The sequence below is a fragment of the Niabella ginsenosidivorans genome, assembly GCF_001654455.1.
Taxonomy (GTDB): Bacteria; Bacteroidota; Bacteroidia; order Chitinophagales; family Chitinophagaceae; genus Niabella; species Niabella ginsenosidivorans.
Genome location: NZ_CP015772.1, coordinates 519045 through 576715 on the forward strand (window position 1 = coordinate 519045; position 57671 = coordinate 576715).

The window sequence follows — 57671 nt, forward strand, 5'->3', positions numbered from 1 at the left end:
CTAAGCTGAGCGTTTTTGTGAAAGGCTTCGCCATATTGGGTTACAAAAAATTACAAATAGGAACTTTAAATTATGGTTTGCAAGTTACTGATTTCAGGCAATCAAAAGCTACGCAAGTAATGCCAGGAACTGTATACCTGCAGGTATAGCAAAAATCCGGCTGTAAACCGGATTTTTTAGGTGCAGCATCATTGCTGCTTAATTTATGTTTAAACAATTGTGTGGTTTGAAAATTAAAAGCCTAAAGGCACTCCTACCGCAATTGTTAAAACGCCTCCCCGCGGGTAAGGCCGGTAGGGTCGAGTATAATAGTAACCATTACCAGAGTAATAATAACGGCTCCTGTAGTATTTTTTTACCTGACCCGGGGGCATTTTTCTGTAATAGCCATAATTGCCATAGTTATGGTGATATCTACGGTCCCTTTCCTGGTCATCACCTCCCCGGTAATAGCTGTACCTGTTATCCCGGTTATGGTGGGAGCCCTCTCTGTGGTCATGTTTTTCATACCGCCCCCAGTCCTTTTTTTGTGCGTTTGCTGGCTGGGCGCTAAAAGCAATAGCCAATACCAGCATACCTATCAATAATTTAAGTTTCATAAAAACGGATTTTGTGGATATAAAAAATTTAAAAATAAGAAGCAATTTAACGGCTAAAAGTTGTTAACAAAAGCAGAATGTTTGGAAATAAGAAAGGGGTTTGAGGATTGAGTCTTCAATCTTTAATCAGCCGTAAAATGAGCTGCGTTAATTATTGGGAAAATAGGGCCTGCAGAATACGCAGGTGCAATCAGTTGGAAATCTATTGCCCAAGGGGATGGCTGCATGATCCGGTAAGATACAACTGCGCCCTAACGACCTGTTTGCCATAAACGACGGACCGCTCACAAATAAGAAGATGATGGCCTGGTTCCTGATGGCCCATTCCCTGGTCACCCATACCCGTTGCCTGGGCGGGTTTACAGACGTTCAATGATGCCTGCAATGCCCTGTCCGCCGCCAACACAGGCAGTTACCATACCATATTTTTTATTCAGCCGCTTTAGATCACCCAATAGTTGAATGGTCAATTTACAACCTGTACAACCCAGGGGGTGGCCTAATGCAATGGCCCCGCCATTGATGTTTACTTTATCAGGGTCCAGTGCTGCTTCCTGAATTACGGCAAGTGATTGTGCGGCAAATGCCTCGTTTAACTCAATCAGATCTATATCGTTTAGTGACATTCCTGCACGGTCCAGTGCTTTGGGAATCGCCTTTACCGGGCCAATGCCCATAATACGCGGATGCACGCCGGCAACAGCGCTGGCCACCAGCCTTCCGATGGGTTTCAATTGCAGCTCCTTCATCATTTTTTCGCCCATTACTATTACAAAAGCGGCTCCGTCACTGGTTTGTGAAGAGTTGCCGGCAGTTACAACCCCATTGGCAGCAAATACGGGCTTTAATTTTTGAAGGGCTTCCATTGAGGTATCTGTGCGCGGCCCTTCATCTGTATCTACTATGAAATTTTTTACCTGACGCCAGCCTTTTTCATCTGCATAAACTTCTTCCACTTCAACGGGTAAGATCCCTTCTTTAAAATAACCGTTTTTAATAGCATTGATGGCTTTCTGATGAGAGCTCAGGCTAAAGGCATCTGCAGCTTCACGACTGATATTAAATTCTTTGGAAACGGCTTCTGCGGTGAGACCCATGTTCAGATAATAATCAGGGTCGTCATTTGCAATATTGTAAGAAGGAACCGTTTTCCATCCGGAGGCCGGTACCATGCTCATGCTTTCTGTGCCGCCTGCAATAATGCAATCTGCCTGTCCGGACCGGATCTTGGCGGTTGCCATGGCAATGGTTTCAAGCCCTGAAGCGCAATAACGGTTTATAGTAGCCCCGGGTACTTCAATGCCCAATGCTCTTGCGGCGATGATGCGCCCCACCTGCAAGCCCTGTTCTGCTTCCGGTACGGCGTTTCCCACCAGAACATCGTCCACCTGGCGGGCTTCTATTTGTGGAAGGGAGGCCATTAAGCCTTTAATAACGGTAATTGCCAGGTCATCCGGCCGGTAAAAACGAAAACTGCCCTTCTTTGCTTTTCCGACTGCTGTGCGATAGCCGGCAACAATATATGCTTCCTGCATGGTAAATTATTTATGACCTTTAATAAATTAGTTGTTTATGCAACTTTCTATCTCAAATGTATATAAATTTTTACAAACCGGGAATGGATCCGGATCAATTAATAGTTGCGGGTTTTAAATATTTTTTGCAAGTTTTTTTGTGATTTTGCATTTTTTTGCAGGTTTATAACTTATCTTTAGTAAACGATTAACAGATTTATAAGTTTAAATTAACAATACTTGTTAAAGAAGGAACGGCAGGCATATATTCTTCATCGTTTGAATCTTCACAACAAAGTTTTGAGCGCCAGTCTTTGTGAGGATATGAAGGTATCTGAAGATACAGTGCGCAGAGATCTTCAGGAGCTTGCCGGCGCAGGAAAACTGATAAAAGTGCATGGTGGTGCCTTATCGCTTGCATTTAACGAAGTGCACTTTAATTCCCGTACTGTTTATTCGCAGGGGCAGAAAGCCATTATAGCAGAAAAAGCAATAGGTCTGATAAAAGAAAATATGTATGTACTGACCAGCGGCGGTACTACGATCCTTGAAATGGCGCGGCATTTACCGCCCCAGCTCAGGGCTACTTTTATTACAGGTAGCATACCGGCATTAAACGCCTATATAGCGCATCCCAATATTAATGTAATTGTTGTTGGAGACCGTGTCAACAAGGAATCGAAGATTACTGTAGGTGCCAGTGCTATTGAAAAAATAAAGGAAGTTAATGCCGACCTGTGCCTGCTGGGTACCAATGCTATTGATCTGCAAAGAGGAATAACAGACAGTGACTGGGAAGTAGTGGAACTGAAAAAAGCTATGATCGCAGCATCTGCCAAAACTGTCTGCCTGACCATTGCGGAAAAACTGAATTCTTTTGAGGCCTTGCAGGTATGCGAATTGAAACGGATTGACTATTTAATTACGGAATTAGATCCAACAGATAAATTATTGCAACCCTATGTGAAGGCAGGGGTTGCGGTTTTATAATTATTTAAAAACAGGCATTTTAGGAAGGATCAGTATTTGAATGACCAGACTTCAACCTGCAGATGCAAGGCTGAGCCTACACAAACAGGTATAACGGCTATATAAATTTTTATAAAAAAACAAAAAGTAAAAGTATGAGAAAATGGAAGCTTTTTAGTTTGATCATGTTGGCGATGCTTTACATGATTTCAAACAACCTGATGGCTCAAAGGGTTCCCATTAGCGGAACGGTACTTTCAGACGATGGTGCACCGCTGGAAGGAGTAACCGTTGCAGTAAGCGGAACAACCCGGGCAACTGTCACGGACAATAATGGCAAATTCACCATTAGTGCCAATGAAGGCACGTTACTGGAATTTAGCTATGTGGGTTATTTTACCCAAAAAGTAAAAGCCTCGGCCGGGATGGAGGTACACCTGTCAAAAGGAGAATCCGGCCAGCTAAGCGATGTAGTGGTTACGGCCATGGGTATTAAAAAAGAACGAAAAGCATTAGGCTATTCTGTTACTGAACTGGATGCACAGGAATTAATGAAAAATAAAAATACAAACGTCGTTAATTCTTTAGCAGGTAAAGTTCCGGGCGTAAACATTACGCAATTCAGTGGTTCAGCCGGTGCCGGCGCATCTATAACCATCCGTGGTGGTAATTCCACATCAGAAGGCCGGCAAAATCAGCCGTTATTTGTTATTGATGGTATTATCTATGATAACTCCACAACGGTTACCGGTAATACAGGTACCGATGGTTTATCGCGCAGTAACACAACCTATTCAAACCGTGTTATGGATATTAATCCTGAAGATATAGCAAGTCTTTCGGTATTGAAAGGAGCTGCGGCAGCGGCATTGTACGGATCACGGGCAGCTGATGGTGTTGTAATCATTACCACAAAGAAAGGAGCAGAAGGCCGGGTAACGGTTAGTGTGAATAGCAAAATAAGCACTTCATGGGCCAATAAGCTGCCTCAGCCACAAACCGAATTTGGTAATGGCTCTTATGCCAGTAATGGTGTTTTTAGTGATGACAGCTATAACTCCTGGGGGATGAAAATTCCGGCCGACAGCACGATATATGATAATATCGGTAATTTCTTTCAAAATGGCGTTGTATATGACAATAACGTAAACGTAGCAGGCGGCACCAAAAACGGCTCTTTTTATTTATCAGGATCTAATTATAATCAAACAGGTATCGTTCCCAATACAGGATATGATAAAACGACTTTCCGGTTTAACGGCGAACAAAAATACGGACGTTTGACGTTGAATGCCAATGTTGCCTATTCTGTTGCTAATACTGACAGAACCTTGACTACTGCAGGATTATGGTCTGGCGGAGGATATAATGGGGTAGGGAGTATGCAGGCTTTATACGGCTGGCCCCAGACATTTGATATAACCAATTATATCAATCCCGACGGGACACAACATCGAATATTTGGCGGAACGCTTGCTTTAGAAAACGACAGAGACAACCCTTACTGGATCATTAATATGGATAAATTGACATCACAGACAAAACGCTTTACCGGAGGCATCAATGCCAATTATAAGATTGCAGACTGGTGGGACTTTATTGCCCGTTTGGGTTACGATCAGTATGCAACGAATGATTATACGTATATTGCCCCCGGTTCGGCCGTTGCTCCTCTGTATCAAAACGGGCGTCTGAGCAAAGACCTGTTTGACTACACCTACATTACTACTACTGTAATGAGCAATTTCCATAAAACATTCGGCGGTTTTGATACGCACCTGATGCTGGGAACCACTTCTGAAAGTACGGAATCGTCCAACCAGAATCATTGGGGATACGACTTTGTAACAGCAGGCACTATCAGCTTTAATAATATTGCCACGACCAATAAATTTTTTACGGATGTAACAACCAGGAAACGGTTGGTAGGTGCTTATGGAGAAATTGGCGTATCTTATAAAAGCATTGCATTTCTTACTGCAACAGGCCGTAATGACTGGTCATCTACATTACCTGTTGAGAACCGGTCTTATTTTTATCCTTCTCTTAGCGGCTCTTTTGTATTTACGGAATTGCTGCCCAAGAACAATGTTCTTTCCTTCGGAAAGGTCCGGGCAAGCTGGGCACAGGTAGGTAAAGATGCCAATGCCTATGCTACCAATACATATGTAAATCCCCCTTATACCATTGGTTCTTTTATCGCAGTAGGAAATCAGTGGGCTGCCGGTAATCCTGTTTTGAAACCTGAAATTCAATCTTCCTGGGAAGTAGGGGGCGAGTTCCGGTTCCTGCAGGGTCGTATTGGGCTGGATTATACCTACTATCATAGTCAGACAGAGAATCAGATCGGGCAACCACGTTTAGCCCAATCCGGCGGATTTATTTTCAGTACTCTCAATTCGGGTTCTGTCATTAACAAGGGTATGGAAATAGCACTTACCGCCAAACCGATAGCCCAAGAAGACTTCGGATGGGAAACAGTGCTGAATTTTTCCTATAACAAAGGCCGGTTAGGTGCTTTCATCCCGGGCATTGCCTATTTTTATCCCACCGATGCCCAGTTCGGAACGGTGAAAGCAGCGTCTATTCCCAACGGAGGCTTTTTCCTGGGAATGACCGGTCAGCCTTACCTGCGTGAAGTCGATGCAGATGGGAAAGAAATTCCGAATGGGCGTTACCAGGTTGACCCTACGACCGGGTTGTATAAGCTGAACACTACTAATCCTGTTGTCGGCAACCGCGAGCCTGATTTCATCGGCGGTTTTAATAATACGTTTCGATACAAAAAGTTTATGCTGTCATTCCTTCTTGACATCCGTAAGGGAGGCGATGTGTATAATGGTACTGAGTATGCAATGGTCGCAAACGGGTTAAGTAAAAAAACGTTGCTGAACGACCGCCAGTCAGTAACTGTAAGCGGGGTTAACAGCGCTACCGGGGAAGATTTTACACAGACTTATGAAGCTGATAAGACCTATACCATTGGCGGGAAAACCTATAATGGTAATTATATGATCCAGCAGTACTGGCAAAACTATGCGGCCAATTCTCTAAATTTTATTACTTCTGTAAACTGGCTCAAGCTACGTTCCCTATCGTTAACATATGACTTTACCAGTATGCTGAAGAATAAAAAAGTGATTAAAAATCTCTCTGCAACAGCTGTAGGCACTAATTTGTTCACATGGACCAACTACAAAGGAATGGATCCCGAGGTAAGCGCGGCCGGAGGAACGGGAGGATCTGGCTCTACAGGTATTGATTACCTGGGCGTACCTGCAGTAGCCAGTTTCACATTCGGGGTAAATCTTACATTTTAAGTAATGAAAAAAAATAAACAGATGAAAAATTTAAATTATATTATACTCGGTTGTATACTGTTATCAGGCCTGGCTTCCTGTAAAAAATGGCTGGATGTGAACACCGATCCGGATAACCCCAATAATCAAAGCGTATTGATTGAAAACCGGCTGCCCTGGATCGAACACTTTTACCAGTATTCATCAGGGGTTACCAATTTTCGCACGGCATGCCAGGCCGGGGTTTATTATAGCACTACTGCCGGTGCCAATACGTTCAGCACAACATGGCAGTGCTCTAACGCTAATTCAACAACCCCCTATCAAACCTGGTTTGTAGCAGTGTCTTCGAATGTGGTTGACATGTATAATGCTGCGCAGAAAAAAGGAGCTTATCATTATATGGCAGTAGCTGATGTGTTTCATGCATTGGGCTTTATGGAAATGCTGGATCTATATGGCGAAATGCCCTACACAGAGGCCGCAACAGGAAACCCAAGCCCTAAGCCTGATGACGGTAAAACCATTTTTAATGGTTGTATGGCAAAATTAAATGAAGCCATCAGCCTGTTCAGCAAAGCACAGGAAGCCGGAGCGCCTGCACTTTCTTCTGGCGATTTGTGGAATACAGCTGGCGATGTCAACAAATGGATAAAATTATGCTGGGGATTAAAAGCCCGTTATATGTTGAAGCTGTCAAAAAAAGCAGATTTATATAACCCGGACTCTATTCTTTACTGTTTATCCAAAGGACCGCAGTCTATTGCTGATAATATAGTAGGACCCGGTCTAAACAACAGTACCGTAACCGACTATTTGATAGGCGACCCTGTTGTAACCAATGGTAACTTTGATTATGCGGCTTATGGCAGTGCCAACCGTATTTCTCAATTCTATTACAACCTGCTTACCAATATGCGCGGCGCCGGCGTTACGGACCCCCGCATGACTAAAATTGTACCTGCTGCCATGTCTAATATTAAATTAGATGGTAACGGCAAGGTAACTTCTTATACCTGGAAACGTTCTATAGGCGTTGATTCTTATGGTCCTGCAACCCGCTTACAGAAAGGAGGTCCTGTTTCTATTGCAACGGCGAGCTATGCCGCTGCAAATACAGATATAAAATATACGATTGCCGATGCAACAGATCGCTCTCATTTTATTGATACTATAACTAAAGCAGGAAAAACCTTCACGGTTAACGGAAATGATGTAACGGTAACTTATCCGAAGGGGTCTTTATTTATAAACAGCTCCAATTACGTCTATGCCGGCGATACGGTTTATGTAAATATGCGCAGCAGTGCTATCGCAACATCGGGTATAGCCGCCCAGGGGGAAACGGATGTAAGCTGGTATCCTTCTGTTGATGCATTTAATGCCGGCGCTGTGGCTTCCACAGGCTCATTTCAGGTGCGCCCGGTTTCCGACCAGGAGATCCTGACCTATCATGAGATGTGCTTTATTAAAGCGGAAGTGTATAAGCGAAAAGGAGAGAACGGTAATGCTTTAACGGCATATAAGGAAGGCATTAAAGCGCACCTGGATATGATGCAGGCCAAGTTAAACCAGTGGAAGACGGAAGGGTATACGGCTACCAATCCGGATATGGCACCTATGGATGCTGCTGCTATCAATACTTATCTGGCGAGCCCTGCAGTTGCCCAGGGATCAGTTACCATGCAGGACATTATGTTGCAAAAATTCATTGCCATGGGTTGCAGTATTGAGAACTGGAACGATATGCGCCGGTTTAACTTCAGCGCTGATAATGGGGGTGATATTGGCGTTGTTTACCCCGGTTATCAGCGCGGTCCCTTATTTACTGGTCAGGCTCAGCTCACAGGTGCTTCTCCATCTGATGTCAGGTATTGGATGCGCCGCTGGATGCTGCCACCAACTTATGAAATAAATTATAATTCAGTAAATACACTGGCTTTGAACCCCCATGCTGCTGATCCGAATATCTGGAGCATGCCTGTTTGGTGGGATTGCGCCACTGATGACGAGTATTACGGATATCTTAAGTAATGAATAGTTGGAGGCTGACCAAAAAGTCTGTTTATAACAGATTGTCGTTCTGAACTTGTTTCAGAATCTATTTACAATCAGATGCCATTTTAGATGCTGAAATAAATTCAGCATGACAAAGGGACTTTTTGGTCAGCCCCAGGTAAATAGTTTTAATTTTTATCCGCAAAACAGCGGAATAAAGCCGTCTCAAAGTAATGGGGACAGCTTTTTGATCTAAGGGTAGGGTAAACTTTTATAACAAGGGCTCATTGATTGGTTGCCAAAATTTATCTTGGACGATCTTCTCCGGGAGGCCAGTTGCTGTATATGCTGCCGGATGAATATTTCTCTTATGCATTAAACCTGTAAAAAGTCGCATTAAAACGCAAATTTTGATTTTAAAGTTATCCACATTTGCAATTTTTTGCGGCAAATTGCGGTATTGTTAAAATATTTAACGTATCTTCAATAGTACATTTAAACCAATTGCTGTGTTAAAGAAAGAGCGACAGGCATATATTTTACACAGGCTTGATATACATAATAAAGTAGTCAATACAAAACTCTGTGAAGATATTGGTGTGTCTGAAGATACCATACGCAGGGATTTGGAGGAACTTGACCGGGCTGGTAAACTGATCAAGGTGCATGGTGGAGCTTTATCTAACTCGTTTAATCATATTCACTTTGATACGGTTCCTGTTTATTCGCTGCAGCAAAAAGAAAAGATTGCCGAAAAAGCGATCCGTTTGATTAAAGATAATATGTATGTGCTGACCAGCGGGGGAACTACCATCCTTGAAATGGCCAAACGTTTGCCCCATCAGTTAAAAGCCACCTTTATTACAGGAAGTATTCCGGTTTTAAATGCATACATACAGCACCCGAACCTCAATGTAATTGTAGTAGGAGACCGGGTAAATAAAAATGCAAAAATAACAGTAGGCGCCAGCGCTATTGCGAAGATCAGGGAGGTAAATGCGGATTTGTGCATATTGGGCACCAATGCGATCGACCTGCGGCGCGGGATAACCGATAACGACTGGGAAGTGGTAGAATTGAAGAGAGCCATGATAGAGGCATCCACCAAAACTGTTTGCCTTACCATTGCAGAAAAACTGAACTCTTTTGAGGCCTTACAGGTGTGCGAATTGAAACGGATCGACTATTTAATTACGGAATTAAGTCCGGACGATAAATTATTGCAACCCTATGTTAAAGCAGGGGTGACTGTTTTATAAGAATTTTAACCAATAAAATCATGAGAAAATCAATCATTTTTTCTGTACTCTTTTTGGTATTGTCGGGTATGGCAACAACAAGGCTATGGGCCCAGGACAAAACGATTACAGGAACCGTTTTTACGACAGCCAATACACCAATTGAAGGAGTAACAGTGCTGGTAAAGGAGAATGCTACAGCCACTACCACTGACGAAAATGGTAAGTATTTTATTAAGGCTGCACCTGGCCAAACGCTGGAGTTTAGTTCAGTTAGCTACAAGACAAAAAATATCGCCGTTACTGATATGGATACAGTAAACGTTATTCTGGAAGCGCTGGCGAATTCAATGGACGAAGTAGTCATTGTTGGATATGGAACACAGAAGAAAAGCGACCTGACAAATGCTATTGCTACTGTAGATGTTCAAAAGACATTCGGAAGCCGTCCGTTGGCAGATCCGATAAGAGCATTGCAAGGTACGGTTCCGGGACTGAACATTAATTATGCCAATGGCGGTTTAACCACCAGTCCAACCATTAACATCAGAGGTTTGGGATCCGTGAATGGATCCAATAAGCCGCTAATACTTGTGGATAATATTGAAACTCCTGACCTGAGCATTATAAATCCTTACGATATAGAAAGTATTTCTGTATTAAAAGACGCTACTTCGGCATCCATATACGGAGCGCGCGCAGCATTTGGCGTTGTTTTGATCAAGTTAAAACAGGGACGTCGTAATATAGCGCCTCTTGTCAGTTATAATGGAAACTATTCATGGGCTAAAGCGCAGGGAATGCCTGAATTTGCTGACCCGGTAAAGGAATTAGATGGAATTATTCTGGGCTCAAAAAGAGCGGGGACAACCTCTCCTGAACTTTTTGGAATGCAACTGGATCAACTACGCGATGGGATTGCAAATTGGCAAAAGAATTATGCGGCTACCAACACAGGCCTGGAAATGAAAAAGGGCGAAGACTTTGATATTATTAATGGTCAACCTTATTTTTATAAAGTCTGGGATGTAGATAAGATTATGTTTCGATCAATGCCTCAGACTAACCAGGCGTTGAGTATAATGGGTGGGTCTGACAGGGTAACCTACTATCTTTCGGGCGCTTATAACTATCAGGGAGGAATGCTGAAAGTAAACCCGGATGCTATTAAAAAATACAATATTACCGGCGGGGTAAATGTTGATGTTACCAAATGGTGGACTGTCGGCCTGAAAATGTTGTACAGGAATTTTGAGTATACTTATCCGTATCAATATCAGGATTATTTTTATTATATGTGGCGCTGGGGAGCTTACTGGCCTTATGGAACCTATCAGGGGATCTATTTCCGGAATATACCCGGTTTGATGTCAAATGCGCAGGATGCCTATACAAAAGACAATTATAGCAGGGTTGATTTAAGTACCTCTTTAAAAATAGTAAAAGGACTGACACTGGATTTGAATTACACTATTGGTAAAGACAACGTATTAAATCATGAAGTGGGAGGCCCTGTGATGTTATGGAACTTCTGGAGTGCCAATGCGCCGCTGCAGGATGTAACTTCCGCCTCTCAAAATGTTGTTAGCTATTCGCAATACCGGTATGGGCAGAATACCTTTAATGCTTATCTGACTTATGAAAAAAGGTGGCAAAAGCATCATTTTAAGGGAATGGCCGGTATTAACTCTGAGAGTTATGAAAATCTGGGTTTTACAGCATCACGTCGCAATTTACTTGATCCGACGAAAGGGGAACTTCCGTTAGCCACAGGTGATCAGTTTGCTACCGGAAGTCATGGTAACCGGGCATATGCCGGTTATTTTAGTCGTTTGAATTATGACTATGAAGGTAAATATCTTTTCGAGGTAATGGGACGGTATGACGGATCTTCATCCTTTCCAATAAATGACCGGTGGGCGTTTTTCTCAGGTGCTTCTGCAGGTTGGGCACTGGGGAAGGAACAGTTTATGGATTTTGCAAAACCGGTTTTAAACGACTGGAAAATTCGGGCCTCTTTAGGAAGCATCGGCAACCAGGATGTGGGCGGTCAATATTTTATTCCACAAATGTACGCCAGTCAAATCAGCTGGATGTATAACGGAAACTATGTACAGGGCGTAACACCGCCACTTTCGGTACCCAGTTCATTAACCTGGGAGAAAATTCAAACCCTGGATGTTGGTACTGATATGAGTTTCCTGAAAGATGATAAATTAACATTAACCTTCGATTGGTTTCAGAGAACCAACGATAACATGATAACATCTGTTACGCTGCCCAATACATATGGTACTTCTGCTGCTTTAAACCCAAGGAGAAATGACGGGTCCATGCGTACCCGTGGTTATGAAATAACCATTAATGGTAATTTCCCTGTTGGCAAGGATTTTACAATTTATTCCACGGTAGGATTTGCTGATCAAAAGGCCATAATTACTAAATGGTATAATCCATCGCAGTTAATTGGTAATTATTATTCGGGTGCCACCTTAGGTGATATCTGGGGATTTGTAACCGACCGCTATTTTACAAATGCGGATTTTACAGAAGATGCAAATGGCAAGCTGGTTTACGCAAACGGCATTCCTTCCCAAGCTGCATTAATAGGTGGATCAAGCAATTTCGTATTCGGCCCAGGTGATATTAAATATAAAGACCTGAACGGTGATGGTAAAATCGATGGGGGTAATGCTTCTGCCTCAGATCATGGGGACCTGAAGGTGATCGGTAATACGCAACCCCGTTATAGTTTTACTTTAAGACTTGGAGCGGTATATAAAAATTTTGATATCGATTTGTTTGCTCAGGGGGTTGGTAAAAGAAATCTCTGGGGTGCCGGAAATGTGGTCATCCCTTTATATCAGGGTGCTGATATTTTATATGCAAATCAAATTGACTACTGGACTCCCGATAATCCTAATGCCCGTTTCCCGAATCCATATGTTGGAAATGGCGGCGGCGGAACAATTGCAGGGTTAGGCGCCGGCGTGAACAACTTTTATCCACAGACCAAATATCTTTTAAATCTGGCCTATGCAAGGTTAAAAAATCTAACAGTTGGATACACGCTTCCAAATAGTTTTCTGGGAAGATATCATATTCAAAAGTGTAGAGTTTATTTTAGCGGAGAGAATCTGTTTACTATCAAAGACAAATACCTGCCAATTGATCCGGAAGCTTTCGATGCCAGTTCTACCGGAGGCTTTACAGGCAGGACCTGGCCTATATCCCGGGTATTTTCGGTGGGTTTACAAATCAATTTCCAATAATAAAACTTTCAAAAAATGAAATACATATATAAATTCTACTTTATTTTGAGCGCTTTTATTGTTCTATCCGGTTGTAAAAAGTTTGTTGACAAAAAGCCTTTGGATAGTTTCAGCGATACTGATTTCTGGACCAGCGAAAATGCGCTTAGAACCTATAACTGGGAGTTTTACAATTTGTTTATAGGCTACGGTACTGGCGCATCAGGTGATTTTTACTTTTCTGATTTTAGTGATGACCAGGATGGTTCTGCGCTAAGAAACTTTGTTGCAAACGCTCCTGCCACGAATAGCTCATGGACCTTTTACTGGGTACGTAAGGCAAATATTATGCTTGAAAGAATTGACCAGGTACCAATTGACGATGCGGCAAAAAACCATTGGAAAGGAGTTGCCAGGTTTTTTAGGGCTATGACGTATTTTAATTTAGTTAAAACATTTGGTGACGTACCCTTTATTAATAAATCCCTGGATCTCCCGGATACTACTTTGATTTATAAACCGCGTGATCCCAGAGCGCTGGTAATGGATAGTGTACTTGCCGACCTGAATTATGCAGTGGCAAATCTGAGGGATGCCGACCTTTCTAACACAGTAAATAAAAATATCGCACGGGCATTTTTGTCTCGTGTCGCTTTATTTGAAGGTACCTACCGGAAGTATCATACAGAATTAAACCTTCCCAACGCTGCAACCTATCTTAAAGCTGCAAAAGATGCTGCTAATGAATTGATGACTGCAGGATATTCTCTTAATGCTGATTATCAAACCACTTACAATTCCCTGGACCTTAGCACAAACAAACAGGTAATTATGTTCAAACAATATGCACCGGGTTTTTTAACGCATTCGGTTATTGGCTATACAAACAGTTCCACAACTATGAGCGGCTTAACAAAGAATGCTGTGGAAAGCTATCTTGCTAGTGATGGTCTGCCTATTTCGCTTTCACCTCTTTATAAGGGGGATTCTTCTATTACAACGTTGCGACAAAACCGGGATAAGCGGCTGCTTGAAACGATTGATACGGTTCTTATGTATCAGGGACATCTGTGGAACGGCTTTAGCTCAAGTACTGGTTACCGGCCGGCCAAGTTTTTACAACCTTTGGATCCGAATCAGCTGGCTCCTTATAATTCAACGGATGCGCCGTTGTTTGGCTTACCAGAGGTGCTTTTAAATTATGCCGAAGCCTGTGTGGAACTGGACCAGATGGGCGAATATTCGATGACACAAGGAGACCTGGACCGTTCTGTAAATCTTTTAAGAGCGAGAGCCGGAGTAGCACCATTACAACTTTCAGGAAAACAAGGTACAGCTGTTAACGGAGTCGCATTTGTTGATCCTAAAATGGATAAGGCAGATGATGCTAAGGCTGGGTCAGGAAACGAAATGACATCATTAAAATGGGAGATCAGAAGAGAGCGCAGGACGGAATTAATGATGGACGGATTCCGATATGATGATTTGATGCGATGGAAGAAAGGATGGTATTTGGATAATTCAAAAAATCCCGATATTTTTCTGGGGGCTAAAGTTCCTGCGAATGATAAAATTAACCGGTCACCGGATGGTTATTTAATGGTATATGCTGCCAGTGCAACCAGAGCGTTTACAGATCCGAAAAATTATTTGTCGGCGGTGCCGACGGGTCAGATAGCCTTATATGCCAACGGGAATTTATCTCAGAATCCGGGTTGGTGAGTAATGAGAATGGAGCGAAGGAGATGTATTATCTGTCCTATTCAATTGGCGGGAAACTACGGAAACGCAGGAGGTATCAAAGAGGTTAGGCAAAACACGAAGAGACAATGTTAGTCTCAAGTGCATTAGATAATAAGAGCCGTATGATGCGAGAGTATCACGTACGGATCTATGAGGGGATTGGGGTGAAATTCCCCAGGTCTACTCTACAATTACAATAAAACGTTTTATTAATAGGGCCGTATCTTTTGTATACGGCCCTCTTTTATAAAGGGTCATCCAGAAAATAGGTAATTCACAGTGGGCCAGGGCGCATCCGGTTATGGAGGCGCTCGCTGAAAGTAATGGAGACATATGTTTACAAATAATATTTACTGCAACGGAAGATGACCAGGATGTTAAAAAAGCCCCTGTAAGCCATCTCCTGGCTATTGATGCCCAAAAAAACAAAATGCTGACGCAAAAAGCACTGGACGACAGGTACAATGCCCCTGTAAAAGAGTATGATACATTTGCCGCTAAATACCCAATGAACGGTGCGTTGAAGCAACAGAACAGGAAAATAAAACAGATGAAGGAATGGTGCGATACTACCAAGATTGCTTTTACGCCGACTTTTTTTGTGTGTTTGGATACCAGTGATCCCGATGCCCGGTTTTATCAGCTGCCTGAGATATATACTGTAGCGGATTTGAACTATTTTTTAGCTATCTAAAAATGATGCATTACCAATGTCCGTAATAAAAATGATTAAAAGATTAGAATACGCTAATTTCCTCATCAGGAAAAAAGCTACTGATGATTTAAAGACATTTGCACTAAAAATGAAACTATCAAAGAGTATTGTATGAGCCCTTATTTCTCAAATGAGATAAATGAGAGCATCTATACAATATGATCGAACACGCAAAACTTACTAAACTTACTATTATGCTGACAATGGGGAATTTTGTATTTCTAAATTTATGAAGTATGGAGAGTTGCTAATAAAACAGCATTCCCCGCTATCCAAACAGCCACTCCACATCCTCCTGTTCCAGGTTTTTGATAAAACCTTCATCGCTGGCTACTAGGTCAGTGGCCAGCTTTTGCTTGCGTTCCTGGAGCTGCAGGATCTTTTCCTCGATGGTGTCCTTGCAGATCATTTTATAGGCAAATACTTTTTTGGTTTGCCCGATGCGGTGGGTGCGGTCAATGGCCTGCTGCTGTACCGCCTGGTTCCACCAGGGGTCCAGCAGGAATACGTAATCGGCTGCTGTAAGCGTGATGCCGGCATTGCCGGCCTTCAGACTGATCAGGAACAGGTGGGTTGTATTGCCTTCCTGTTGAAAGGCATTTACCATTTCCATGCGCCGGGCTGCCGGCGTTTGCCCGTCAAAATGATAATAAGCAATTTTATTCCGGTCGCAGGATGCTGCAACGAGGTTCAACATTCCTGTAAACTGAGAAAATACCAGCACCTTATGATGCGGTAATAACTGCTCCAGCTCTGTAAAAAGGGTATCTGTTTTTATGGAATCCGTGCAGGGTGGTTCGGCGTCCGGAACCAGCACTGGTGCATTACATATTTGCCTCAATTTCAAAATGCCCTGTAATACATTCAGCCGGCTTTGTGCCACTCCTTTTGCTTTTATTTCGAGGAACAGATTACTGCGGATCTGCTCCCTGATGGTTTCGTAAACCAAACGCTGGGCACTGCCCATCTCACACCATAGTGTTATTTCTGTTTTTGAGGGCAGATCTGCCGCTACCTGCTCTTTTGTGCGGCGTAATATGAACGGGGCAATTAATTGCTGCAGGCTTTGTTTTTTGGATTCGTCACCATAACGATCGATCGGGTCTGCATATTCCCTTTTAAAGAACTCGCGGCTGCCTAAAAAGCCCGGCAATACCGTGTTTATCTGGGAGTACAGATCAAGGGTATTATTGACAACAGGCGTTCCGCTTAAAGCAAAACAATACTTCGACCGGATATTTTCAACGGCGCGGGTGATCTTTGCTGCGGGATTTTTGATATTATGGCTTTCATCAATAAATGTGACCAGGTAGGGAACGGCGCTCATTTGCTCAATATCGCTGCGCAGTGTACCGTAACTGGTGATCAGCACCTGTATTTCAGGATTCCCGATTGCCGAATCGCTGCGCCGGGTTCCATGATAAACGGAAACAGTTAGCCCCGGAGCACATTTCTTTAATTCCTGCTCCCAGTTATAAACAAGGGAAGCCGGGCAAATTACCAGGCTTTGGGCACCCGGATGCAATTCCGTCATTGCGGTTAAAAAACAGATGGCCTGGAGGGTTTTGCCTAATCCCATATCGTCTGCAAGACAGCCACCGGCGCCGGCTTCTGCCATCAGGCGCATCCACTCATATCCTTTTTGCTGATAAGGCCTTGGCTGAACGGTAATACCAGCCGGTATTGCATATAATGATCCGTCATTTTGCCACCGCTGCCAGCTTTGCCACCAGCCGGAAAGCTGCGTAGTTGTACCATGAAGAACTTGCGTACCGGCTTCCTGCAGGGAAAGCTGTATCCAGCGGGTTACGATCAGTTGCTGTTTATGCACTTTTGCATGTTTAACTAGCATTGCATAACGGCTACGCCAGTCTTCGCTCAATAATCCCAGGCTGCCGTCCTTAAGTACCACACAGGTCTGACCTGCCCACAAGATCTTCTGAAGCTCCGGCAGGGATACATTCTCGCTGCCAAAACGGAGGGTAAAGTAATAGGTACAGGTATGACCGTCCTCGGCTGTTTTTTCCAGTTCCGTTGCCGGCAGGTGGGGCGAATACCTGAAGTGCTTTAACAGATCCATACCTTTTAGCTCAATATCTGAAATCAGTAGCCGATGGTAAACTTTCGAAAACCATTGCCGCTTTTGCGCTTCGGCAAACGACAGGTAATAATATCCGTTCCGCTGTTCCCTAAAACGGGGATGCAGTGTTTCCAGCAGTGTTTTCAGCTCATTTTCCCTGTCTTTATCCCTACTAATGATAATAGTTTGCCCCTTCTGTTGCAATTCAGTCTGCTCCTGCCAGGGCCCGTCTATAACATACCCGTCATAATTCCATTGGGGCGTCAGCATCAGAAATGTTTCATTCAGTTCACTAAGCAATACGCCGGGAACAGGAACAGTGGTGATCAGTTTCCGTTCAACAGCGGTACTATGTATAACCGTGTATCGTTCTTCCAGGCGCTGCAGTATTTCTTCAAAGGGCTGGTCCGGAGGCAGGTGCTGCAGCCATTGCAGGGTTCGGTAATCGCTGAGCGATAATAAATAATAATGCTGTTCTTTTTCCAGAAAAAAATGATCCTGCACAAACCGGGTAGCCGGGTAATCGATCCCGTCGATTTCTATAATGGTTACTATGTTATATGCGCCATCGCTTCCTGTTACTTCAAATTTAAGATGGGGAGGAATTTTGTGCAGCTGGCAGGGAGCCGTTACCCACCGGTCATTGGCGCCCTTACGGCTGTGATACCATTTGAAGAACTGGAACCAGGGTTTTAGCTGACGGAAGCAATCATGATGGTACTTAATCAGCTCCTGTTGCAAAAAGGTGCGATAGGGCAGGGACAGTTGCTGCCGGTCAAAATATCCTTTAAGGGCTGCAACGGTTTTAAAAACAGCGGCTTCCCCAAATGCAGCGGCCAGTTTCGCTGCTTCTTTAGGGATGCCCTTAAATGAATCATTGAGCGATTTCCCCGTAATGCCCGTGGTTTCATAAAGCGGGATGCTCCCGTTTTTATTGACCGTCAGGATTTTTAAAAGATCTGTTTTTTCATTTGCTTTTTGAGGGTTGATCAGTAATGCCGTTATTCGCTGTGTTGCCATTGTTGATATTAAAATACAGGCTGCGCAAGATAAGGAAAGTATTCAAGCTGAAACCGGATTAAGTCCGGACAAATGAATTTTACCATAAGCTCCGTTGAGTTCCTATGTATTGAGTAAACTTTTCCCGCAGGCAAACGCAGGGTTCTCACTCAACCCCTTCCAAAAAACAGCCGCTGATGTATCTTCCTACATCTGTAAGGTTTTTGGTTGTTTCAAATACGGCCAGCTGGCGATCGGCTCCTGTGCCCCGCTCCAGGATTTTATGAACGTATTCAATACGGTGCCGGCTGCCTAAATGATCCAGCACAGGGTCCAGGAAGTCCAGCAATTCATAAATTAATGCACGGGTATTTACTTCTTCTTCCTTTCCAAAATCGATCAGGTACCCATCAATGCCATAGCGGCTTGCGCGCCACTTATTCTCATTGATGAGCGGGCGGGAATACTGAATATAATTCATATTCTTACTGCGCAGCATATAGATACGCGCACATACAGCCTGGAACAGGGCCGCAATGGCAATGGTTTCATTAACGGTCATCGGAATATCGCAGATACGGAACTCCACCGTGTTAAAGAAGGGATGTACCCGCAGATCCCACCATATCTTTTTGGCGTTATCAATGCAATTGGTTTTGATGAGCATTTTTACGTAATTGTCGTAGGCCTCAATACTATCAAATGCATCCGGAATCCCTGTTCTCGGGAATTTGTCAAAGACCTTGGTGCGATAGGATTTGTAGCCGGTTGTTCTTCCCTCCCAGAAAGGGGAATTGGTGCTTAGCGCGAAAATATGGGGTAGAAAATAACGCGTGGAATTGGCAATGTGATTAGCCAGCTCCCGGCTTTCCATACCTACATGTACGTGCAGCCCGAAGATGAGGTTACTGCGCGCAGCTTCCTGCAGTTCGTTTACGATTTCATTGTACCGGATATGATCCGTGATCAGCTGTTTTTCCCAATGACTAAAAGGGTGGGTGCCCGAAGCGCCCAGTGCCAGGTCAAGGGTACCGGCAATATCTGCTATTGTTTTTCTTAACAGGGCTACATCTTTGTAGGCTTCATCAATATCCTGGCAGATATCAGTTCCTACTTCCACAACCGCCTGGTGCATTTCTGCCTTTACCTTGTCCTTAATGATCTTTTGCCCCTCCTGTACAATTTTTTGCTCATGGCTTTTTAGCTCAAAAGTTTCTTTGTCCAGTACCATATACTCTTCCTCAACGCCAAGGGTGAATGTTTTGTAATTGATGCTCATTTATTATGTAATATATTTATGCGTTGTTTTTGCTCCTTGATGCTCGATACCTGATATCAGGTATCCAGAATCCAATAATCACTTAACAATTATATGCCCCGATTCTGCTGCCTGAATAAAACGGTTGATCTTCCTGCCGGGAATATCTAATTGTTCTTTAAGAGCATTATACAATACTTCATTTTTAAAAGAACTGGTTTTAAACAACGTATCAGGATGATCCAGTGTCCAGCATCCGGTATCTCTCTAAACCACCGTTTTCCCTGCGCTGGCTTTTACGTATTCCCCCCAGGTAAGATTGTCGCCGGGCTTGTTGAGCTGTGTCTTTTCTATTGCATAGTTTGCGGCGGTTTCAACTACCCATTCAAAATTTTCCTCGCCTACACTTTTTATGTCCGCATCCGGAGCCGGGTTACAGAAGTCAATGGCATAGGGAACGCCGTTGCGCAAGGCCAGTTCAACCGTATTAAAATCATAGCCCAGATACTGATTGATCTTTAAAACAATGTCCGTCATTTCCTTTAATTTTTCCGGCGAAGGGGAAAAGCTGGCCACATAACGTAAATGATGCGGGTTCCGGGGTTCGTAAGGCATAACCCGGACATACTTTCCACCGATGCAATAACAACGGTAATATTCCTCAAAAATGATCTCTTCCTGTAATAACATTACCAGCTGACCTGTTTCCCGGTGCTTTTCAAAAAATTCTTCCTTATCGTTCAGCTTATAAACGTGCTTCCAGCCGCCTCCGGCAAAAGGTTTCATATATGCAGGAAACCCGATCTCATTAAAAATGCCGTTCCAATCCAGGGGATAAGCAAGGTTGCTGAAAGACACATCCGTTGTATCATCCGGCCGATCATGCGACGGTATGATCGCTGTCTTTGGAACAGGAACGTTAATTTTGGTCATTAAGCAATTATTAAAATATTTATCATCTGCGCTCCACCAAAAAGGATTATTAATAACGGCAGTACCTGTCAGCGCTGCATTTTTTAACCAGGTACGGTAAAAGGGCACGTCCTGGCTGATGCGGTCAATGATCACCTCATAACCTGAGGGCTGCCCCTGAAGGGCCTTATCGATCCTTACAGGCTCGGCCACTATGCCTTCAATATTTTTGCTGTTTACCCTTTGAACGAATGCCTCGGGGAACGATCGCTCTTTTCCAAACAGGATCCCGATTTTTTTCATTTTTTCATTTTTTAGATTAATAGTCAAAGAAGATTTTATGGTATAATCAATGCTGTTCCGGTATTAGTAGTTACTTTTTCTTTAAAAGTGAATTCAAAAATGCCGGTAGCGGTGCAAAGAGCAGTTCGGGTGCATGCTGTCATCAATGCCATTGCTCAAAGGCGCTGCAGACATGCATTATACATTTGTTGGTCAATTTAAGTTATTCTCTATTGATCCGCAAAAAAATATTACGGGAAAAAATAATTGATTACCGGGAACAGTGTATTTTATTACTTTTGGGCAGATGAACGCTGTAAAGGAACTGAACTATAAGACAGAAGGGGCCGTGCTTTCTTCGGCCTGGCTGAAAAGGGATGTGATCATAGATTTTTACTTTCCTGCCTGTGTGGACGACTGGTCGGCACTATGTCTTTTATTGATCAACGATGGGCAGGATCTGCATACAATGGACTTTGTGGGGCTCCTGGCCGGCCTGTATGCGCAAAAGGAGATCCGACAGGTATTATGTGTGGGCATTACAGCGGGCCCCGATCGTAAAAGAGAATATGGTACAGCGGCTGCACCGGATTATATGGGTAGGGGAGACCTGGCAGGCAGCTATACAAAGTTTGTACTGGAAGAGTTGCTGCCTTATACGGCTATCCGGTATCATACTAAGGCATTTAAGGAACTGGCCTTTGCCGGTTTTTCCTTGGGAGGGTTAAGTGCGCTGGATATAGTATGGAACCACCCCGATGTCTTTTCGCGGGCGGGTATATTTTCAGGTTCGCTGTGGTGGCGGAGCAGGGATCAGGAGGATCCGGCTTATAATGATGATCAGGATCGTATCATGCAGCAGCAGATCCGTAATGGCACTTACCGGCCAGGGCTAAAATTTTTCCTGCAATGCGGGTTGATGGATGAAGCAAACGACCGGAATCAGAACGGCGTGATCGATGCGGTAGACGATACGCGTGATCTTGTTACCGAACTGGTGAAAAAAGGCTACCGGCTGGGAGATATTGCCTATCTGGAACTGGAAGATGGTAAACATGACGTAGCTACCTGGAAGAAAGCGATGCCGGCTTTTTTAAAATGGGGCTGGGGCAGTGTAAATGTAAAATAAGAAATATAAAATGATAAATTTAAAATGCAGTCCTGCGTGGTTTGCATATTTTGTCTGGCAGGCCGTCTTGCACTATAATAATTAATAATAACGTATCCCGGTAATTTTACATTCAACATTCTAAGTTTTATATTCTACACTCAAAATGCCGAATCATCTTATAAACGAAACCAGCCCTTATTTGTTGCAGCATGCCCATAATCCGGTAGATTGGTATCCCTGGGGAGAGGAAGCACTGCGAAAAGCAATGGAAGAGAACAAACCGATCCTGGTAAGTATTGGCTATGCCGCCTGCCATTGGTGCCATGTAATGGAGCGGGAAAGTTTTGAGAACGCAGAGACCGCCGCACTGATGAATGCGCAGTTTATCAACATAAAAATAGACCGGGAAGAGCGGCCGGATATCGACCATATTTATATGGATGCGGTACAAACGATGACAGGGAGTGGTGGCTGGCCGCTGAATGTTTTTTTAACACCGGAGAAAAAACCATTTTACGGGGGAACCTATTATCCGCCCAGGGCTTATGCCAACCGTTCTTCCTGGAGAGATGTGCTAACGGCTGTATCTGATGCGTTTAAAAATAAAAGGGAGGCAGTTGAACAGCAGGCCGACCGGCTGACACAGCATTTAGCCGATGCCAATTCATTTGGCATTGATACTGCCGGTTCAACGGAGTTTTCATTGAATGAGGTGGATGCTGCCTGCATTCATATATTACAGCAGGCTGACACCCGGTGGGGAGGGTTTGGGCACGCCCCTAAATTTCCCCAAACACAAACCATACGGTTCCTGTTGCGGTATGCCGGTATTGAAAAACGGCGGCCTGAAAGCCAGGCCCGTAAAGCGATGGAGCAGGCTTTGCTGAGCCTGGACAGAATGATGGAAGGCGGCATTTACGACCAGGTAGGAGGTGGTTTTGCAAGGTATGCAACAGATACGGAGTGGCTGGTACCTCATTTTGAGAAAATGCTTTATGATAATGCCCTGCTGGTAACTGCATTCAGCGAGGCGTATCAGCTTACAAAGGACGAACGCTACAAATATTGCATAGAACAGACACTTGCCTTTGTGGAACGTGAGCTGCAGGATGAATCGGGTGGTTTTTATGCGGCCCTGGATGCAGACAGTGAGGATATAGAAGGAAAATTTTATGTATGGGACAAAGAGGAAGTAGAGCATTTACTAGGTAATGATGCTGCCTTGTTCTGTGCTTATTATGATATTACCGAAGCCGGCAACTGGGAGGGAAAGAACATTCTCCGGGTTTTAAAACCCATGAAGCTGTTTGCAGCAGAACATGCTGTCTCTGAAGCGTTGCTTGAAGCCCTGTTGGAACGCGGAAGAAAAAAATTACAGGCAGAACGGGAAAAAAGGATAAGTCCGGCATTGGATGACAAAGTAATCCTTGGCTGGAATGCATTGATGAACGGTGCATACGGAAAAGCTTTTGAAGCAACCGGCAAGGAGGCCTACCGGCAAAAAGCCATTGCCAATATGCAGGCGCTGTTAAAGATGTTTGAGACCGGAGAGGGCCATTTTTTTCATGTATGGAAGAAAGGTTTTGCAAAATATCCCGCTTTTTTGGATGATTATGCCTACCTGATAGCGGCGCTGCTGCAGCTGCACCGCATAACAGCAGACCCCTCCTGGCTGCAAAAAGCAAAAACAGTTTGTGAAAAAGTTCAGGCAGATTTTAGAGAGCAGGATTCGGTATATTTTTATTTTACGCCCGTAGGTCAGCAGGACGTAATTCTCCGGAAGAAGGAAGTATACGACGGCGCTACTCCATCCGGTAATGCAGTAATGGCTGGGAATCTGTTAGCACTTTCATTGTTGTTTGATATTCCTGACTGGAGGTTGCAGGCTGAAGGTATGATCCGGCAGCTGAGCAATACCATTATTAAATATCCAACGTCTTTTGGTGCCTGGATGCTGAACTTTTACCAGGTACAGCAGGGCTTTGATGAAATTGTTCTGGTAGGCAAATTTGAAACGGCTCATAACGCCATTCTAAAGGAGTATCTTCCGCACAGCCTTATAACGGCCGCAGCTGAAGCAAATGAGCAATTCCCTTTTCTTAGGGGAAAGGAAGCAGGAGATCCGCTCTGGATCTATCTTTGCCGGAATTATAGCTGCCAGCGACCCGTAAAAGAACTAAAAGAGCTCTACTCACTTTTAAACGCAGATAAAAAATGACCGGCTATAAATTGTTCTACCTGTTATTGGGGTGCACACCTGAAGGAAGGCATACAGAACAGCATGATGTGCTTTTCTGTATTGGAAAAAGCCTGAGTGCAATTGTTCCGGACATCAGATCCTTCTGGCCGGATGCCGGTGAAAAATTGCACATCGATGCATGGAGGGAAGTGAACGCGGTAGAAGGCTACCGGGTACGGGTTGAAGAGCGGGCAGGAAGCGCTCCAAGATCAGAACAGCTTTTTTTTATAAACCTGGGTGGTTATTTGCCCGGCATGTTTGAAGAATACCATCATAAGCTCTTAACGGTTGCAGAAAGCATGGCAGCTGCCATACGCCAGGCTAAGCAAACTTCCTTTTATAAAGAATATACTGCTGCTGCCAATGCAGTAAGTCACGTGGATAATAAGTACGGGGTGGATGTAGATGAAGTGCTGAATATAGCGGAGATTCTTCCGGCTGTTCAAAAAGAGCGCTTTACCCTTGTGCTGCAAAAGGAAAACGGGCTGGCAGATGATGCCCTGGAAACCGGCTACCTGAAGTTGAGCCAGTTACTAATAAGCGGGGATCAAAAATAGTTAATACATTCAGGATGCAGCCGATGTGAGACCGGCTGTGAAAAAGAAAATCTGTCATCGGCTGCCCGGAAAGCGGACGGGCTTGAAACGCTAACCCTTTGATTGCCTTTATTCAGGTAACGAATCAAAAGATTTTTTAGTCAGCCCCCACTATGATTTGCCTGGCGCCTCTATTGATTTTGATGCTTTGTTCTATACAATTCCTATGTAGCTGCCCGCCTTGCAGGACAAGCTACGGGTAATAATAAGTCAATGTTTTGGGTTTATATTTCCTTAACCCGCTACGCCTTTGTGTTCCCAAAGCCCCAAATTGGTTTATCCACATCTGTGCATATTTAAGACTGGGAAACCTGGTTTTGGTAAGGTAAATTCGTTATCCACGCCCGGATTTTTTTTAACCTTAACCAATCGTAAAAATATGACGCCGTCAAAAAAGGAAAATCAGAAAGGCCTGAGCTTTACAAGGAAGTTCACTCAGGATGGGATCAGCCCGTATGATCTGTTTGAATATGATTATCGTACCTCGGTAATCAAAAACCCAAGCGGAGAAATAGTTTTTCAGTTGGAAAATGTGGAGGTACCGAAACAGTGGAGCCAGATAGCAACAGATATACTGGCGCAAAAATATTTCCGTAAGGCGGGTGTTCCGCTTCCGGATGGAAGCACAGGAAGGGAAACCAGTATCAGGCAGGTGGTGCACCGCCTGGCACATTGCTGGCGCATGTGGGGGGAGCGGTATTATTATTTTGCATCAAAAGAGGATGCGCAGATATTTTATGACGAACTGGTTTATTCCCTGCTCAACCAGTCCTGTGCGCCGAACAGCCCGCAATGGTTCAATACGGGATTGCATGAAGTATACGGCATTACCGGTAAGCCCCAGGGGCATTATTATGTAGACCAGGCAGACGGTCAGTTAAAAAAATCAACATCGGCCTATGAAAGACCACAGCCTCATGCCTGTTTTATATTAAGCGTGGAAGATGATCTGGTAAATGATGGCGGTATTATGGATCTGTGGGTACGTGAAGCGCGTATTTTTAAATATGGTAGCGGGGTGGGCACTAACTTCAGCAGTATCCGGGGTGAAGAAGAGAAGCTGAGCGGTGGTGGCACCTCCAGCGGGTTAATGAGCTTCTTAAAGATCGGTGACCGTGCAGCCGGCGCTATCAAAAGCGGCGGCACAACAAGGCGGGCTGCAAAAATGGTTTGCCTGGATCTGGACCACCCGGAGATCGTTGAATTTGTAAACTGGAAAGTGGAGGAAGAAAAAAAGGTAGCCGCGCTGATTGCCGCAGGATATCCCAGCGATTATGAAGGAGAGGCATACCGCACGGTGAGCGGGCAGAACAGCAATAACTCTGTTCGCATTCCCAATGCTTTTTTTAAGGCACTGGCGGAAGACGGTGATTGGGAACTGAAGGCCAGGAGCACCGGCAAGGTAATGCGTGCCATTAAGGCAAAGGATCTCTGGAACCAGATCAATTATGCCGCCTGGCGCTGCGCGGATCCCGGCACACAATATGATACAACCATCAATGAATGGCATACCTGCCCGGAAGGCGGCCCTATCCGTGCCAGCAACCCCTGTAGTGAATACATGTTCCTGGATAATACAGCCTGTAATCTTGCCAGCGTCAACCTTCGTAAGTTCTTCAATGAAACAGATAATATTTTTGACGTGGAAGGGTTTGAATATACCTGCCGCCTCTGGACAGTAGTGCTGGAAATTTCTGTTCTGATGGCGCAGTTCCCCTCAAAGGAAGTAGCACAGTTAAGCTATGATTATCGCACCTTAGGCCTGGGGTATGCGAATATCGGCTCCCTCCTGATGGTAAGCGGTATCCCTTATGACAGTGATGCAGCCCGTGGAATAGCCGGTGCCATTACAGCCATCATGACGGGGGTGGCCTATACAACTTCAGCAGAAATAGCAGGAAATCTTGGTGCGTTTCCCAGGTATAAGGAAAACAGGGAGCATATGCTGCGCGTCATGCGCAACCACCGTGCAGCAGCATATGACGCCAGTGAGGCTTACGAAGGGCTGCAAATAAAACCACAGGGCATTAACGTAAAATATTGCCCGGACTATTTATTAAAGGCCGCTACCAAAGCCTGGGACAATGCCGTTCAACTGGGCGAAAAAAATGGTTACCGGAATGCACAGACAACGGTCATTGCGCCTACCGGAACCATCGGGCTGGTGATGGATTGCGATACCACGGGCGTGGAACCCGACTTTGCTTTGGTAAAATTCAAAAAGCTGAGTGGGGGCGGCTATTTTAAGATCATTAACCAGAGTGTTCCCCAGGCCTTGCGTACCCTTAAGTATACAGCAGCGGAGATCGATGCCATTGTGAATTATGCAAAAGGGCATGGTACCCTGGAAGGGGCGCCTTTTATCAATAACGAAACACTTGCTGCTAAAGGGCTGACAACAGACGAGATCGGAAAGCTGAATGCGGCAATGGCAACCGCTTTTGAGATCCGCTTTGCGTTTAATGTATTTACATTGGGAGCCGCCTGTATGCAGCGCCTGGGCTTTACACCCGAACAATACAACGATTTTGACTGGAACATGCTGGAAGCGCTTGGATTTACAGAAAAGGAAATAGAAGCAGCCAATACTTATGTTTGCGGTACGATGACGGTGGAAGGGGCTCCTTATTTAAAAGAAGAGCATTATCCGGTCTTTGATTGCGCCAATAAATGCGGTCAGATCGGCCAGCGGTACATTCATGCGCATGGACATATCCGGATGATGGCGGCGGCACAGCCATTCCTGAGCGGAGCCATCAGCAAGACCATCAACCTTCCTAATGAAGCAACGGTTGAAGAAATAGCAGATGCTTATAAATTAAGCTGGGAACTCGGATTAAAAGCCTGTGCCCTGTATCGCGATGGGTCCAAGCTCAGTCAGCCATTGAGCAATAAATCGGATTCAAAAAAGAAAACAGAAGAAGCTGCCGGAGTGGCTGCGGAGGTAGCTGAAGCAGCAACCATTATAGATCTGGGCAAGCTAACGATTGAGGAGCTGCTGGAAGAGGTTAACCACAGGGTACAGAACAGTAAGGACACCTCCCTGAAGCGCCAGTTGGCAATGATCGTGGAGCGGCGGACCCTGCCGGCAAAACGCAGGGGGTTTACACAGAAAGCAAAGATCAACGGGCAGGCGCTTTTTCTGCGCACCGGTGAGTACAATGATGGTACTCTTGGGGAAATCTTTATTGATATGGCCAAGGAAGGGGCTACAATGCGCAGTATGCTGAACTGCTTTGCAATTGCAGTTTCCATTGGCCTGCAATATGGGGTGCCGCTGGAAGAGTTTGTTGAAAAATTTGTGTTTACGAGGTTTGAGCCTGCCGGTATGGTGCAGCACCCGAATATAAAATCAACCACGTCCATTATAGACTTTATGTTCCGTGTGCTGGCCTATGAGTATTTAGGAAGGGCAGACCTGGTGCACGTTTTAGACAAACCGGATACTCCGGTTATGGAAGATACTGATCCTGACGCACAGGAGAACATTCCCACTATCGGCGAAAGGGTTCCGGAGCTGAGTGATGTAAGGGTTGTGGGCAAAGTACCCTCCCGGCAGGTGGTGGCAGAGACTGGTGGCGATCAGCAATCGGGCCTGGATGCCATAAATGCGGCTGCCAAAAATATGCAGTCGGATGCTCCTGCCTGCAATGTCTGCGGCCATCTGACCATAAGAAGCGGCACCTGTTACAAATGCCTGAATTGCGGAAACAGCCTGGGCTGCAGTTAAAAATGGTTATGTAAGTATTTCTTCCGGCCGCTCTTTAGGGCGGCTTTTTTGTTGAATCATTTCTGCTGTTTATTATGGTGAATGCCGCTAAATAGAGTATTTTTATGATCATATACGCGATGCAGCCTCACACAGGATCTATAAATAATTGCCGGAGTATAGCTAACAAAATAATTTTGTTATTGGTGGTTTGTGTTTGCACATTTACTGCGGCTTTTACCCAAACGCTCCGGTTATTTAAAAGTTTTTCTATAAAAGACGGATTGCCCAGCAACCTGGTATATTCCTGTGTTCAGGATGACAAAGGCTTTTTATGGATCACAACAGACAATGGTGTGTCCAGGTTTGATGGCAAATACTTTAAGAACTATTCTTTAACAGATGGAGTACCGGACAATGATGTGCTGGAAGTGGTGAAGGAAAAGGATGGTACTATATGGATCAATACATTTAAGCAGGGCCCCTGTTATTATGATGAAAAAACAGATCGCTTTATAGATCCTCTGAAAAACTCGGATGTTCAGCGAAGCTTTGTAAAGCTGGTCTTGTCTTCCAAAGTACTGGATGAGGGGGGCGTTGTTTTCTTTAATGGCAACGGGGAACTGGTATTTAAAAATAAAAAGCTGGTACAGTATGCCCATAAAATAAATAACAGGATCAATGGGCCCGCCGGGCCCTATTGGATGTATTCTGATCTGTTGATAAAAGACGGGAAAAAGGAATACGCCTATTTAAAAACGAAGGACAGAACGGACAGCCTGTTCCTTTTTGAAAAAAAAGGTGCTCAACCCCTGTATGGATTTTCCATGCTGCTGGGCAATAAATTATATGTGCTGAAAGGAGATTCTACAATGTACATTCTGAAGAGGACAGCAGATAGCAAAAAGCCTTTTCAGGTAACAGAGAGAACGATAGGCGCAAACCCGCTGCTGATCAGGAGAAGCAATAACGATGAATTTCTTGTTTCGACCACAAAAGGGGTTATCTATGTTTTTGATTTTGAAACAGATCTTTTTAAGTATAAAATATCCGGCGACTTCTTTGCCAATTCCTATTTTAAAGACAGGGAAGGAAACATCTGGATAGCAACAGTAGATAAGGGATTGCTGCTTTTTGGAAACAGCAACATTACTATTAAAAAACCCTTCCCCGGCCTGTCCATAAAAAACAGCTTCCGGTCTTTGTTTGTTGAAAAAGATGGTGCTGTTTACGGAGGCAATAATTACGGGGATATAGCTGAATTGTTCCCTGGCAGGACGGTACGGATCCGGAATATCAGTTCTTATGGAAATGCCACAAAAGTGCTGGGCATTTTAACCGCACAGAAAAAAGTTTTTGTTTTCTCGGATTGGGGCTGTATGGTCAACTATAAACGGTTTATACGGTTAAACGGGTCAGAAGGGCTTACGAATTTAAAAAGAGGGATTCTTTTTAATGACAGCATTATCATAGCTGCAGGGGTCAGTCAGCTCGGTGGGTTATATAAGATCAACGCTGTAACAGAGTATGCAACCCGCCTGAATGTGCCCTTGTTAAGGATCTCAAGCCTGGAGTCTCAGGGAAAAATAATCTATGTGGGCACTACAGAGGGCCTGTTTCAATATGATTATGAGATAAACAGGCTTTCTGAAATCGGCGCAGCAACCCCGTTAAAAGGATTAAGGGTGCTGTCAATGGCTATAACGCCCGATGGATTGCTGTGGGTTTCCACTGCGAGCAGCGGCATCTTTGTTCTGAAGCAGAATCAGATCCTCTATCATATTAATGAAAACCAGTTTTTGAATTATCCGGGAATGAAATTGCAGGCGTTTGATAAAACGGGGTATGTATGGGCCATTACCAGAAAAGGCATTATTTGCATAAAGTATAAAAATGACGACACTGCCTTTTCTTATAACGCCATCAGTATTAATCAGCGGGAAGGGCTGACAACCAATCTCATCAATGATATATTTTATCGTAATGATTCTGTATACCTGGCTACTGAAAATGGTATCGCCGTAATGCCGGCAGATATAAAAACTCCTGTTCCGGACATAAAGACCTACCTGGTTGATGTAAAGATCAATCAGAAAGCAGTTCCCGTTGCTGCCGCTTACCAATTGGCCAGCAGCCAGGGTACCGTTACGCTTACATTTTCCGGGGTAAACCTGCAGGGCATGCTGGATCATTTTGTTTACTGGCTGGATGAGGACACCGTACCCAATGAAATCATCGGCAATACCCTGAATCTGCAGCTGGAAGCCGGCAGGCACAAAATAAAAGTGAGAGCTGTAGACATCAATAAACAGGTCAGCAATAGTGAACTGACCCTGATCTTTGACCGGGAAATTCCTTATTATAAGCGATGGTGGTTTATTTTTCTGGTAGCAACACTGTTATCCGGGTTAATTCTTTTCCTGTTTTATAAAGTGAAGATCATAAAACAGAAAAGGAATTATGAACAACAACAAAAAATTGAAAATGAACGCAACCGGATCACAGAAGATCTGCATGATGACATCGGGTCATCATTAAGCAGCCTGCGGGTGTACAGCGATGTGGCCGGAAAGCTTATTGAAAAAGATGCTGAAAAAGCACGATATCTGCTGGATCAGATTTCAGCAAATACCTCCAGAATCATGGAAGATATAGGAGATATTATCTGGAGCCTGCGGCCGGATAAGCACAACCTTTTCAGTATAGACAGCCGTATAAAAAACTTTGTAAGTGAGGTGCTTGGAAATAAGGAGATTGATTATTCCATCAATATAGAACCTGGCGTTAATGAAACAATACAGCATATAACTGCACGGAAGAACGTAGTGCTGATCGTAAAAGAAGCCATTAATAATGTTGTCAAATACAGTAACGCCAGCCATGTAACAGTGCATCTTTATATAAAAGACGGGGCACTTGCTATTGAAATAACTGATAACGGAAAAGGGTTTAACGAAAAGGAGGTAAAAACAGGGAACGGCTTGCGCAATATGAAAAAAAGAACAAATGAACTGAACGGAAGCTTCACCCTGTTTAGTAAGCCCGGCAACGGCACCCGGCTTCTGGTAAAACTGCCTGTCACGAATATTAGTGACAAAAGGTAATGTTACACTCTTTTACTTTTGCAATATCATGTCGATCAGGGTTTTTATATATGACGATAATATAGCAAGACGGGATAGTCTTAAAAACCTGATCCAGTTTACTGATGAATTTGAGTATGCCGGAGAGGCAGAAAATTGTAAGAATGCCGTTGCCGAAATGGAAGACACACAACCGGATGTTGTTTTGATGGACATCAATATGCCGGAGGTAAATGGCCTGGAAGGTTTAAAAAAGATCAAAGCCGTTAACCCGGAAATCAAAGTACTGATGCAAACGGTTTTTGATGACAGCGATAAGATCTTTACCAGTATCCGCAATGGCGCCAGCGGGTATATTTTAAAAACCGACTCCTCGCAAAAATTGTTGCAGGCTATACGTGATGTATACAATGGCGGCGCTGTAATGAACCCGGGTATTGCTGTAAAAGTGCTGGATTACTTTAAGCCCTCTGTATCAGCAACTACCCTAAGCGACCGGGAAACAGAAGTGCTGAACCTTCTTGCAAACGGGCTAAGCTATAAAATGATAGCGGACAAGCTGGGGGTTACATTTAACACGGTTAGCACGTACACAAAAAGGATTTATGAAAAACTTCATGTGGCTTCATTAGGAGAAGCCATTTCTTATTATTATAAACATCTTAAATATGATTAATTGCCTACAGAAAGATACCTTTTTTTACTGTTCTACCAAACAAAGCCATCATTTTTGATGGCTTTTATTATAAAGGGAATTCTTGTACCGTTTAGACTTTTAAATGGCACCAGGTGAAGGTATGCCAGGAGCTTGCCGAAGCCTGATCATCCTTCGGCAAGCTGTTAATGACAAGTATCTTATTGTATTGAAAGCCAACAATATACAAGATCGTCGTCTCGACCGAGTGCGGAGAACGAGCGGAGAGATCTCTGTAACAGATGAGATCCCTCTGCGCACCCGCTGAAAGCGGGTTTGGGATGACGATTAAAAAAAAATTGTCATCCGAATAAACTTAAATGCAATGTTTTTATGGTTGCCAAGTTAATGACGAGCATTGTAAGTTGTTGGAAAATGAATCTACATAAGGAATATCATTCCGGATGGAGCGGAGCTGAATGAGCAGAAGCATCTCTCTGATAATACAGAGATCCCCGGCTTTTCTGGCTATCGCGGGCTGCGCCCGGGATAACGATTGAAAAAATTGTCATCCCAATAAGCTTAAAGGTAACGCTTTTATGATTGGCTGCCCATGACAGATTATATGATACGTTAAAACCCAACCCCGTTTTAGTCATGCTGAATTCCCGCCTGGATGACCCCGGTCGGACGGGTATTTCAGCATCTATGTATGTATCACTCAACAGATCCTGAAACAAAAACAAATCCCGGAACAGGTCCGGGATGGCATCTTCAGGGTACCCCTAAGAAGAATTGTCATTGCCTTATTGATTTTGCTTTTGCAAATAGAAAACTCAGGGCGACTGTGTGCTTTGAATGTCGAAATAGTAGTATGTATCAGACCCGGCTATACACCCAACACGGTTGTTTTTAAAACTACTGCAACTGCACCTTACCAAACTCGCTCCGGATATATACCTTGCGCTGGCTGTTGTTTGAAGGGCTGTTGTAGCGTATTTCGGTAAAATTCTTGCCATCATTATCATCCAGCCGGATACTGCTGTTGTTTTTTACGCGGCCAAACTTGGTGGATATGTTAAAATCAGCATCAAAACCAGCGGGCAGGGTAATGATAAGATCAGAGTATTTTGCATCGATATTGATCTTATGGATGTCGTTGGTGAACCGGATCTCCGGCTTTGTGCAAAACTCAAAATTTCCATCAAAATTACCCGAGAGCTTTTCTATTTTTACTTTTGAAAATTTTAAAGTCGCATTTGTATTTACCAGCAACTGGGAAGACAGTGAGCCAAATTCAACAGAGAGCTGGCTGATATTCGGCAGTGCACCTGTTTTAAGGTCGCCATAGGACTGGAAGATCGCAATATTGCCTTTCCTGTCCGGAACAGTTGTATTCCCAAAAGAATTGACAATCTTTAAATTCGTATTAGCCGGAATATATACTTCATAGTTGATCTGCATGGAAGAACTGCTGTTCCTGCCATGATTGCGCCCCTGGTTCCTGCCATTAATCTTTGTTTCAAAATAGGGGTTGGCACCTCCATTACTTTCGATATCAATGGAATTGAGAATGGATTGGGCCGCCTCATCAGTGCTGGCTTTTACCACAATGGTAACGTTCACCTTCACTTCGCTTTGCGCCCAATGGTTAATAGTAACATTGCCGAAAGAGTTTTTAACAGACACTTTTGAGCTGCTGCTTAGAGGATAGCTCTGGGTAAAGGATTTCCTTTTTTCATAGTTCCAGTCATTACCGGATGCATAGACGGTTGAATATACCAGCAGCAGGATAAAAAAGCTAAATAATTTTATATGTTTTGTCATTACCATTTTGTTGTTTCAATTTTTTAGTGATCTCTAATTGTTTATTTAACAGTTCGGTCTGCATTTTCAGGTTATCGATCATAGCGTTCAGAAGCTGCTCGCTGTTTAACCCTTCATCATATTGCTGTTTAAGGGCGCCATAGGATTTGTTCAATGCGGTCAGATCCTGAGAAAACTGTTTAAATAATTCCGGATGATGATTTTTTAATGTTGCTATTTCCTTTTGCTTTATTTCAATTAAACGTGCGTAGTGGAACAGCTCCTCATTAATTGTTCCCTGCGGGGAAGTGTTTTCAGGGTTCGTTCTGTCTTTCTTTTGATTGTTTTGTGCAGACGGATCAGGTTCGTCCTTGCCCCGTGCCAGAAAATGCTCTTCTCCGGACAGCGTATTGGTATCTGTTCCGTTCGGGGTCACTGTATCGGTATCTTTCAGTGTGGTCTTTGCAACCGGGCCGGATGAAGGGGCTGCCGGTTTCCAGTACGGCCGGCTTAATACACCTGCTGTTATTATGATCATCGCTGCGGCGGCCCATTTCCACCAGTTAACCGGAACCACTTTAGCAGGAGCAGGTTCTTCAGTTGCCTGTATTTTTTTTTCCAGACGCTTCCATAGGGCCGCTGAAGGCTCATGGTCGTCAAATGCTTCTTTATTTTTCCGTATAAAATCTTCCAGTTTATTGCTCATTACTGTTCGCGTTTAAGATGTCCAGTACTTTTTTCTTTGCACGGTGAAAAATGGTACGTACATTATTATGAGAGATGTTGAGCAGAGCAGCAATTTCTTCCTGCTTCAGTTCATCTATAACAAACAAATTAAAAATGACCCGGTAATTTTCCGGTAATTCTTTTATAGCCGCCTTTACGCGGAATACATCAAACTCAAAATCTTCTTCATTTACTTTGGCGGTCTCATCCGCAATACTTTTAGACAGATCTATATCCGCCCAGCTGATCTTCCGCTTCCGGAGCAGGCTGATGGATTTATTGATAACAATCCGGCGCAGCCAGGCCTCAAAAGAGCTTTTATAGGTAAAAGATTCCAGGTTGTTAAAAGCATCAATAAATGCCTCCTGAACCATATCTTCCGCATCTGCAATATTATTCAAAATGCGCATGCTGCTGTTCAGCATGGGTTTTGCATAACGTTCATATACCTCAAAATAGGCATTCTTGTCACCCTTTCTGCAAAGTTCAACCTGCTCATCTCTCGCTATTTCCAAGGTCTGGTTCAAACGTAATTACTTCCCTTTTACTAAATAATAGTAAAAAGTTTGAAAATGTTACACCTTTTTCGAATTATTTTTGCCTTGTATTTAAAGCGAACTGAAGTAATTGGTAAAATTTACTGCTTAAGGAGTACAATCTGTCAATTATCCGAATGATGTACAGTAGAATCAGTCAATTTGTGCTCCATTTTTGGACCGGGATCATCAATATGGGTATAGAGCCGGAACTGCCGTTAATTGAATGCAGGCGTGTCCGGTTATTAAATGTGCTGGTATTCATTGCAATTCCCCCGGTAATGATCTATCCCTTTATAAATTGGATGCAGGGACGCTATTTCCTTGTGGGCTTGAATATCGTAAACCTCGCGTCGTTGCTGCTGGTATTGCTGCTTCATAAAAAGCGTAAATATATGGCTGCCCGGTATACCCGCATTGGCTGCAGTATTTTTGTTTATACGGTTTCGGGACTTTGTTTTCATACAGGTGCTGAGTATTTTTTGCTGAATACGCTGATCCTTACAATAATTGTATTTGATAATAAATGGGTTATAGCAGGCATCAGCTTGCTGATCATTACTGCGGCGGCATTGGCCCTTACGCACCCGGTGCCAATGTACCCGATAGGGCCGGTGCGTGCCGGTAGAATAGGGAGCAATATTGTTTTATCTTTACTTTTTACAGTATTAGCGCTGTATTTTTTTAAAAGCATTCAGCAGGATTATCAGCAGGAAATTGAAAAACAAAAGCAGGCTTTATTCCTGATGAATCAGGATAAGGAGAAGTTGTTTTCCATTATTGCGCATGATATCCGTAGTCCTTTAGCCAGTCTGGAGGCATTGATGTCTCAGTTCCAGGATGGATTCTTAAGCGGCCCAGAACTGAACGAAGCCTCTGTAGTGATCCGGAACCGGGTGTCGGGTCTGAACAGGACCATGGATAATCTGCTTCGCTGGAGCATGTTAGGAATGCGTGGAATAAAGACGCATGCACAGCATTTTCTTATTTTGCCTGTTCTGGAAGAAGTCATCCAGCTCTTTAATACGGTGGCAGGGCAGAAGCATATACAAATGGAGCTGCAGGTGCCTGACGAATTAGCGGTTTATGCCGATCAGGATCAGGTTGCGGTTATCCTGCGTAACCTGGTAAGTAATGCATTGAAATTCAGTTATGAGGGAGGAAATATTGTTATTACGGCAGCTCAAAAAGATGATCAGGTGCTGCTCCGGATCGCGGACCGGGGAATGGGTATGGATGAGCAGCGGACCAGTGCATTATTTGCAGGATTGCAGCAACCCGGTTATGGAACTTACGGAGAACGGGGAACGGGCCTGGGCTTATTGTTATGCAAAGAATTTGCATTGCTGAATAAGGGTACTATTGAGGCAGAGAGCCGGGAGGGCAGGGGAACGGTCTTTACCCTGACCTTACAAAAAGGGGATTATTAAAATCAGAGTGCCAATAAACAAACGATTAAATGAAGTAAGGATTTATACAGAAAGCTTTAAATACAAGGTGCTCTTAATAAAATAGGCGCTTTTGAATAAGTAGCAGCAGCTAATGTACAGCCTCATTTTACTATTCATCTAAAAATTGCCTGAACAAAGAATGATTAAAAAGGTATTTAAAACGGTTATTGCGTATCTGGAGAGAAAGGCGTCTATAGGAACCTACCCGGGCATGCCCTACCTGGAAGAGCGGCGTACGAGGCTGCTGAATTTGATTGCGCTGCCCTGTGTTCCGCTGATGTTTTTTTTCTGTATCGTAAATTTAGTGCAGGGCCGTTATATATTGTCAGCAATAAATATGGCCAATACGCTTTCATCAATATTTGTGCTCGTACTGCATTATCACAAACGGTATTATTTTGCACGGTTATTCCTTTTGGGATTTAATCTTGTCTTTTTTACCATTGCCGGACTGTATTTTCACAACGGGTCCGAGTATTTTTTGCTGAGCATCCTGCTTGTTACCATGCTGGTTTATGACGAGGGATGGCTGGAAATTATACTTTGCATACTGGTGGTACTGGCTATTATGCTGGTGATCTTTTTTCCGCAACCTTCTGTTCTGGGGGCGCCCGTTTCCAGGGGCCGGGTATTTGCAAATATTTTAAGTGTAACCGTCTTTATTGTATTCATTATCCTGTTCTTTAAACGTATACAATACGGGTATCAAAGCCAGGTTGAACACCAGCGGCAGGCGCTGCAGGCTATGAATCAGGATAAGGAAAAATTGTTTTCCATAGTAGCGCATGATATCCGCAGCCCGCTGATCACCTTACAATCATTGCTTGATCAGTTTCAGGAAGGAGTGCTCAGTGCAGATGAACTGCTGGCTGCATCCGGTTTATTAAGAGAGCGGGTTGCAGGCTTAAATGGCACATTGGATAATTTATTGCGCTGGAGTACACTGGGTATGCAGGGCCTGCATACCCAGCCTCGTAATTTTTATTTATTGCCCATCCTCACAGAGGCGATTCAGTTTTTTGACCTGCTTATAGCGCAAAAGAACATACAGATACATACCCGGGTGCCTGATACGGCAGTGCTGTATGCAGACCGGGACCAGGTATCGGTTATTCTCCGCAACCTCATCAGCAATGCCGTGAAATTCAGTTTTGAAGGAGGAACGATCACTGTTGGGATGGAAGAGCACAATGGTATGATTGTGCTTTCAGTGGCAGATCAGGGAGCAGGAATGGATGAACAACGGCTCAGCACATTATTCCTGAACCGTCAGCAACCGGAGTTCGGTACCGCAGGAGAACGGGGAACGGGCCTCGGGCTATTGTTGTGTAAAGAATTTGCGCAATTAAATAACGGCGATATCCGGGTAAAAAGCCTCCCGGGAAAAGGTACCGTATTCAGCATTAGCCTGCAAAAAGGAACACTGCCTGCTTCTGCAAACAAAGCCCTGACGTTGACAACTGAATAGCAAAGGGCCAATGGTTATTCGCCTGCACTTAAGTTAATGCATCTTTTTTTATTATGAGCCCGCTGTGGTACTGCTATGAAACCTCGTTGCGTCGCACCCGTCAGCTATAGTGCTGCTATCAACACAACGCAACAATATAAGCTAATGCAGCGCTGATGAATAGTTTGTGAAAAATGATTGACAATAGGGTTTCTATGGGAACAGGGAATATAGGCAAGTATTATGTTTCAAGTAAATCCGGTGATCGCAAAATGAGCTTTAGCCCTTTGCCGATAAGCCCTGATAGGGACCGGGGTTCAACAGGTCGCCCCCAATGGGGCTATTGATCTTTATTCACAATATTTACTACCTGTAATGAGCCCTATGGGGGCTAATATGCAAGTGAAATTTATTATAGACCTAAACAAAGTGTTACGGCTAAGTTGCCGGGCATTAAAAATTCCTAAAAGCAGATGGATCTATTTTAGGATATAGCATTCCCGATACCCCCGGATTTCCAGGCAGCACCAAAAGAAAGGGCCCGTGCCATTCAATGCTTCCGCAGAATTTGCAGAACAGCGCAGGCACCGTCCATCTGCGCTTCCGCCATTGGCGGAAGTCTGCGTTCCGAAGGTTCGGAACAGCGGGACGTAACACGACCAACAAAAAATCGTTGCGTCTTCGGGAAACTTTTCGGTCTGATTAAAATGTCATTTCCGTATTAGCTATTGGTAACTTTCCTGCAAACAGCTTCATGAAGCCCTGTAAGGGCGGCCTATTTGACGCAGTTTGGAAAGTTTAAGTGGCTGGAGAATTAAAGTAGCCAACACAGCCCAATATATTTTTGGAATAGGTATTCTCAATGCCGTTGCATTTTCAGGTAGACCCGGAATAAATCAATGCGAAAGAAAAATAGCAGTTCTCAATGCTACAAATAATACCAGGGGTTTCTTTTAGAAGAATGGATATAGTTTTTTACATTTCTGAAAAAGGCCAGTACCAGGTAAATAATAATGGGAGAGCCCATTGTTAAAACAGAAGTATAAATAAAATACTGGCGGATGCGGCTGGGAGAAATACTCAACCGGTTCCCTATTGAGGAACAAACACCAAAGGCGTTCCACTCAACAAAGCTTTTAAGACGGTTCATAGTTAGTAAATCTGAAATGGAATACCGCAAAATTATCTAATATTCATTGAAATGACAATTTTGGCCCTTTAAAACCGTCAAAAAATTGTAAATTTGCGCCATTCCGATACGGGATAATGATGTATATAACGATTTTGAAAATGGTATAAGAGCAGCAATATGTGTTAGAGGAAAGCTGTTTACATTTTAGCAAAAAATAATATACGTTTATTTTCGCAATCGGCAGATGACCTGCAGCGCACGGCATAGACTCTGTTGATTTTCGCCCGGCAGGGTATCCATGCAGGGGGCGCTACGGCGAAACGGCTCTTTTGCAATTTACACAGGCTGGTAAAGAAAAAATGGCAGTATCAGCTACCGTTTTAAAAAACTGCCTTTAACAGTGAAAAATGATTATGAGTATTTATAACGATTATATTAAAGAAATCGAAGAAAGAAAAGAGCAGGGGCTTCATCCGAAGCCGATTGATAGTGCAGAATTGCTAAGCGAAATTATTACACAAATCAAGGATTTGGATAATCCCCGTCGGCAAGATGCCCTTAAATTCTTTATTTATAACACCCTGCCGGGTACTACTCCCGCTGCCGGTGTAAAAGCAAAATTCTTAAAGGAAATCATTCTTGGTGCAGTAGTAGTTAAAGAAATTACGCCTGCTTTTGCTTTTGAGTTATTATCACATATGAAGGGTGGCCCTTCCATTGAAGTGTTGCTTGATTTAGCGCTGGGGGCTGATACCGCTATTGCTCAGGAAGCGGCAAATGTTCTTAAAACACAGGTATTTCTTTATGAAGCAGATACAGACCGTCTGAAGGAAGCATTCAAAAGCGGTAATGCAATTGCTAAAGAAATTCTGGAAAGCTATGCACGGGCTGAGTTCTTTACTAAATTACCGGAGGTGCCTGAAGAAATTAAGGTAGTTACTTTCATAGCCGGTGAAGGTGATATTTCAACGGATCTGCTCTCTCCAGGTAATCAGGCGCACTCCCGTTCTGACAGGGAATTGCATGGTAAGTGTATGATTACTCCCAAGGTGCAAAGTGAAATCAGGGCATTACAGGCACAGCATCCTGACGCAAGTGTGATGTTGATTGCGGAGAAAGGTACTATGGGAGTAGGGTCTTCAAGAATGTCTGGTGTAAACAACGTGGCGCTTTGGACGGGTAAACAGGCAAGCCCGTACGTGCCGTTCGTTAATATTGCTCCGATCGTTGCGGGAACAAATGGTATTTCGCCGATCTTCCTCACTACTGTTGACGTTACCGGCGGTATCGGCATCGATCTTAAAAACTGGGTAAAAAAACTGGATGCAGCTGGCAAACCCGTATTGAATGAAAAAGGCGAACCGGTTCTGGAAGAAGTTTATTCTGTTGCCACGGGAACGGTTCTTACGATCAATACAAAGAAAAAGAAATTGTATAATGGCAACCGGGAGCTGATTGACATTTCCAGGTCGCTCACTCCCCAGAAAATGGAATTCATAAAAGCCGGTGGTTCTTATGCAGTGGTATTCGGTAAAAAAATCCAGACATTTGCCGCAAAAACACTGGGCATCGATACCCCGGCTGTATTTGCCCCGTCAAAGGAAATTTCTATTGAAGGGCAGGGGTTAACAGCAGTTGAAAAAATATTCAACAGAAACGCGGTAGGTGTAACCCCGGGTAAAGTGTTACACGCCGGCTCGGATGTCCGTGTAGAAGTAAATATCGTAGGCTCACAGGATACAACCGGGCTGATGACTGCCCAGGAACTGGAAGCTATGGCCGCTACAGTGATTTCTCCGATCGTAGATGGAGCCTACCAATCCGGCTGTCATACGGCTTCTGTATGGGATAAGAAAGCACAGGCAAATATTCCGAAACTGATGAAATTCATGAATGAATTCGGTTTGATCACTGCCCGTGACCCCAAAGGCGTTTATCATTCAATGACTGATGTCATTCACAAGGTGCTGAATGATATGACAGTAGACGAATGGGCAATCATCATTGGCGGGGATTCTCATACAAGAATGTCAAAAGGTGTTGCTTTTGGGGCAGATTCAGGAACCGTTGCGCTTGCGTTGGCCACAGGCGAAGCATCCATGCCGATTCCCGAATCAGTGAAGGTCACTTTCAAGGGAAAAATGAAAGACCACATGGATTTCCGTGATGTGGTGCATGCTACACAGGCTCAAATGCTTCAGCAATTTGGCGGGGAAAACGTATTCCAGGGCAGGATCATTGAGGTGCACATCGGAACGCTTCCTGCTGATCAGGCATTCACCTTTACAGACTGGACAGCAGAAATGAAGGCAAAGGCTTCCATCTGTATTTCCCAGGATGACACCTTGATTGAATCACTGGAGATAGCCAAAAGCAGGCTCCGGATCATGATCGGCAGGGGCATGGATAACGGGAAACAGGTGCTGCAGGGCCTGATTAACAAAGCAGATAAGCGGATTGCAGAAATTAAATCAGGTGAAAAGCCGGCACTGACTCCGGATGCAAATGCCAGGTATTATGCAGAAGTAGTGATTGACCTGGATGTGATTGATGAACCGATGATTGCCGACCCGGACGTTAACAATGAAGATGTTTCAAAAAGATATACACACGATACGATCAGGGAACTTTCTTACTACGGAGGAGCAAAAAAAGTGGATCTGGGGTTTGTTGGTTCCTGTATGGTGCACAAAGGCGATTTGAAAATTGTTTCTCAAATGCTCCGGAACCTGGAAGAGCAGCAGGGTAAGGTAGAATTCCATGCACCGCTTGTAGTGGCAGCGCCAACTTATAATATCATTGATGAACTGAAACAGGAGGGGGATTGGGAATTACTGGAGAAGTATTCGGGATTTGAGTTTAGTGATCTTTTGCCTAAAAAAACAGCCCGCACAGCGTACGAGAATATGATGTATCTGGAGCGCCCGGGTTGTAACCTTTGCATGGGGAACCAGGAAAAAGCAGCAAAGGGAGATACCGTAATGGCAACCTCGACCCGCCTTTTCCAGGGAAGAGTGGTTGAAGATTCCGAGCGTAAAAAGGGAGAGTCCCTGCTTGCATCCACGCCCGTTGTCGTCCTGTCTGCCATTCTTGGGCGCATTCCAAGCATAGAGGAATATAAAACAGCAGTGGCAGGTATTAATCTGACGAAATTTGCACCTGCTTCCAAACAGCTGGTAGGATAGTTTTTGATGCTTCCATTGTTGAAAATGTTGAACGTATAATATTTAAACTTAAGTATTATGGCATTCGATTTTGATTTGATTAAAAGGGTATATGCGGATTTTGAAAATCGTATAAATAGCGCCCGGAAATTTGTAAATAAGCCGCTTACATTTACCGAAAAAGTATTATATGCACATCTTGCCCAGCCGGTAACCAAAGCCTATGAGCGCGGTGTGGATTATGTTGATTTTGCACCTGACCGTGTAGCCATGCAGGATGCTACGGCCCAAATGGCATTATTGCAGTTTATGCAGGCGGGGCGCAAAAGGGTAGCTGTGCCTTCCACGGTGCATTGCGACCACCTGATTATGGCGCAGACAGGTGCGGAAAAAGACCTGACCGTTGCCAAAAAAGAAAGCAGCGAAGTATTTGATTTTCTTTCTTCTGTATCTAATAAATACGGGATCGGTTTCTGGAAACCGGGAGCGGGCATTATACACCAGGTAGTACTGGAAAATTACGCCTTCCCCGGGGGAATGATGATTGGTACCGATAGCCACACCGTAAATGCCGGCGGTTTGGGAATGATTGCCATAGGTGTGGGCGGGGCAGATGCCTGTGATGTGATGAGCGGCCTTCCCTGGGAGCTGAAAATGCCAAAGCTGATCGGGATAAAGCTGACCGGAAAATTGAACGGCTGGACGGCTCCGAAGGATGTAATCCTGAAGGTAGCCGGTATCTTAACTGTAAAAGGTGGTACAGGCTGTATTGTGGAGTATTTTGGAGAAGGCGCGCAGGCATTAAGCTGTACCGGTAAAGGAACCATCTGTAATATGGGTGCGGAGATTGGTGCCACTACTTCTACGTTTGCATATGACGACAGTATGAGCCGTTACCTTAAGGCTACAGGACGTGAGGATGTGGCCGCCGCAGCAGATGCCATTAAAGAACAACTGACGGCAGACCCGGAAGTATACGCAAACCCCGGACAATACTTTGATCAGGTCATCGAGATCAGCCTGGATGAACTGGAACCTCATCTGAACGGGCCGTTCACCCCGGATCTGGCAACACCGGTCTCAAAAATGAAGGAAGCTGCTGCTGCAAACGAATGGCCTACAAAGGTAGAAGTGGGCCTCATCGGCAGTTGTACCAATTCTTCCTATGAAGACATCAGCCGCGCGGTATCATTGGCAAAGCAGGTAAATGAAAAGGGCCTGAAAACAAAAGCCGAATTTACAATCACCCCCGGCTCTGAACAGGTGCGCTATACTATTGCGCGGGATGGTTTTCTGGATACGTTTGCCAATATAGGCGCAACTGTATTTGCAAATGCCTGCGGGCCCTGCATTGGTATGTGGAACCGTTTGGGTGCAGATAAGCAGGAAAAGAATACCATTGTGCATTCTTTCAACAGGAACTTTGCAAAACGCGCAGATGGCAACCCCAACACCTTTGCCTTTGTTGCTTCACCGGAACTGGTGACTGCCCTGGCCATTGCGGGAGACCTTACCTTTAATCCGCTTACAGATACTTTGATCAATGAAAAAGGAGAGACTGTAAAGCTGGATCCGCCAACGGGTGATGAACTGCCTGTCAAAGGCTTTGCAGTAGATGACCCGGGCTACCAGCCTCCGGCTGCGGATGGCTCCGGAGTGGTTGTAAAAGTGGCTCCGGACAGCAACCGTTTACAATTGCTGGATCCGTTTCCGGAATGGGAGGGTACTGATCTGAAAGGATTGAAGCTGCTGATTAAGGCGAAAGGGAAATGTACCACTGACCATATTTCCATGGCTGGGCCCTGGTTAAAATTCCGCGGGCACCTGGACAATATTTCCAACAACCTGCTGATCGGGGCAGTGAACTTCTTTAATGATAAAACCGATAATGTAAAAAATCAGCTGACCGGTAAATATGGCCCCGTGCCGGCTACACAGCGTGCCTACAAGGCCGCCGGCATCGGCACCATCATTGTGGGCGATGAGAACTATGGAGAGGGCAGCAGCCGGGAACATGCCGCTATGGAGCCCCGTCATTTGGGAGCACGTGCAGTGCTGGTAAAATCCTTTGCGCGCATTCATGAAACCAACCTGAAAAAGCAGGGAATGCTGGCGTTAACCTTCGTGAATAAGGAAGATTATGACCGTATTCTGGAAGATGACACAATCGACATCATTGGGCTTACGGAGTTTGCCCCCGGCAAACCTCTGCAAATTGTGTTGCATCATGCCGATGGCGTAATCGAAACCTTTGATGTCAATCATTCTTATAATGAGCAGCAGATCGAATGGTTTAAAGCAGGCGCTGCGCTGAACATTATCCGCAGGGAATTTGCTGCCAAGTAAAATGAAATTTTAAAAGAGCTTATAAATAGAAGTAGCACGGCCCCATCGGGGCCGTTTTTATTACCTATTGCTTCTTTTAAAGGCAAGATTATAAAACGGAAAAAATAGCTGCCTGTTGCGTTACCGTTTATTGTTTCGTTCTATATAGCTGTAAACTGTTTTAAATACCTGTAACCGGACAAACAGAATGAAAACCATTAGTATACTATTCAGCTGGCTATTACCAGTATTGCTGTTCAGTGCCTGTCAAAAAAGAGAAGACAGCCAAAAAGGATATGATTATGTGGAAGCATATAAAAACAGTTTATCCGTTCCGGTAGAGCTGCACAGGGGAGCCGTTTGGAACAAGTCGGCCGATAAGGACACCCTTGTTTTTATTGATACGATCAAAATTGCTCCCGGAGCTGTCTATGAAAAAACGCAGTTTGTTTGTACAGATAATTGCGGGGACAGGCTGTATAATGTGGCTAAAACAAGTGTTGTTGAGATCAGAAGCCTGGCAAAAATCTATATCGGAGAAAAACAAAGAAGCGATACCGCATGCAACACCTGGCGTTATTTTCACCGGAACGATCCTGTTCCCGGTAGCTGCACAAATAATGTTCCCAATATTTATAACCCGGACCGCTGGTCTGCTACGCAGGATGCCGCAGGCAACATAGTAAGGCGGGAGTATGTTTTTAATGAAGAAGACCTTCAGTCGGCAAAATAAATTTAAGAAAAACGCCAATGGTAGCAGCGCTCACAGATGCAAAACGCTGAATGCTGAAAACGGCTGCCTGGTAACCCGCATCTCAACCCATAACGCCCAGTTTTCAACGCCCAATCACACATTAAAACGGAAATGCATAATGTCGCCATCCTTTACCAGGTATTCTTTTCCTTCAATACGCAGCCTGCCGGCGTCACGGGCGCCTGCTTCTGACCGGTATTGTACAAAATCGTCATAAGAGATCACCTCGGCTTTGATAAAGCCTTTTTCAAAATCAGTATGGATCACGCCGGCACATTGCGGGGCCTTCCAGCCGTCATGGAAGGTCCAGGCACGCACTTCCTGTACGCCGGCTGTGAAGTAGGTTTTTAAACCCAGCAGTTTGTATGCAGAACGGATCAGGCGATCCAGTGCCGGTTCCTCCATCTGGTATTCTTCCATAAACAGCGCCTTATCATCCGGGTCCTCCATTTCAGCGATCTGCGCCTCAATGGAATTGTTCATTATAATCACCTCCGCGTTCTCATTTTTTACGGCTTCCTTTAATGCTTCTGAGAATGCATTGCCGGTATGCATGGATGCTTCGTCTACATTGGCCACATATAAAACCGGTTTGTCTGTAAGCAGGAACAGTTCTGCTATGGCTGCTTTTTCTTCTTTGCTGATGTCCAGAGACCGGATGCTTTTTCCCTGCTCCAGGTGCGCCTTGCAACGCTGCAGTATCTCCACTTCTGCTTTTATTTTAGGATCGGTTTTCGCCTGCTTTTCTTTTTTCTGCAGTTGTTTTTCTACGCTGTCCAGGTCTTTCAGCTGCAGTTCAGTATCAATGATCTCTTTATCTGCCACAGGGTTGATGGCGCCTTCGTCACGCAGGATGTTTTCATCCTCAAAACAACGGATCACATGTATAATAGCATCCACTTCCCTTATGTTTGCCAGGAATTTATTGCCCAGGCCTTCCCCCTTGCTGGCACCACGTACCAGGCCCGCAATGTCCACGATCTCGATCTGGGTGGGCACCACTCTTTCCGGCTGTACCAGCCCGGTTAAAACATCCAGGCGCTCGTCCGGCACGTTCACCAGTCCCACATTGGGCTCAATAGTGCAGAAGCGGTAATTGCTTGCCTGTGCTTTTGCGCTGTTGCTGACTGCGTTGAATAAGGTCGATTTTCCTACATTGGGTAATCCTACAATACCTGCCTGTAATGCCATGTGTATGAGTTATCAGTTATGAGTTATCAGTTATGAGTTATCAGAATTCAGTCCCGGAAGTCCTGATAGCTATCGGGATCAGAAATCAATTTTTAGGGCGCAAAGGTACAACTAATATCCCTGTTTTAAAATAATATACTAACTTTCAGCCTGTTTTTCATTAATGATTTCTTATTCTGTATTTTATATTTGTTTTAATGGTACTGAGCAGGATTTGGTCGGCATTTATATTGATTGCATTAACAGTAGCCCTGGGAAGGTTTTTATTTCAACCCGGCCAGGAACAGATCTTCAGTCAGCTGGTAACGGGTAAAGGGGGCGATACCCTCGTGAGCCGCCAGGCAACTGCACAGGCTATTCCTGCAACTGTACAGTCCCGGATTTCGGCCAGCCACCCGGTGGCTAACTGGAACGGGCTGAATGTTGCCAAAAATGCAGACGGAACCTTTCTTGTGTTTCAGTTGCAGGGCACCAATGGTGTTTTTGATACTACCAGGGATGCTGTGAACCTGTGCATCGGTCTTATCGGTATTATGGCGTTGTTCATGGGCTTTATGAATATAGCCGAAAAGGCGGGGGGCATCCGGTTTTTATCAAGGATCATCGGGCCGTTCTTTTCAAAGATATTTCCGGATGTACCTAAAGACCATCCTGCCATGGGCCATATGGTTATGAATTATTCCGCTAATTTATTGGGGTTAGATAACGCCGCCACTCCTTTTGGCATAAAGTCCATGGAAAGCCTGCAGGAATTAAATCCCAGTAAAGAAACAGCCAGCAATGCACAGATCATGTTTCTGTGCCTGCATGCATCGGGCTTAACATTAATACCCACCGTGATCATAGCAGACCGGGTGACCCTTAAATCGCAGTTTCCTACAGAAGTGTTTATTCCCTGCATGATTGCTACGTTTGTGGCTACCATTGCAGCATTGTTTATTGTGGCTGCCCGGCAAAAGATAAAAGTGTTTCAGCCAGTGATCATTCTATGGGTAATGGGCATTACTGCCGTATTTACCGCGCTGATCCTGTATGTGCGGGTGCTGGATGCAAAGGGGGTTCAGTTGTTTTCCACTACATTGAGCAATGGCCTTATTCTCCTCATTTTTTTACTGATCATACTGGGGGCCATCTATAAAAAAACAGCCATTTTTGATGATTTTATTGATGGTGCCAAAGGCGGATTTGAAACATCCGTGAGGATCATTCCTTACCTGGTAGGGCTGCTGATCGCCATCAGTATGCTGCGTAACAGTGGCGCTTTTGATTTTGTAATGGATGGTATTAAGTATGTGTTTCACCTGTGCGGGGGTGATCCCCGTATTGTAGATGCCCTGCCTACCGCGTTGTTAAAGCCGTTCAGCGGCAGCGGTGCACGGGCTATGATGATTGATACGTTAAAAACACACGGCCCCGATTCTTTTGTAGGAAACCTTACTTCCGTATTCAGAGGGGCGGCAGATACTACTTTTTATATCATTGCCGTTTATTTTGGAGCCGTGGGTATTAAAAACACCCGTTATTCCGTGGGGGCAATGCTATTGGCTGACCTGGCAGGTGTGTTAACGGCAATAGCAGTAAGCTATTTGTTTTTTAAATAAAAAGGGGCTGTATCAAAAGTTCACTATTGTCTTGCTGAATTTATTTCAGCATCTGAATGATTCTCAATAGATGCTGAACCAAGTTCAGAACGACATTACGTTCTGAAATGACTTTTGATACAGCCTTTATAATTGAAAGGCTTAATGCTTATTTAAGGTCGTCATAAATATAGATTGGGTCAATTGTTGTTGTATTGGGCTGAATAGTATGCAATGGGTGAAGCTGCCCGTCTGCCAGTCCGTATACCCAGCCGTGCAGCACAGGAGCGCCTCTTTCTTTCCATGCTTTCTGGATAATAGATGTTTTGGCCAGTTTTTCTACCTGCTCTTTTACGTTTAGCTCCACCATACGGTTCAGCCTGTCCTTTTCATCTTTAATAAGCTCCAGCTCCTCTTTGTTTTTATAGTAAACATCTTTGATCTCCCGCAGCCACATGTTCAGCACCTGGTGAAAGTCATCATTGCTCAGAGCTGCTTTAACACCACCACAGCCATAATGCCCGCAAACGATCACATGCTTTACCTTTAAATGCGCTACAGCATATTCCAGAACGCTGATCAGGTTAATGTCTGTATGTACAACCAGGTTGGCAATATTACGGTGCACAAAGATCTCACCGGAAGTGGTACCGGTAATTTCGTTGGCAGGCACACGGCTATCACTGCAGCCGATCCACAGGAACTCCGGGCTTTGTGATTCTGCAAGATTGTCAAAAAAATGATTGTTTACTTTTAATTTCTGAGCGGCCCATTCTTTATTGTTTGCTAATAATTTTTCGTAAGATTTCATAATTATTTATGAGGTATTAATTTTAATGAAAATAAATTTACTGAGGTTGTGTTGCTAAGGTAGCAAAATCCATAGTGGATTCCTTTTCCTGTTCCTGCTTTTCTTTCTGGCGGGTACTGATAATAACGTTGGTGTAAGTTCTTCTCAGGTGCCCTTCTTTGTTGTCGTTTGCCAGTATCTTATTGGAAAAACCGTGATCAATAAAGCCGCTGGTTTCCAGTTGTACGTCGATAGCTCTTAAAGGTGCCTGGATGATGAAATCTTCAATAACTTCAACAATGTCCTTATCAATAAAATCGGCACGCAGTGCATCGATCACTACCTGGGCCCCGTCGGGCACTTTTTCAAGGTTTTGTTTGATGAGGGCTTTATTAAGGAAAGAAACATCTTTTCTTAACCGGAATAGGTATTTCTTATCATCCTTAACCACAAATACGGCTTTCCTGAAATTGGAACGGAAAGCAAAGAACAGCCCCGCGCCAATGCCAATGATAACTCCCTTCAGCAGATCTGTAGCCAGTATGGCTATAACAGTAATCACAAATGGCAGGAACTGGTCCCATCCTTTTTTATAATAAAATTTAAATAATGCCGGTTTAGCCAGCTTATACCCTGTAAAGATCAGGATAGCGGCCAGGGCGGTCTTGGGAATGCTGTTTAACAGTGCCGGTATAAAGGCAACACAGCTCAATAGCAGCACACCGTGCAGAATGGCCGACATTTTTGTTTTTGCCCCTGAATTCACATTGGCCGATGAGCGCACAATAACACTGGTAACAGGGATACCGCCTAATAAGCCGGAAACAATATTTCCGATGCCCTGTGCCTTCAGTTCCCTGTTGGTGGGGCTGATGCGCTGGTAGGGGTCCATGGCATCTACCGCTTCCAGGCTTAAGAGGCTTTCCAGACTAGCTACTAATGCAATGGTTAGCGCAAGCACCCATACCTGGCTGTTACCAATCACGCTCCAGTCGGGGCTGGTAAAGAAGGACAGGAACTCCCTGGCAGATCCTGCCTGTGGAATGTTTACAAGGTATGCTTCTGATAATGCAGGCATTAAACCTGTACCTGTAAATAAAGCGTTCAGCCCAACGCCCAGGAAAACGATCAGCAGGGGAGCGGGGATGAGCCTTATCACCCCTTTTTTACCGGCTGTCCATTTTTCCCATATAAAATGAAATACCAGGCAGACCAGCCCTATTACTAATGCAGCCGGGGTTATATAGGCGAATGCCTTAAAGAAGTTGATAAAGATATTTCCTGAGGGAACAACAGCTTCCTCATCATTGGCGGGCAATGCCGATTGGTCGCCCAGCAACTGGGGCACCTGGTTAATGATAAGGATGAGCCCGATGGCGGCCAGCATACCTTTGATGACACTGTTGGGAATATAATCACCGATGATACCGGCTTTTGCAAATCCCAGGATCAGCTGCAACACCCCGGCCAGCACCACAACTACAAGGAAAGCCTCAAAGGACTGGAGGGTAAGGATCGCTGAGGCCACAATGGCCGTAAGCCCGGCTGCAGGGCCGCTAACGCTGAGCTGTGAACCGCTGGCAATGCCAACAATGATGCCGCCGCAAACGCCGGCTATAATGCCGCTGAACAGGGGGGCATTAGATGCCAGCGCCACTCCAAGGCATAAGGGCAATGCTACCAGGAACACCACAATGGATGACGGGATATCAGCTGCCAGATTGGAAAAAATATTTTTTGATTTAGGTTGCGTATTCATAATACTTATTTAAAAAGGTTCTTACGCTGCTGCCAATGGCAGCAACAATCAGTAAAACAGATCGGGATAGCTAACACTGTACCGGCATTACAGCATCAGTCTGCTGCAACGGAAAACAGGAGTAGCCATAAAGTAATTATGAAATTGTATTGGGGGGCGGTGCGTGTAATTCTGCATGAAAAGCAATATAAGTGCCTTCATGCAGGTGCAGGTAGGCGATATCTTTTTGTAATTCGGTGATCGAAAAATCGTACCCGTCATTATGCAGGTACTCTTCATTGATCGTTAAATTAGGATTAGAAGGCACCTTTTCCTCTGTGGTACCCGCTAATGAATTATTGGCGTTTTTCTCTTTTGAAGTGGTTTTCTCAGTTAATTGTTTTTTAGCTTCATAAACAAAAGGCAGGCTTACCGTAAGCCATAACAGCACCACGGCAAACAAAAATGCCAGGATGCTTAAGAATGCTTTTTTATATGTAATGCCTTTTATCACGCAGCGCAAAAATACTGAGCTTTATTTTTTTTGACAAGAAAGTCAGCAAAAATTACAATTTTTTAACGAAGCGCCCTGATAAACAGCAGATCACTGCTGATCAACTGATGAGGTTGCTGTATCATTATACACCCCTTTTAAGGCATACCATCCAAAGATCATCAACCCAATAGCTATGGGGAAAAATATGGCGATAATAATGATCCAGATCACCGGGTTATTAATGTCTTTTTCCCCGTTGCTATCAATATTATGAACCGCGCCCATCAGCAGGAAATAAATGATGAGCGGGCCTGATAACAGCCAAACGATGCCTAATATTCTTTTTATTGCATTCATATATTGAAGGTTTAAAAAATGGTTGGTCAGGAAGCCGGTGTACGGTTGCGGAGGTACACGGCTCCGATTATAAAGCTTAACGCTGCTATTCCGATAGGATACCAGAGGCCCACCAGGGGGTCTTCTGTAAAAGTTGTCTGAAGCAGTACCCCGATAAAAGGCACCAGCCCGCCAAATACGCCATTGCCGATATGATAGGGAAGCGACATAGAGGTATAGCGTATATGCACAGGAAACAATTCCACCAGGAAAGCGGCAATTGGGCCGTATACCATGGTTACATATAAGATCAAAAGAAATACAAGGCCCACGTATTTCCAGTAAAGGTTTTTAGGCAATACCTTGTCTTTGATAACCGGCTTTCCTTCGGTAATGCTGGTGGTAGCAGAGCGCAAGGTGTCAGTTTGTTCCTGTACGTATTGTATACCGCCTGCGAGTTCAAAATGCCGGGTGACGGTGATGAGCGAATCAGCAGTACCTGCCAGTAATTTTGACTGTTTTTTGGTGCCGGATAAGACACGGTTTCCTTCGGATGCCTGTTCGGTCTTTGCGTTTTCAAGCAGCGCATTAAAGATCGGACGATAGGTAAGCACGCCCAGGAGCATTCCCAGGAGCATGATCCATTTGCGCCCTGCCTTATCGCTCAGCCAGCCAAAAAAGATAAAAAACGGGGTAGCAAATAAAATGGCCCATAGTAAAACAGAACGGCTTTGTTCAAAATTCAATGCCACCTTGGTTTCCAGAAAACTTTGTGCATAAAACTGTCCGGTGTACCAGATCACCCCCTGGCCCATGGCCGCGCCAAATAATGCCAGCAGCACCATTTTGAAATTGTCCCTCTTACGAAAACTTTCCTTTAGAGGGTTCTTTACTACTTTTCCTTCGCTTTTCAGTTTAGCGAACAATGGTGATTCCTGCATCTTCAAACGGATGTATACCGATACGATCACCAAAAGGATGGAGAACCAGAACGGGTATCGCCAGCCGCCCCATTCCGCATTGAATTGTTCATCCGGCAGGTTCATTTTTACCAGCATAATTACTCCCAGCGCCAGGAACAAACCCAGTGTGGCCGTGGTTTGTATCCAACTGGTATAAAAACCTCTTTTACCGGCAGGTGCATGTTCCGCCACATAAGTGGCAGCACCGCCATATTCGCCTCCTAATGCCAGGCCCTGTAACAACCGCAGCAACAGAACGATCAGCGGCGCGGCAATGCCTATGGACCGGTAGCCCGGTACCAGCCCTATCAGGAAAGTAGATCCGCCCATCAGCACCAATGTTAAAAGAAAGGTCGATTTTCTCCCCAGCAGGTCGCCCAGCCTTCCAAAAAACAAAGCGCCAAAAGGGCGTACAATAAAACCGGCTGCAAAAATAGCCAGGGTACTCAGTAATGCCGCCGTACTGTTCCCCTCCGGAAAGAATTCAGTGGATATGGTTTTGGCAAGCATTCCAAAAATGTAAAAGTCGTACCATTCGATCATGGTTCCCAGGGAAGAAGCGCCAATTACTTTTCGAAGCAAACCTGCTTCACTTGCTTGTTTCATGTGTTTGTTTTGTTAAATGCAATCGTTTACGTACAATCGTTAGATAAATGGCCTGCAGCCTGGCTTCAAGATAATACTTCTTCATTAAATAAAGCGTTATTTTGAATAATTTTAATTGCCTATATTTAAACCCGCAAAAACGTAGAGTTATGTCATATCCCTTTCAGATTAAAACGATAGAGCAGTACCATGAAGCGTATAAAAGAAGCATTAATGACCCGGAAGGTTTCTGGTCAGATGTGGCCGATGCTTTTGAGTGGAAAAAGAAGCAGCCCTTTAGCAGCCGGGTGCTGGAATGGAATTTTACCGAGCCCAGAATAAAATGGTTTGAAGGGGCCAGGCTGAATATAACCGAAAATGCGCTGGACCGGCATTTAAAAACAAACGGAGATACCGCGGCGCTTATCTGGGAGCCGAATGATCCCAATGAAAAAACAAGGACCCTTTCTTATAAGGTGCTGCATCGGAAGGTATGCGAGTTTGCGCAGGTGCTCAGGAACAACGGTGTAAAAAAAGGCGACCGTGTTTGTATTTATATGGGAATGATTCCGGAGCTGGCCATTGCCGTGCTGGCCTGCGCACGTATTGGCGCCATTCATTCTGTTATCTTCGGCGGGTTTTCTGCGCAAAGCATTGCCGACCGCCTGGATGATGCGGGTGCGGAGTATATTATTACCTGCGATGGGGCCTACCGCGGCGGAAAAGACATCCCCTTAAAATCAGTGATTGATGATGCGCTGATCGGCAATAAAACGGTAAAGCGGGTTATTGTGCATACCCGTACCCGCACCCCGGTAAGCATGATCAAAGGGCGTGATGTTTGGTGGCGGGATGAGGTGGATGATGTTATTGAAACGATGAACGATGAGGTGCTGAACATTCCGGCAGCCGAGATGGATGCAGAAGACCCGCTGTTCATACTATATACCTCCGGCAGCACCGGTAAGCCCAAAGGCGTGGTGCATACCTGTGCCGGCTATATGCTGTGGACGGCCTATACCTTTGTAAACGTATTTCAATATCAGCCGGGCGATGTGTTTTTCTGTACGGCGGATATCGGCTGGATCACCGGCCACAGCTATATTGTATATGGTCCTTTGCTGGCAGGAGCTACCTGCCTTATGTTTGAGGGAATCCCTACCTGGCCGGATGCCGGTCGTTTCTGGGATATTGTAGACAAGCACAAGGTGAATATTTTATATACTGCGCCTACAGCCATCCGCTCTTTAATGAGCTATGGGCTGGAGCCGCTGAAAGGCAAGAACCTCTCTTCATTAAAAGTGCTGGGCAGCGTGGGAGAGCCTATTAATGAAGAAGCATGGCATTGGTATGATGAGCACATCGGTAAAAAGAAATGCCCTATAGTAGATACCTGGTGGCAGACAGAAACAGGAGGCATTCTTATTTCAAATCTTGCTGGTGTTACCCCTGCAAGGCCCAGTTGGGCCACACTGCCCTTACCGGGCGTGCAACCCCTGCTGGTGGATGAAAAGGGAGAGGAGGTCACTGAATTTACAGATGTGGCCATGAGCGGTAATCTGTGCATGCGGGCACCATGGCCCGGTATCTTAAGAACCACCTGGGGCGATCATGAGCGCTGCCGGCAAACTTATTTCAGCGCGTATAAGGATCTTTATTTTACAGGCGACGGCGCCTGGAAAGATGAGGAGGGCAATTATAAAATAACCGGCCGTGTGGATGATGTGCTGAACGTAAGCGGTCATCGCCTGGGAACAGCCGAAGTAGAAAATGCTATTAACATGCACGCCAGTGTTATTGAAAGCGCTGTGGTAGGCTACCCGCATGATGTAAAGGGCCAGGGCGTATATGCTTATGTGGTACTGGATGAAAAAAGGCATAAAGAAGATGATGATCTTACAAGAAAAGATATACTGGCCACGGTAAGCCGGATCATTGGACCTATTGCCAAACCGGATAAGATACAGTTTGTAAGGAACCTTCCCAAAACAAGAAGTGGTAAAATTATGCGCCGCATATTACGAAAGGTGGCTGAAGGAGAGCTGAATAACCTGGGCGATACGACCACCCTGCTGGACCCTGCTGTGGTGGATGAAATTAAGGAAGGCCGCCTGTGATGTTTTTAATAAATGATAGTATACAGCCAGCCATACCGGTTGGTTGTATTTTTTATGTTCAGGGTGGTTGCCTCACCAGGGTCATACTGTTCCGATGGCTCGGGAGAAGCAGGGCGCAGGCCCCGGCCGTACCGGACGGCACGTTCAGACAGGAAAGCATTCCTGTAATATGGATGTTTGACAATTGAGAGCGCCTCCGGCTTCTCCGCGGGTTGGCAGGTACGCCCAGGATGACGGCAGGAAAATTTGTTATTGTTACATCCGACCTTTCGGAGCAAACAAATAAAAAACTCAGCGTGACGGAACGGGGATTATGTTTTCGTCATGCTGAGGCAACCATAAAAGCGTTGCTTTTAAACTTATTGGGATGACAATTTTTTCAATCGTCATCCTGTGTTTGTAATAGGGCCTGATCAATGAGGCGATAATAAACACGCTTGTGGTCACCCTGCCCCGAATGTTCGGGGTATTTCAGGGTCCAGGTGAGCGATCAATAGATGCCGAAACAATTCCGAACTATCGGAACGGCATGACAAAAAGAAAGATTGATTTTCAAAACAATAACACATCTGTCATTGGCAGCGCATCCCGCGATTGCGGGAGAAACCGGGGATCTGTATTATCAGGGAGATTCTTCCGCTCATTCCGCTCCGCTCCATCCGGAATGACGTTCCTTATGTAGATGCATTTCCAACAACTTCCAACACTTGTCATTAACAGCGGAGCAAAGCGTGGGAAGCATCCTTTGATATTGAAATGTCCGATAACTGAGCGCCTTTTCAGCTTCTCTGACGGTTGGCGGATACGCCCAGGATGACGGCTGGCTGTGTCTGCGAAGCATTTATTTGTTTGTCCCCAATATTGGGGACAGGTTTGCTGTAAACAGCTGCAGACAAAATCTCATTTATCTTTACCTTTGGTTCCCGTTTTTAGCAAGAGAATACTAATAACTACTATTATAAACAGCCATGATGACAGATACTATTGCCGCTGCTGCATTTCCCGGGTTTGAGCATGCCCCGGACGAGCTGACCAAATACATTGAAGCTTTCGGTATTTTCACGATCTTGCTTAGGAACGGCAGTGTTGTGCATTATAACCCTGATGATACGAATGCATTCCGTTACTGGCTGAACCGCCATAAAATTATTGATATACGCACTCAGGGCTGAGATGTCTTTACCGCTACCGTTTATTTTGATGGCTGGCTGATCCGGTTATCAGTTTGAGCACCATCGTCATGGAATACTTATTTTCAATATTTTTGGCAGGGATGAAGCAGGTTCCATCATATTTATAGTATTTTCAGTCCTCATCTGTTTGCGGATTTACCTGTATAACAGCAATATGCTTATTTTTGAGCATCTCCCGCTCGTCATTTATTTCTCGGATATATGAAACAAAACATGTACAGGGCACTGTTATGCCTATCGGGTTTTTGTATGGTTGTTGCCGCAAATGCTGTGTCAGGAGCTTTGCCCGGATCCGGCAACGGCTCCTCATCAAAAAAAACGGATACAGCTACAGTGAAAAAGCTGTTACAATCAGCGGCAGACAATCTCTATAGTGATTCCGCAAAAACCATCCGGTATTGCAAAGAGGCAATCCACCTGTCTAACCGGCTTCATTATGCCTATGGGGCAATGAGAGGGTATATATACCTGGGCGATGTTTATTATCAGAGCAGCCGATACGGAGACTCGTATGCGGCTTTTATGACGGCGAAAAAAATTGGCGATGCCAGTGCTGATAAACGGGGGTTCTCCTATTTCTATAATGATCTTGGTTTATTTTATAACTCCATACAGGAATACGACAGTGCCCTAAATAGTTTTCATAACAGTTTAGCCTATATACCGGATACAAGTGCAAAGGGGCTTTCTGAGGCGTTTTTAAATATTGGGGTTACCTATGGCGGCGCGGGTGACATTGGAAGAGCGGCTACCTATCTGAATAAGGCACTGCAGATTGCGCAGGAAAAGCACATGGATCAGAACCTTGCCTTTATTTATATGAACCTGGGCAATGCATATGCAGATGCCCGCCACCCCCAGCTGCAAAGGGCTACAGATTATTTTAAACAGGCGCTGACTGCTGCCGGTAAAACAGGAAACACCTATGTTCAGTCCATTGCTTATGCTTCCCTTGGAGATATCTGTAACCGGCAGGGACAGTTTGACCAGGCGCTGGCCTATTCAAGGCAGGCTATGGATATTACGCGGAAAGCAGGTTTTGCGTCTTTGCAAATGTACAGTCAGTTCGGGTATTGTGAAATACTGACAAAAATGCATCGCTTTGAAGCAAGT

General features: G+C 44.6%; 38 protein-coding genes (2 of these 38 cut by a window edge). 22 read left to right on the top strand and 16 right to left on the bottom strand.

The window, feature by feature from the left end; genetic code table 11:
- From A8C56_RS02270 to A8C56_RS02280, 3 genes are all read right to left on the bottom strand, one after another.
- A protein-coding gene (locus A8C56_RS02270; protein ID WP_179946957.1) for an ABC transporter ATP-binding protein crosses the window boundary here: on the bottom strand, positions 1 to 34 show its start. 1769 nt of this gene lie to the left of the window's left edge; the window shows 34 of its 1803 coding nt (coding positions 1–34); its start codon is at positions 32 to 34; its stop codon lies beyond the left edge, outside the window.
- Between the two features lie 199 nt (positions 35 to 233).
- Positions 234 to 599 (bottom strand): hypothetical protein, encoded by a 366-nt coding sequence (locus A8C56_RS02275; RefSeq protein ID WP_157097836.1) that lies wholly within the window; start codon positions 597 to 599, stop codon positions 234 to 236.
- A gap of 359 nt (positions 600 to 958) precedes the next feature.
- Complete coding sequence (locus A8C56_RS02280) at positions 959 to 2134, bottom strand: acetyl-CoA C-acyltransferase (RefSeq protein ID WP_067751483.1); 1176 nt, start codon at positions 2132 to 2134, stop codon at positions 959 to 961.
- A gap of 219 nt (positions 2135 to 2353) precedes the next feature.
- Between A8C56_RS02280 and A8C56_RS02285 the strand changes: the two genes are divergently transcribed.
- From A8C56_RS02285 to A8C56_RS02320, 7 genes are all read left to right on the top strand, one after another.
- Complete coding sequence (locus tag A8C56_RS02285) at positions 2354 to 3103, top strand: DeoR/GlpR family DNA-binding transcription regulator (protein ID WP_067751486.1); 750 nt, start codon at positions 2354 to 2356, stop codon at positions 3101 to 3103.
- A gap of 134 nt (positions 3104 to 3237) precedes the next feature.
- Positions 3238 to 6402 (top strand): SusC/RagA family TonB-linked outer membrane protein, encoded by a 3165-nt coding sequence (locus A8C56_RS02290; protein WP_067751488.1) that lies wholly within the window; start codon positions 3238 to 3240, stop codon positions 6400 to 6402.
- A gap of 21 nt (positions 6403 to 6423) precedes the next feature.
- Positions 6424 to 8415 carry a SusD/RagB family nutrient-binding outer membrane lipoprotein gene (locus A8C56_RS02295; RefSeq protein WP_067761508.1) on the top strand — a complete coding sequence of 664 codons (1992 nt, stop codon included), beginning with the start codon at positions 6424 to 6426 and terminating at the stop codon, positions 8413 to 8415.
- 473 nt (positions 8416 to 8888) lie between these two features.
- On the top strand, positions 8889 to 9638 hold the full coding sequence (locus A8C56_RS02305) for a DeoR/GlpR family DNA-binding transcription regulator (protein WP_067751494.1): 750 nt from the start codon (positions 8889 to 8891) through the stop codon (positions 9636 to 9638).
- Between the two features lie 20 nt (positions 9639 to 9658).
- Positions 9659 to 12889 (top strand): SusC/RagA family TonB-linked outer membrane protein, encoded by a 3231-nt coding sequence (locus A8C56_RS02310; RefSeq protein ID WP_067751497.1) that lies wholly within the window; start codon positions 9659 to 9661, stop codon positions 12887 to 12889.
- A 15-nt stretch (positions 12890 to 12904) separates the two neighbouring features.
- Entirely contained in the window at positions 12905 to 14590 is a 1686-nt protein-coding gene (locus tag A8C56_RS02315; protein WP_067751500.1) for a RagB/SusD family nutrient uptake outer membrane protein, read from the top strand.
- A 451-nt stretch (positions 14591 to 15041) separates the two neighbouring features.
- Positions 15042 to 15305 carry a hypothetical protein gene (locus tag A8C56_RS02320; protein WP_157097837.1) on the top strand — a complete coding sequence of 88 codons (264 nt, stop codon included), beginning with the start codon at positions 15042 to 15044 and terminating at the stop codon, positions 15303 to 15305.
- Between the two features lie 289 nt (positions 15306 to 15594).
- Here A8C56_RS02320 and A8C56_RS02325 read toward each other — a convergent pair whose 3' ends face one another.
- The 3 genes from A8C56_RS02325 to A8C56_RS02335 form a co-directional block, all read right to left on the bottom strand.
- Complete coding sequence (locus tag A8C56_RS02325; RefSeq protein WP_067751505.1) at positions 15595 to 18426, bottom strand: DEAD/DEAH box helicase; 2832 nt, start codon at positions 18424 to 18426, stop codon at positions 15595 to 15597.
- 145 nt (positions 18427 to 18571) lie between these two features.
- Positions 18572 to 19684, bottom strand: a complete 1113-nt coding sequence (locus A8C56_RS02330; RefSeq protein ID WP_067751508.1) for a carboxylate-amine ligase — start codon at positions 19682 to 19684, stop codon at positions 18572 to 18574.
- Positions 19685 to 19930: 246 nt separating this feature from the next.
- Entirely contained in the window at positions 19931 to 20878 is a 948-nt protein-coding gene (locus tag A8C56_RS02335; protein ID WP_067761510.1) for an ATP-grasp domain-containing protein, read from the bottom strand.
- A 286-nt stretch (positions 20879 to 21164) separates the two neighbouring features.
- Between A8C56_RS02335 and A8C56_RS02340 the strand changes: the two genes are divergently transcribed.
- From A8C56_RS02340 to A8C56_RS02365, 6 genes are all read left to right on the top strand, one after another.
- Entirely contained in the window at positions 21165 to 21986 is an 822-nt protein-coding gene (locus A8C56_RS02340) for an alpha/beta hydrolase (RefSeq protein WP_067761511.1), read from the top strand.
- A 145-nt stretch (positions 21987 to 22131) separates the two neighbouring features.
- Complete coding sequence (locus A8C56_RS02345) at positions 22132 to 24186, top strand: thioredoxin domain-containing protein (RefSeq protein ID WP_067751511.1); 2055 nt, start codon at positions 22132 to 22134, stop codon at positions 24184 to 24186.
- Positions 24183 to 24764, top strand: a complete 582-nt coding sequence (locus A8C56_RS02350; protein ID WP_067751514.1) for a DUF1543 domain-containing protein — start codon at positions 24183 to 24185, stop codon at positions 24762 to 24764. Before A8C56_RS02345 ends, A8C56_RS02350 begins: the two co-directional genes overlap by 4 nt.
- 418 nt (positions 24765 to 25182) lie before the next feature.
- Complete coding sequence (locus tag A8C56_RS02355; RefSeq protein WP_067751517.1) at positions 25183 to 28533, top strand: vitamin B12-dependent ribonucleotide reductase; 3351 nt, start codon at positions 25183 to 25185, stop codon at positions 28531 to 28533.
- A 185-nt stretch (positions 28534 to 28718) separates the two neighbouring features.
- Positions 28719 to 31616: a sensor histidine kinase gene (locus A8C56_RS02360; protein WP_245645877.1), complete on the top strand. Its 2898-nt coding sequence runs from the start codon at positions 28719 to 28721 to the stop codon at positions 31614 to 31616.
- A 28-nt stretch (positions 31617 to 31644) separates the two neighbouring features.
- The gene (locus A8C56_RS02365) at positions 31645 to 32271 is read left to right on the top strand and encodes a response regulator (RefSeq protein ID WP_067761513.1); all 627 of its coding nucleotides are present in this window, start codon (positions 31645 to 31647) and stop codon (positions 32269 to 32271) included.
- An 876-nt stretch (positions 32272 to 33147) separates the two neighbouring features.
- Here the strand turns inward: A8C56_RS02365 and A8C56_RS02375 are convergent.
- Genes A8C56_RS02375 through A8C56_RS02385 form a run of 3 tightly spaced genes read right to left on the bottom strand, consistent with a single transcriptional unit; the run spans position 33148 to position 35288 of the window.
- On the bottom strand, positions 33148 to 34056 hold the full coding sequence (locus A8C56_RS02375; protein ID WP_067751526.1) for a DUF4097 family beta strand repeat-containing protein: 909 nt from the start codon (positions 34054 to 34056) through the stop codon (positions 33148 to 33150).
- Positions 34031 to 34741 carry an anti-sigma factor gene (locus tag A8C56_RS02380; RefSeq protein ID WP_067751529.1) on the bottom strand — a complete coding sequence of 237 codons (711 nt, stop codon included), beginning with the start codon at positions 34739 to 34741 and terminating at the stop codon, positions 34031 to 34033. Before A8C56_RS02380 ends, A8C56_RS02375 begins: the two co-directional genes overlap by 26 nt.
- A complete protein-coding gene (locus tag A8C56_RS02385; RefSeq protein WP_084489950.1) occupies positions 34731 to 35288 on the bottom strand; it encodes an RNA polymerase sigma factor in 558 nt (185 codons plus the stop codon). Before A8C56_RS02385 ends, A8C56_RS02380 begins: the two co-directional genes overlap by 11 nt.
- 146 nt (positions 35289 to 35434) lie before the next feature.
- On the opposite strand from A8C56_RS02385, the gene A8C56_RS02390 reads away from it, so the two are divergent.
- On the top strand, positions 35435 to 36727 hold the full coding sequence (locus tag A8C56_RS02390; protein ID WP_067751532.1) for a sensor histidine kinase: 1293 nt from the start codon (positions 35435 to 35437) through the stop codon (positions 36725 to 36727).
- 160 nt (positions 36728 to 36887) lie between these two features.
- Positions 36888 to 38216 carry a sensor histidine kinase gene (locus A8C56_RS02395; RefSeq protein WP_067751535.1) on the top strand — a complete coding sequence of 443 codons (1329 nt, stop codon included), beginning with the start codon at positions 36888 to 36890 and terminating at the stop codon, positions 38214 to 38216.
- A gap of 907 nt (positions 38217 to 39123) precedes the next feature.
- On the opposite strand, the gene A8C56_RS02400 is transcribed toward A8C56_RS02395, so the two are convergent.
- Positions 39124 to 39345 carry a PspC domain-containing protein gene (locus tag A8C56_RS02400; protein ID WP_067751538.1) on the bottom strand — a complete coding sequence of 74 codons (222 nt, stop codon included), beginning with the start codon at positions 39343 to 39345 and terminating at the stop codon, positions 39124 to 39126.
- Between the two features lie 389 nt (positions 39346 to 39734).
- On the opposite strand from A8C56_RS02400, the gene A8C56_RS02405 reads away from it, so the two are divergent.
- The 3 genes from A8C56_RS02405 to A8C56_RS02415 all read left to right on the top strand — a co-directional run bounded on the left by A8C56_RS02405 (position 39735) and on the right by A8C56_RS02415 (position 45549).
- Positions 39735 to 42512: a bifunctional aconitate hydratase 2/2-methylisocitrate dehydratase gene (locus tag A8C56_RS02405; RefSeq protein ID WP_245645717.1), complete on the top strand. Its 2778-nt coding sequence runs from the start codon at positions 39735 to 39737 to the stop codon at positions 42510 to 42512.
- Between the two features lie 57 nt (positions 42513 to 42569).
- Positions 42570 to 44837: an aconitate hydratase gene (locus A8C56_RS02410; RefSeq protein ID WP_067751544.1), complete on the top strand. Its 2268-nt coding sequence runs from the start codon at positions 42570 to 42572 to the stop codon at positions 44835 to 44837.
- Positions 44838 to 45024: 187 nt separating this feature from the next.
- On the top strand, positions 45025 to 45549 hold the full coding sequence (locus A8C56_RS02415) for a hypothetical protein (RefSeq protein ID WP_067751547.1): 525 nt from the start codon (positions 45025 to 45027) through the stop codon (positions 45547 to 45549).
- A 114-nt stretch (positions 45550 to 45663) separates the two neighbouring features.
- Here the strand turns inward: A8C56_RS02415 and ychF are convergent, their stop codons facing one another.
- On the bottom strand, positions 45664 to 46761 hold the full coding sequence (gene ychF, locus A8C56_RS02420; RefSeq protein WP_067751550.1) for a redox-regulated ATPase YchF: 1098 nt from the start codon (positions 46759 to 46761) through the stop codon (positions 45664 to 45666).
- 197 nt (positions 46762 to 46958) lie between these two features.
- Here ychF and A8C56_RS02425 point away from each other — a divergent pair, with 197 nt between their 5' ends.
- A complete protein-coding gene (locus tag A8C56_RS02425) occupies positions 46959 to 48362 on the top strand; it encodes a nucleoside recognition domain-containing protein (RefSeq protein ID WP_067751553.1) in 1404 nt (467 codons plus the stop codon).
- Positions 48363 to 48510: 148 nt separating this feature from the next.
- On the opposite strand, the gene A8C56_RS02430 is transcribed toward A8C56_RS02425, so the two are convergent.
- The 5 genes from A8C56_RS02430 to A8C56_RS02450 all read right to left on the bottom strand — a co-directional run bounded on the left by A8C56_RS02430 (position 48511) and on the right by A8C56_RS02450 (position 53269).
- Entirely contained in the window at positions 48511 to 49152 is a 642-nt protein-coding gene (locus A8C56_RS02430; protein WP_067751556.1) for a carbonic anhydrase, read from the bottom strand.
- A gap of 37 nt (positions 49153 to 49189) precedes the next feature.
- Positions 49190 to 50890 (bottom strand): SulP family inorganic anion transporter, encoded by a 1701-nt coding sequence (locus A8C56_RS02435; protein WP_084489952.1) that lies wholly within the window; start codon positions 50888 to 50890, stop codon positions 49190 to 49192.
- 136 nt (positions 50891 to 51026) lie between these two features.
- Positions 51027 to 51383: a hypothetical protein gene (locus A8C56_RS02440; RefSeq protein ID WP_245645879.1), complete on the bottom strand. Its 357-nt coding sequence runs from the start codon at positions 51381 to 51383 to the stop codon at positions 51027 to 51029.
- A 90-nt stretch (positions 51384 to 51473) separates the two neighbouring features.
- On the bottom strand, positions 51474 to 51722 hold the full coding sequence (locus tag A8C56_RS02445) for a DUF6814 family protein (protein ID WP_067751562.1): 249 nt from the start codon (positions 51720 to 51722) through the stop codon (positions 51474 to 51476).
- A gap of 26 nt (positions 51723 to 51748) precedes the next feature.
- Complete coding sequence (locus A8C56_RS02450; RefSeq protein WP_067751565.1) at positions 51749 to 53269, bottom strand: MFS transporter; 1521 nt, start codon at positions 53267 to 53269, stop codon at positions 51749 to 51751.
- Positions 53270 to 53418: 149 nt separating this feature from the next.
- Between A8C56_RS02450 and acs the strand changes: the two genes are divergently transcribed.
- The 3 genes from acs to A8C56_RS02470 form a co-directional block, all read left to right on the top strand.
- Positions 53419 to 55365 (top strand): acetate--CoA ligase, encoded by a 1947-nt coding sequence (gene acs / locus A8C56_RS02455; protein ID WP_067751568.1) that lies wholly within the window; start codon positions 53419 to 53421, stop codon positions 55363 to 55365.
- A 968-nt stretch (positions 55366 to 56333) separates the two neighbouring features.
- Positions 56334 to 56537 (top strand): hypothetical protein, encoded by a 204-nt coding sequence (locus A8C56_RS02465; protein ID WP_245645718.1) that lies wholly within the window; start codon positions 56334 to 56336, stop codon positions 56535 to 56537.
- A gap of 354 nt (positions 56538 to 56891) precedes the next feature.
- Positions 56892 to 57671, top strand: the 5' end (the start) of a protein-coding gene (locus A8C56_RS02470; RefSeq protein WP_169818737.1) for a tetratricopeptide repeat protein. It continues 873 nt past the right edge of the window; only the first 780 of its 1653 coding nucleotides appear in the window; it begins with the start codon at positions 56892 to 56894; its stop codon lies beyond the right edge, outside the window.

What these genes read in the sequence shown, in the direction of transcription:
- A8C56_RS02465 (WP_245645718.1), top strand. Translation starts at nt 56,334, where the DNA reads ATGATGACAGATACTATTGCCGCTGCTGCATTTCCCGGGTTTGAGCAT.
- A8C56_RS02410 (WP_067751544.1), top strand. Translation starts at nt 42,570, where the DNA reads ATGGCATTCGATTTTGATTTGATTAAAAGGGTATATGCGGATTTTGAA.
- A8C56_RS02335 (WP_067761510.1), bottom strand. Translation starts at nt 20,878, where the DNA reads ATGAAAAAAATCGGGATCCTGTTTGGAAAAGAGCGATCGTTCCCCGAG.
- A8C56_RS02435 (WP_084489952.1), bottom strand. Translation starts at nt 50,890, where the DNA reads ATGAATACGCAACCTAAATCAAAAAATATTTTTTCCAATCTGGCAGCT.
- A8C56_RS02425 (WP_067751553.1), top strand. Translation starts at nt 46,959, where the DNA reads ATGGTACTGAGCAGGATTTGGTCGGCATTTATATTGATTGCATTAACA.
- A8C56_RS02390 (WP_067751532.1), top strand. Translation starts at nt 35,435, where the DNA reads ATGATGTACAGTAGAATCAGTCAATTTGTGCTCCATTTTTGGACCGGG.
- A8C56_RS02380 (WP_067751529.1), bottom strand. Translation starts at nt 34,741, where the DNA reads ATGAGCAATAAACTGGAAGATTTTATACGGAAAAATAAAGAAGCATTT.
- A8C56_RS02345 (WP_067751511.1), top strand. Translation starts at nt 22,132, where the DNA reads ATGCCGAATCATCTTATAAACGAAACCAGCCCTTATTTGTTGCAGCAT.
- A8C56_RS02445 (WP_067751562.1), bottom strand. Translation starts at nt 51,722, where the DNA reads ATGAATGCAATAAAAAGAATATTAGGCATCGTTTGGCTGTTATCAGGC.
- A8C56_RS02450 (WP_067751565.1), bottom strand. Translation starts at nt 53,269, where the DNA reads ATGAAACAAGCAAGTGAAGCAGGTTTGCTTCGAAAAGTAATTGGCGCT.
- A8C56_RS02295 (WP_067761508.1), top strand. Translation starts at nt 6,424, where the DNA reads ATGAAAAATTTAAATTATATTATACTCGGTTGTATACTGTTATCAGGC.
- A8C56_RS02415 (WP_067751547.1), top strand. Translation starts at nt 45,025, where the DNA reads ATGAAAACCATTAGTATACTATTCAGCTGGCTATTACCAGTATTGCTG.
- A8C56_RS02355 (WP_067751517.1), top strand. Translation starts at nt 25,183, where the DNA reads ATGACGCCGTCAAAAAAGGAAAATCAGAAAGGCCTGAGCTTTACAAGG.
- A8C56_RS02280 (WP_067751483.1), bottom strand. Translation starts at nt 2,134, where the DNA reads ATGCAGGAAGCATATATTGTTGCCGGCTATCGCACAGCAGTCGGAAAA.
- A8C56_RS02350 (WP_067751514.1), top strand. Translation starts at nt 24,183, where the DNA reads ATGACCGGCTATAAATTGTTCTACCTGTTATTGGGGTGCACACCTGAA.
- A8C56_RS02400 (WP_067751538.1), bottom strand. Translation starts at nt 39,345, where the DNA reads ATGAACCGTCTTAAAAGCTTTGTTGAGTGGAACGCCTTTGGTGTTTGT.
- A8C56_RS02290 (WP_067751488.1), top strand. Translation starts at nt 3,238, where the DNA reads ATGAGAAAATGGAAGCTTTTTAGTTTGATCATGTTGGCGATGCTTTAC.
- A8C56_RS02340 (WP_067761511.1), top strand. Translation starts at nt 21,165, where the DNA reads ATGAACGCTGTAAAGGAACTGAACTATAAGACAGAAGGGGCCGTGCTT.
- A8C56_RS02330 (WP_067751508.1), bottom strand. Translation starts at nt 19,684, where the DNA reads ATGAGCATCAATTACAAAACATTCACCCTTGGCGTTGAGGAAGAGTAT.
- A8C56_RS02320 (WP_157097837.1), top strand. Translation starts at nt 15,042, where the DNA reads ATGCTGACGCAAAAAGCACTGGACGACAGGTACAATGCCCCTGTAAAA.
- A8C56_RS02275 (WP_157097836.1), bottom strand. Translation starts at nt 599, where the DNA reads ATGAAACTTAAATTATTGATAGGTATGCTGGTATTGGCTATTGCTTTT.
- A8C56_RS02325 (WP_067751505.1), bottom strand. Translation starts at nt 18,426, where the DNA reads ATGGCAACACAGCGAATAACGGCATTACTGATCAACCCTCAAAAAGCA.
- ychF (WP_067751550.1), bottom strand. Translation starts at nt 46,761, where the DNA reads ATGGCATTACAGGCAGGTATTGTAGGATTACCCAATGTAGGAAAATCG.
- acs (WP_067751568.1), top strand. Translation starts at nt 53,419, where the DNA reads ATGTCATATCCCTTTCAGATTAAAACGATAGAGCAGTACCATGAAGCG.
- A8C56_RS02430 (WP_067751556.1), bottom strand. Translation starts at nt 49,152, where the DNA reads ATGAAATCTTACGAAAAATTATTAGCAAACAATAAAGAATGGGCCGCT.
- A8C56_RS02405 (WP_245645717.1), top strand. Translation starts at nt 39,735, where the DNA reads ATGATTATGAGTATTTATAACGATTATATTAAAGAAATCGAAGAAAGA.
- A8C56_RS02395 (WP_067751535.1), top strand. Translation starts at nt 36,888, where the DNA reads ATGATTAAAAAGGTATTTAAAACGGTTATTGCGTATCTGGAGAGAAAG.
- A8C56_RS02375 (WP_067751526.1), bottom strand. Translation starts at nt 34,056, where the DNA reads ATGACAAAACATATAAAATTATTTAGCTTTTTTATCCTGCTGCTGGTA.
- A8C56_RS02365 (WP_067761513.1), top strand. Translation starts at nt 31,645, where the DNA reads ATGTCGATCAGGGTTTTTATATATGACGATAATATAGCAAGACGGGAT.
- A8C56_RS02310 (WP_067751497.1), top strand. Translation starts at nt 9,659, where the DNA reads ATGAGAAAATCAATCATTTTTTCTGTACTCTTTTTGGTATTGTCGGGT.
- A8C56_RS02315 (WP_067751500.1), top strand. Translation starts at nt 12,905, where the DNA reads ATGAAATACATATATAAATTCTACTTTATTTTGAGCGCTTTTATTGTT.